The sequence below is a fragment of the Stenotrophomonas sp. NPDC077461 genome, assembly GCF_049545475.1.
Lineage (GTDB): Bacteria > Pseudomonadota > Gammaproteobacteria > Xanthomonadales > Xanthomonadaceae > Stenotrophomonas > Stenotrophomonas nematodicola.
On sequence record NZ_JBMWDO010000001.1, the window covers coordinates 353,719 to 409,018 of the forward strand.

Below are 55,300 nucleotides of genomic sequence, written 5' to 3' on the forward strand. Positions count from 1 at the left end.
GGCCGGCCCGACCGTTTCGCGCGTGACAGATCTTCGGCGGATGATCTGCGCGTTGTGTCGCTGAGTCAGGTTCCGCTATAGTCGGCTCTGATTCATCGTGGACTGGCCCCCACCGGTCTGCTGGCAGCCTCAAGCTACCTAAATCAATATCGGAGTGCCGGATGGCCAACGATGGGGTAAACGATCCAGTCAATACTGGACGTCGACGGTTTCTGTCAGCAACCACTGCGGTGGTTGGCGCGGTCGGCGTCGGATTTGCAGCGGTACCGTTCATCAAGTCCTGGAATCCCAGCGCCCGCGCCAAACTGGCCGGGGCGCCGGTGATCGCCGACATCAGTGCCCTGCAGGAAGGCCAGCGTCTGGTCCTGGAGTGGCGAGGGCAGCCGATCTGGATCGTCAAGCGGTCCAAGGCGATCCTCGATGCGCTGCATGGTCTGGACGGTCGCCTGAAAGATCCCGAGTCGGGCGAGAAAGAACAGCAGCCGGACTACGTGCTCAAGCAGAACCCCGAATTCCGTGCGATCAAGGCCGATGTCTCGGTCCTGGTCGGGCTGTGCACCCATCTGGGCTGCTCACCGGAAATGGTGGCCGAGATCCGTCCCGAGCCGTATGACCCGCAGTGGAAAGGGGGGTACTTCTGCCCCTGCCACAAGTCGCGCTTCGACATGTCCGGTCGCGTGTTCAAGGATGTTCCGGCGCCGATCAACCTGCTGGTGCCGCCGCACCACTACCAGGATGACAACACCATCATCATCGGCGTTGACCCGCAGGGGGCGGCTTGAGCATGGCCAATATCCTTACCCGCACCGCCACGGGCGTTGCCGACTGGGTCAATGCGCGCGCACCGGGCCTGATGCCGGTGTACCGCAAGCATGTGAGCGAGTACTACGCACCGAAGAACTTCAACCTCTGGTACTACTTCGGTTCGCTGGCGCTGCTGATCCTGGTCAATCAGATCGTGACCGGCATCTTCCTCACGATGCACTACAAGACCAACGCGGCCGAAGCGTTCGCCTCCATCGAATACATCATGCGCGATGTCGAGTGGGGCTGGCTGATCCGCTACATGCATTCGACCGGCGCCTCACTGTTCTTCATCGTGGTCTACCTGCACATGTTCCGCGGCCTGCTGTACGGCAGCTACCAGAAGCCGCGCGAGCTGGTGTGGATCCTCGGCATGCTGATCTACCTGGTGCTGATGGCCGAAGCCTTCATGGGTTACGTGCTGCCGTGGGGCCAGATGTCGTTCTGGGGCGCCAAGGTGATCATCTCGCTGTTCGGTGCCATTCCGGTGATCGGCAACGGCCTCACCGAATGGATCATGGGCGACTACCTGCCCAGCGATGCCACGCTCAACCGCTTCTTCGCGCTGCACGTGATCGCCCTGCCGCTGGTGCTGCTGCTGCTGGTGGTGCTGCACCTGGGGGCGCTGCACGAAGTGGGCTCCAACAATCCCGATGGCGTGGAGATCAAGAAGGGGCCCAAGGGCAACCGCTGGTCGGCCACGGCACCTGCGGACGGGATTCCGTTCCATCCGTACTACACGCTCAAGGACGGCGTGGGCGCCGGCTTCCTGCTGGTCATCGCCGCGTTCATCATCTTCTTCGCCCCGGCGTTCGGCGGCCTGTTCCTCGAACACGACAACTTCACCGAGGCCAACCGCCTGGTAACGCCCGAGCACATCAAACCGGTCTGGTACTACACCCCGTACTACGCGATGCTGCGGGTGGTGCCGAACAAGCTGGGCGGGGTGATCGTGATGTTCTCGGCGATCGCGATCCTGTTCCTGGTGCCGTGGCTGGATCGGGCCCGGGTCAAGTCGTACCGCTACCGGGGCCTGCTCTCGCGCGGTCTGCTTGGCATGTTCGCGGTCTGCTTCGTCTGGCTGGGCGTGATCGGGTCCGGCCCGGGCACCGATGTGCATGAAACCTACATCGGGCGGGTGTTGACCTTCCTGTACTTCGCCTTCTTCATCACCATGCCGCTATGGACCAAGCTGGACAGGACCAAGCCGGTACCGGACCGGGTGACCACGCATGACTGACCACTGGATTGTCCGGCTGGCCTGCGCGGCCGCCCTGCTGCTGGCCAGCACCCTGGCCGGTGCCGCCGAGGGCGGCAAGACGCTGCAGGCCGGCAACGACCTCAGCGACCGCGCCTCGCTGCAGCGCGGCGCGCAGCTCTACATGAACTACTGCTCGGGCTGCCACGCACTGAAGTACCTGCGCTACTCGCGCATGGCCGAGGATCTGGGGCTGAGCGAGGAGGAGGTGATGAACAACCTCAACTTCACCGGCACGCCGATCGGCGAACCGATCCCGGTATCGATGCCCAAGGCGCCGGCGGAGAAATGGTTCGGCAAGATGCCGCCGGACCTGAGCCTGATTTCGCGTGTGCGGGGCAGCGACTGGGTGTACACCTATCTCAAGTCTTTCTATCTGGACCCCTCACGCCCGCTGGGATGGAACAACACGCTGTTCCCCAATGCGTCCATGCCCAACCCGCTGTGGGAAATGCAGGGCCTGCAGCACGCCGTGCACGGCAAGCCCGACGCACCCGGTGCCGACGCGCCGGTGATCGGGCTCAAGCTCGCGCAGCCGGGCAATGTCGACCCCGGCCAGTACGACCAGACGGTACGCGACATCACCAACTTCCTGGAGTACGCCGGCGAGCCGGCGGCACTGAAGCGGCAGAAGCTGGGGGTGTGGGTCATCCTTTTCCTGGCGTTCCTGACCTTCCTGGTCTATCTGCTGAAGAAGGAATACTGGAAGGACGTGCACTGAACGGGGAGTGCGCCGGCGCTGCGATTCATGGCTACCGGCATGAGACGCATGGCCTATTGGCTTTTGTGATGTGCAGTTGCACACTCGGGTACTGTGACGACTGCCAGCACTGGGCTGGTGGCGCCGATACGACCGGCGGTTTCCGGTCGTTGGAGAGCCTTTGATGGCGGCGAGCGTACGCATGCGGAATACCCTGACGCTGTTTTCCTCGAACGACGATGTCCTGTGCCATCGCGTGCGGCTGGTGCTGGCGGCCAAGGGCGTCACTTACGACCTCGTTCCGGTCGATCCGCAGAATCCGCCCGAGGACCTCATCGACCTCAATCCGTACCACTCGGTGCCCACCCTGGTGGAGCGTGAGCTGGTGCTGTATGCGGCGTCGGTGGTCAGCGAGTATCTGGACGAACGTTACCCGCATCCGCCGCTGATGCCGGTCGATCCGCTGTCCCGTGCGCGCATCCGTCTGGCCATGCTTCGCATCGAGCACGACTGGGTGCCGCAGGTGCAGGCCATCCAGCTGGGCAACAAGACCCAGGCCGAAGCCGGCCGCAAGCGCCTGCGCGAGCTGTTGACCAGCGCAGTGCCGCTGTTCAAGGCCAGCAAGTTCTTCCTGAACCCGGAAATGAGCCTGGCCGACTGCGCAATGGCACCGATCATCTGGCGTCTGCAGTCCCTGGACGTGGCGCTGCCCAAGGATGGCAAGTCGATCGAGGATTACGGCAACCGCATTTTCCGCCACCCCGGCTTCATCCGCAGCCTGACCGACCAGGAAAAGAAGCTGCGCGATCTGCCCACCTGAGCCGCGCGCGCCGCTGTCGGCGACTGCATCGACGCTTTACGCCCCGCGCGCCGATGCTGACCGGTGCGGGTGCTGGCGCGTACACTTGCACCAGGCAATCCGGATCAAGAGCAGCCGAGCACGGCTCGGCTCTACCACATGACTGAAGACACTTTCCGCATGACCAGCCACCGCCCGTACCTGTTGCGGGCCTTGGTGGAATGGATCAACGACAATGACCTGACCCCGCATATCCTGGTCGACGCGGGCATGCCCGGCGTGCAGGTTCCGCAGAGCGCGGTGAAGGATGGCCGGGTGGTGCTGAATATCGCCGAGCGCGCTGTGGTCCGGCTGCATATCGACAACGAGAGCGTGAGCTTCTCGGCGCGGTTCTCCGGCACCAGTTATCCGGTGCAGGTGCCGATCTCGGCCGTGCTGGCGGTCTATGCCCGCGAAACCGGGCAGGGCATGGCGCTGCCGGACGATATCCCGGGCCACGACCCGGGCCCGGACGACGAACTCCCGCCGGACGATTCCCCGACGCCGCCGGACGACGCACCGCCCAAGCCCAGTGGCCGCCCGCACCTGCGCGTGGTCAAGTAACGCACCCCGTAGAGCCGGGTAGAACCCGGCTCTACGGACGCATCACACGTCTTCGGCGTCGCGGGTCTCCACATCGCGGCGGATCTCGCTGATCCGGGCTGCTGACGGCCCGACGAAGGCGACCAGCTGGTCGCCGCGCAGCACCATGCGGCCGCTGTGACGGTCCACGCCGTCGTGCGAATACTCGAACTTGAAGGTGCGCTCCCAGCCCAGCCAGCCCGTTTCTTTGCGCACCACGCGCAGGCCGGTGGCATGCACGCTCTGGTCCAGCCACTGCACGTTGGCGGCGTTGCACGCATTGCGGCCAAGTTCGCCGGCGCGTTCGGCGGCGGCGCGCGAGGAGTTCCAGAAGGCGTAGACGAACGCGCCGGCAATCATCAACAGGATCAGGCTGGGCATCGGCGGCTCGGTACGATCAGGGCAGGTGGCCTTCAAAGATGGCGACGAATGTGGCGCGGATCAAGCCGCCCGCGGCGACGCGATCACCGTGTCGTCGTCGTGGGAGGCGGCGGAGCGGGACGCTGCGGCGCGATCTGTGGCGTGGACGGGGCATCCGGTAGCGGCGGCGCAGTCACGCCCGCAGGGTCCGGGGCGACCACCGGCAGCGCGGCCGGCGTCGTTGCCACCAGCTTCAGCAGCGCGGCCCAGTCCTGCCGGTTGAAGCTGCATTCGTCTTCCCGGCCCGGCGTGCAGCCCGGGTCCACGCCGTCGCCGGCGCTGGCCTTGGCCGGTGGCAGCTCGATGCGGCCGCTGCGGTCCAGCGACAGCTTGCGCATCGCCACCGTGTTCATCACGTTGCCGCCGACCAGGTACAGGGTCCGGTCGCCGCCCACGTTGGCGGCGATCACTACTTCGCAGTGTGACTTCCAGTGCGCTGCCCCGCCGCTGGCGAGGGACTGCACCAGGCCGCTGTAGCTCAGCGTCTGGCGGCGATCGCGCAGGAAGCAGAGCAGATCGCCCGGGGCGGGTTTGTCCTGCGCCGGATCGGTCATGCGGTACGGCCCGCTGTTCTGGTACGCAGCGCGGATGTAGTCGATGTGGCGCGGCGAGCGGGTGAAGCCGGGCACGCCGGCGCGTGTCATCACCCAGGAAATGAAGGCCGCCGACCACGGGTTGTCGATCAGGAACGCGCGGCAGTCGCTGTCGGTGTAGCGGGTGCCGAGCGGGGCCATGCAGCTGGACGCGCCGGGCTGGTCGCCCATTGGTGACAGCGTCCCGCTCTCACGCCAGTAGCCCACCACCCGCTGCCAGGCGATCAGCCCGTTGTCGGCCAGGTGCTCGCGCTCGGCTTCGGTGACGCTCAGGCTGGCCGCGCGCCCGTCGCGGTCGATGAAGGGGCGGAACCAGAGCCGGTGTTCATTGCAGGCGGTCTGTACGATGTTCACCGCCAGCGGACTCAACCCGTAGCGTGGTGGGATGTCGCAGACTTCGGCGGCCGACGCGGCGGCCGGCATCAGCATCGCCAGCGGCGACAGGCATGCAAGCAGAGACAGGGGGCGCATGCGCGCTCTCCGGGTGGGGGCAACACGAGCCTCGCAGACCCGGGCTGCCGACGCCGTGAACGTGGGGGGCGGTGGGGCCGACCGATGGCCGGCACGCGCCGCGTCAGCCTGGCGGCGGCCCCAGCTTCAGCGACAGGTCGATCGCCTGCACGTGCTTGGTCAGTCCGCCGATCGAGATGCAGTCCACACCGTCCTCGGCAATGGCGCGCAGCCCGGCCAGGTCCACGCTGCCGGAGACTTCCAGAGGAATCCGGCCGGCGGCGATGCGCACCGCCTCGCGGCGCAGGTCGGCGTCGAAGTCGTCGATCAGGATGCGCTCGCAGCCTGCCGCCAGCGCGTCGCGCAGCTGCGTCAGGTCTTCGACCTCGACCACCAGCGGCAGATCGGGCCACTGCGCACGCGCTGCCTGCACCGCAGCGGTCAGCGAGCCGGCCGCGCGGATGTGGTTCTCCTTGAGCATCACCGTGTCGAACAGCCCCAGGCGATGGTTGTCGCCGCCGCCGCAGCGGACCGCGTACTTCTGCGCCATGCGCAGCCCCGGCAGGGTCTTGCGGGTGTCCAGGATGCGGGTGCCGGTGCCGGCCACCGCCGCGACGTAGCGCGCCGTGGTGGTCGCCGTGCCGGACAGCGTCTGCAGGAAGTTCAGCGAGGTGCGTTCGGCACTGACCAGGCTGCGGTTGCGGCCGTGCAGGATCGCCAGCACGGTGCCGGCCCGGACGGCATCGCCCTCGGCCACGCGCCAGTCGATGGTCACGTCCGGATCAAGCGCGCGGTGGGTGGCGTCGAACCACGGCCGGCCGGCGATCACCGCGTCCTGCTTGCACAGCAGGTACGCGCAGTCCGGGCGGTCGGGCAGCAGGGCGGCGGTGACATCACCGGTGCCGATGTCTTCCGCCAGCGCACGGGCGACATCCTCGGCCACCACGGCCGCGGACGGGACGGGCAACGGAGCCGGGCTCATTTTTCCGGGAAATCGGCGATCTGCGCCGTCTCGATGGCCTCCTCGGCCAGCAGCACCGGAATGCCGTCATCGACACGGAACACCTGCTTGCGGTCACGCGTCAGCAGCGCTTCGCGCAGGGGCTGGGTCTGGGGGCTGCCGTCGGCCTTGGCCACGCCGCCGGCACCGATGGCGCGGTTGAGCGCGTCGAGGGCCTTGGCATCGAGCAGGGACAGGGGCTGGCGCGTGTCGGGCGAGCACAGCAGGTCGAGCAGCTTGCGGTCCATGATTCTTCGTCTTGCGTGGAAGATGGCTAGAATACGTCTTTAAGGCAGGTGACGGCCAATGACCCCCAACCAAACCGCGCCGCTCGTCGGCATCGTCATGGGTTCCCGCTCCGACTGGGAAACCATGCAGCACGCAGCCCAGAAGCTCGATTCGCTGGGTGTTCCCTACGAAGTGAAGGTGGTATCGGCGCACCGCACGCCGGACGTGCTGTTCACCTACGCCGAGCAGGCCGGGCCCCGGGGCCTGCGCGCGATCATCGCCGGCGCCGGCGGCGCCGCGCACCTGCCGGGCATGATCGCGGCCAAGACCGCCGTGCCGGTGCTGGGTGTGCCGGTGCAGTCCAAGGCCCTCAACGGCATGGATTCGCTGCTGTCGATCGTGCAGATGCCGGCCGGCATTCCGGTTGCCACCTTCGCCATCGGCAATGCCGGCGCGTCCAATGCGGCGCTGTTCGCCGCCGCCATGCTGGCCTCGGACCAGCCGGCCATCGGCCAGGCGCTGGAGGCCTTCCGCGCCCGCCAGACCGAAGACGTCATGGCCCACGACGACCCACGTCAATGAGCATGAAGACTGTCGGAATCCTGGGGGGCGGCCAGCTGGCGCGCATGATGGTGCTGGCCGGCGCGCCGCTGGGGCTGCGTTTCGAGTTGTTCGACCCGGCTGCCGATGCCTGTGGCGCCCAAGTGGCGCCGCTGCAGGTGGCCGCCTTCGAGGACGAGGCCGCGCTGGCCGCGTTCGCGGCGCGGGTGGACGTGGTGACGTTTGATTTCGAGAATGTTCCCGCGCACAGCGCCCGCTTCCTGGCCGAGCGCGTGCCGGTGTATCCGAACCCGGATGCGCTGGCCGTGGCCCAGGACCGGCTCAGCGAAAAAACCCTGTTCCAGCAGTTGGGCATTCCGCTGCCGCCGTTCGCCGATATCCGCAGCCGCGACGAGCTGGCTGCCAGGGTCGCCGAGTTCGGCATGCCCTGCATCGTCAAGACGCGCCGCCTGGGCTACGACGGCAAAGGTCAGTTCCGCATCCGCAGTACCGCCGACATCGACGCCGCCTGGGCCACCCTGGGCGATTACGTCGACCGCACCGGCCTGATCCTGGAGGGGTTCGTTGCCTTCGACCGCGAGGTCAGCGTGGTGGCCGTCCGTGGCCGCGACGGCGAGTTCCGCGCCTGGCCGGTGACCGGCAACTGGCACGTCGATGGCGTGCTGTCGGCCAGCGTGGCGCCGGCACGGCTGAGCCAGGCCCAGCATGAAGCCGCCATCGGCCATGCGCGGGCGTTGGCCGAACGCCTGGACTATGTCGGGGTGTTCGCGCTGGAGCTGTTCTGCCGTGGCGACGAGCTGCTGGTCAACGAGATGGCGCCACGCGTGCACAACTCCGGCCACTGGACCATCGAGGGCAGTGAGACCTCGCAGTTCGAGAACCACCTGCGCGCGGTGCTCGGCCTGCCGCTGGGCGACACGCGCATGCTGGGCCATGCCTGCATGCTCAATTGGCTGGGCGCGATGCCCGATGCCGCGGCGGTACTGGCGCAGTCCGGCGGACACTGGCACGACTACGGCAAGCAGCCGCGCGACGGCCGCAAGGTCGGCCATGCCACGCTGCGCGACGATGATGCCCTGCGGCTGGCCGGGATGCTGCAGACGGTTGGCGGGCTGCTCGATCGCAACGCCCAGGTCGCCCCGGTGATCGACACACTGCGCGGCTGACCGGCAGGTCAGGGCGGCTGCCCGCCTGCGGTGGGTGCCGGCACGCGCCAGCACCCACGGGGAGCCGTCAGTCGCGCAGCTGCGACGCCACGAAGTCCCAGTTGACCAGTTTCCAGAATGCCTGCAGGTAGCGCGCGCGCTCATTCTGGTAGTCGGTGTAGTACGCGTGTTCCCATATATCGCACGCCAGCAGCGGGGTGCTGTTGCCCGTCAAAGGCGTGCCGGCATTGCGCGTGGTCTGGATCGCCAGCGCGCCGCCGGGGTGCTGCACCAGCCAGACCCAGCCGGAGCCGAACAGGCCCAGCGCGGCCTGGTCGAACTCGTCGCGCAGGCGGCGCATATCGCCGAAATGGCGGGTCACCAGCTCGGCCAGGCGCCCCTGTGGATCGCCGCCGCCGCGTGGATGCAGGCACTGGAAGTAGAAACCGTGGTTCCAGGCCTGCGCGGCCGCGTCGAACAGGCTGCCCTGGCTGTGCCGGACCAGCTCGTCCAGGGCCAGGTCCTCCAGGTCGGTGCCGGCGATGCGGGCGTTGACCGCGTCGAGGTAGGCGCGGTAATGCCGACCGTGGTGCAGGTCCAGGCTCTCGGCCGACAGATGCGGTTGCAGGGCGGTGCGGTCGTAGGGCAGGCGGGGCAGTTCGAAGGGCATGGTCACCACGGGCAGGGAGGGGGCGCCGTATGCGGGGCCAGTAGGCTTACAATGGCAGGCGAGGGAAGTCTAGCCGACCGGTGAGGTCGGGTTGTCCCACATTGGAGGGAGAGTCGTAGTGGCGGTGATGCAGCAAATCCAGGCCGAAGTCGAACGTTACCCCCTCGTGCTGTTCATGAAGGGCACCCCGCAATATCCGATGTGCGGCTATTCCAGCCGCGCCATGCAGGCGCTGATGGCGGCCGGCGCGGTCGCGCTGCGCACGGTCAACGTGCTCGAAGAGCCGGAGATCCGCGCCAATCTGCCGCGTTTCTCGAACCTGCCGACGTTCCCGCAGCTGTTCATCCACGGTGAGCTCATCGGCGGCTGCGACATCGTGCTGGAGCTGTTCGAGTCCGGCGAGCTCAAGCGCATCGTCGAAGAGGCCTCCCAGGCATGAGTGCGGTCCCGTCCGTCGTGGTCGGGACCGGCGCACTGGCCGATCGTGTGATTCTCATTGCAGGCGCGGGCGGCGGCTTCGGCAGCGCCGTCGCCGTGGCCTGTGCCCGCGCCGGCGCCACGGTGGTGCTGCTGGGGCGCAAGCCACGCCGCCTGGACCGCGTCTATGCCGCCGTGCAGGCGGTCGGCCCCGAGCCGCTGCTGTACCCGATGGATCTGGAGGGCGCGACCCCGGACGACTACGCCACACTGGCCGAGCGCCTGCAGGGCGAGTTGGGGCGCCTGGACGGGCTGCTGTACTGCGCGGCCGATTTCGCCGGGCTGACCCCGTTCGAGCTGGCCGACCCGGCCGCGTTCGCGCGGGCCGTCCACGTCAATCTCACCGCACCGGCTTGGCTGATCCAGGCGTGCCTGGCGCTGCTGCGCCAGCGCGACGATGCCGCAGTGGTGCTTACCGTGGATGATCCGACGCGGGTCGGGCAGGCCTACTGGGGCGGCTACGGCGTCGCCCAGCACGGGCTGCGGGGCCTGATTGCCTCCCTGCACGACGAACTGGGCCGCAGCCCGGTGCGGGTCAGTGGCCTGCAGCCGGGCCCGATGCGCACCGCCCTGCGGGCGCGCGCCTTCTCGCTGGATGAAGACCGCACCGCGCGTGACCCGGCCGACTGTGCCGATGCCGCCGTCCTGCTGCTGTCCGCCGCCGGCGCCCCCCACCGCGGCCAGATCGTCGAGGGCTGAGCACGGCAAAGGCGTCCGGGCCGCCCGTCCGGTCGCCTTGGTGCCCCAGCCCGCCCGCGCAGGCCCCCCTGTGCACCGCTGAAGCCCGGAATACCGCATTCAGCCGGTCACACTCACATGTGAAGATGGCGTCACGATCCCGTTGGTATGGCGTGTGTTTTGTCGCCAAACCGTCACAATCCAACGGTACCGTGTTAATCTAGTGTTAACCGTTGCGGCTGAAACCAGCTCGCGGCTAGGGAACCCAGATAAAAGTCCAGTCAGCCGCCAGCAAGGCTGCTTGGACGCGTTTTTTTCTCCGCCATCGCCAATCTCGCATCGAGGCTACTCCCCAATGACCCACTCCCGTTGTCTCCGGATGTCCAAGCTGACGCTTGGTCTCGTGGCTGCACTTGCTGCCGCTCCCGCCTTCGCCCAGAGCACCTCTGCAGGTGTCGGCGGCCAGGTAATGTCGGCTGCAGGCGCGCCTGTCGCCGGTGCGGAAGTCACCATCACGCATACCGAGTCGGGCACGGTCAGCCGTGCGACCACCGATGCATCGGGTCGTTACAACGCGCGCGGCCTGCGCGTGGGTGGTCCGTACACCATCACCATCAACAAGCCCGGCGCTGGCACCAAGACCGAAGAGGGTGTCTACCTCGGCGTGAGCCAGTCGGCGACCGTCAACGCCACGCTGAGCGGTGATATGGCAGCGACCAACTTGGATGCCGTCCAGGTCACCGCCGTCGCGGCCGGCTCGGAAGTGTTCAGTGCGACCAAGATGGGCGCCGGTACGAACATCAGCCGTCAGACCATCGATGCACTGCCCTCGGCCGGTGGCAACATCCAGGATTACGTCCGTCTGGATCCGCGCATTGCGCAGACCAACAAGGCCGACGGTCAGATTTCCGTAGGCGGCCAGAACCCGAAGTACAACGCGATCCGCGTTGACGGCGTGTCGATCAGCGACACCTTCGGCCTGGAAGACAATGGCATGCCGACCCGTCGCCAGCCGGTTGCGATGGATGCGCTGGAAGCGATCAATGTCGACCTGTCCAGCTACGACGTCACCATCGCCGGCGCCACCGGTGCGGTGATCGACGCGGTGACCAAGTCCGGTACCAACGAGTTCCACGGTTCGGTCTACGGCTCGTACCGCGACGGCGATTGGTTCGGCAAGGACCCGGCCGGTTATAAGTTCGACGGCTTTGACAACGAGCGCACCTACGGCATGACGCTGGGCGGTCCGCTGGTCAAGGACAAGCTGTTCTTCTTCGCCAACTACGAAAAGCAGGAGTGGAAGTCTCCGGGCGCAAGCGTGGCCGACAGTGCGCTGGGCAACGGCACGATCAGCCAGGCCCAGATCAATGAAGCGACCCGTCTGGCCAGCACCCTGTACGGTGTTGATGCAGGCAGCGTTGGCGACGTCGATGGCAGCACCGACCTGGAAGAGTACGCGGTCAAGCTGGACTGGAACATCAACGACAATCATCGCGCCAGCTTCCGTTACAGCAAGGTCGAGCAGAACCAGGCACGTACTCCGACCACCGGCGGTTCAATCGTCAACCTGAGCTCCTCCTTCTTCCAGCAGCAGAAGACGATCGAAAACTATGTCGCCCAGGTCTTCAGTGACTGGACCGACAACTTCTCGACCGAGTTGAAGGCGTCGTACCGTGACTACACGTCGGCGCGCATCATGCCGGGCGAAAAAATCGCCACCACCAAGATCTTCTTCGGCGGCAACGTGGATTCTCCGACCGGTGAGTACATCATGTTCGGGCCGGACCCGAGCACCCCGGGCAACCTGCTGCAGACCAAGACCTGGAACGGCTACGCATCGGGCGTACTGACCCTCGGCGACCACGATGTCAAGTTCGGTACCGACTTCAGCAGCAACGACGTGTACAACATGTTCGTCCAGAACCTGTACGGCACGTACGAGTTCTTTGGCCTGGACAACTACGCTGCCGGCAACTGGAGCAACTATGTCCAGCACCTTCCGCAGCCGGGCCTGAGCGATGACACCATCGCCGCCAGCTTCAAGTACCGTGAGCTTGGCCTGTTTGCGCAGGACACCTGGTATGTCAACAACAACCTGACGCTGACCTATGGCGTTCGTGCCGACAAGCCGTCTGTCAGCGGTCGTCCGACCCTGAACGCGGCCGCCCTGGCCTCGTTCGGGCTGGACAACAGCTACGTCAACGGCAAGGACAAGTGGCTGGTTCAGCCGCGCTTCGGCTTCAACTACACCTTCGACTCGGACCGTCCGACGCAGCTGCGCGGTGGCGTGGGCCTGTTCCGCGGCGCATCGCCGCAGGTGTGGTTCGGCAATGCATTCAGCACCACCGGTCTCAACTACCTGCGCTACACGGGCGAGCAGGGCGGCACGATCAACTCGGGCAACTGGGCATATGAGCCGATCGTGGCGGATCAGGTCCGTCCGTCTGTCGGCACGCCGGAAACCAACGTCACCTACGTGAGCCCGGACTTCGAGCAGCCGTCGGTGTGGAAGGCCAACCTGGCGCTGGATCATGAGTTGCCGTGGTATGGCCTGGTCGCATCGGCCGAGTTGCTGGTGACCAAGGTCAAGAGCGATCTGTTCTACCGCAGCATCAACATCGGCGAGTCCACCTTCAAGGGTCAGGACGGTCGCGACATGTACTACGACCCGTCGCGCATCGGCCGCTCGTGGACCACCGGCAGCAATCGTTACAAGCGTGACCGCAACTTCGGCAACGTGTATGTGTTGGAAAACACCGACCAGGGCCGCAGCAGCCAGTTCACCGTTTCGTTGGCCAAGCCCTTCTCGCCGGAAAGTGACTGGAGCTGGAACGTGGGTTACACCTACACCGACTCCAGCATGGTCAGTGACATGACCAGCTCGACCGCCGGTTCGACGTGGAACTACAACTACATCTTCAATGCCAACGAAGAAACGATCGGTACCTCGCGTTACCAGATCCGCAATCGTGTCAGCAGCAGCATCAACTGGAGCCACAAGTTCTTCGGCGACTACAAGACCAGCGTAGGCATGTTCTACGAAGGTCGTAACGGCCGTCCGTTCAGCTACGTGTACTCCAACGATGCCAACGGCGAAGGCCGCAGCGGCAACGACCTGTTCTACGTGCCTGCCGGCCCTGGCGATGTGCTGTTCGGTACCCTGAGTGCGACGGGTCAGTTCACGGCCAACCCGGCGATGGAAAAGTCGTTCTTCGAATGGCTGTCCGCCAACCCGGATCTGGCCCGTTATGCTGGCCAGGCGGCACCGCGTAATTCCGGCCGTTCGTCCTGGGTGAACAGCTTCGATCTGCGCATCAGCCAGGAACTGCCGGGCTTCTTCAAGGGCCACAAGTCCGAGATCTGGCTCGATGTGATGAACATCGGCAACCTGATCAACAAGGACTGGGGCCATATTGAAGATTACGGCTTCTTCGCGAACCGTCGCGTGCTGACCGCTGCGGGCATGTATGACGGCAAGTATGTCTACAGCAACTTCAACCCGAACAATGTCGAGCGTCCGACGGTTGCCAATGGCAGCAACGGCAACGGCAACACCGGTGTGTCCCAGTGGTCGATGCAGCTGGGCTTCCGCTACAAGTTCTGATGAAGTGATCTAGCACCGCTGTACCCGGAACGGCCAGGGCAACCTGGCCGTTCTGCTGTCCGGCGCCCTGCTTGCTCCCGCGCCGGGTTGCGCGTATGCTCAATTGGTTGCGCCGAAAAAGGCGCACGTACGGCGGCCCAAGGCAGCGCCGGGGCGCCACACATCCAACGGTCGGGTCTCCCCGGCCGTTTTGCTTTTTAAGGGGGCAGCGGTACAGTCGGACACCTTGAGGAAAGCAGAAAAGATGGAAATGAAAATCACCGAAACGCCGGCGCGCACGTTGCCGGTGCAGGACGCGCGGATCTACCCGCGCGGTGGGCTGGACGTGTTGTCGCGCGCCGAAGTGGCGCGCCTGCGCGACGCCTCCGGCGGCGGCATGCACGAGCTGCTGCGCCGCTGCGCGCTGGCCGTGCTGACCAGTGGCAGCGCGTCGGACGATCCGCGCGCCGCGCGCGATCTGTACCCGGATTTCGACATCCAGGTGGCGCAGCAGGATCGCGGTGTGCGCATCGATCTGGTCAACGCGCCGGCGATGGCCTTCGTCGACGGCGAGATCATCCGCGGCGTGGCCGAGCTGCTGTTCGCGGTGGTCCGCGACCTGGCCTACATGGCCATCGAAATGGGCCCGGCCTACGCCGCCGAGCTGGAATCCTCCGAGGGCATCACCAACGCCGTGTTCGGTTTGCTGCGCAACGCGCGCATCCTCAACCCGGGCGATCCGAACCTGGTGGTGTGCTGGGGCGGCCATTCGATCGGTCGCGATGAGTATCTGTACACCAAGCAGGTCGGCTACGAGCTCGGCCTGCGCGGGCTGGACATCTGCACCGGCTGCGGCCCGGGCGCGATGAAGGGCCCGATGAAGGGGGCGACCATCGCCCATGCCAAGCAGCGCAAGCATGTCACCCGCTACATCGGCCTGACCGAGCCGGGCATCATCGCCGCCGAGTCGCCCAACCCGATCGTGAACCACCTGGTGATCATGCCGGACATCGAGAAGCGTCTCGAAGCGTTCGTGCGGATCGGTCACGGCATCATCGTGTTCGCCGGTGGCGTGGGTACCGCCGAGGAAATCCTGTACCTGCTCGGCATTCTGCTGCGCGAGGAGAACAAGGGCCTGCCGTTCCCGCTGATCCTGACCGGCCCGACCGTGGCCGCGCCGTACTTCGAGCAGATCGACCGGTTCATCCGTCTGACCCTCGGCGATGAGGCCGCCAGCCGCTACGAGATCGTCATCGGTGATCCCGTCGCGGTGGCGCGCCAGATGTCGGCCGGCATCAAGCGTGTGCGCGAGCATCGCCTGGCGCAGAAGGATGCGTTCTTCTTCAACTGGTCGATCGAGATTCCGTGGGAGTACCAGCAGCCGTTCGTGCCGACCCACGAGGCGATGGCAGCGCTGGACCTGCATCACGGGCGGGCGCCCCATGCGCTGGCGGCCGATCTGCGCCGGGCCTTCTCGGGCATCGTCGCCGGCAACGTCAAGGAGGATGGCATGCGCCGGATCGAGCAGTTCGGTCCGTTCGAGATTCATGGCGACGCCGACATGATGCAGGCCCTCGACGAGCTGCTGCGCGCGTTCGTCGAACAGCGCCGCATGAAGATCTCGGGCGAGTACCAGCCCTGTTACAAAGTCCTGGCCTGAGCCGGGCAGGGGGCTGACGGCGGGCAGGGGTGCCCGCGGCCAGCCCCGTCCGTGGTCCCGGGCGTCAACGCATTGACGCCTGTCGCCTCCGGGCGACCGTTCGTCCTGTCGCCGCTTGCCGCCGGGCGGCAGGGCGTCCATCTTCTGTGTCATCACGCTGGGGAGCGTTCCATGTCTTCACGCCGTTCCAACGGCTTCACACTCGTCGAACTGCTGACCACGGTCGCGGTGATCGCCATTCTGTCGGCGATCGCCTACCCGAGCTTCCAGGGCGTCATGCGCTCGAACCGGATCGCGACCGCCAGCAGTGAGGCGTCCGGCCTGATCGCGCTCGCGCGCAGCGAGGCGATCCGCAACAAACGCGGGGGCGGTGTCTGCGGCAGCGCCACCGGCACCAGCTGCGATGGCAGTTGGGACAAGGGCATGCTGGCCTGGGCCGACGTCGACGGCGGCGGCACGTTCAGCGATGGTGAGGTCGTGCTCCGTTTCATGGCGGTCAACACGGCGGTGAGCGCGGTGGGGCCCGACGCCGCCGCGATCGCCTTCGACGGCCGCGGCCGCCGCCGCAGCGCCGATCAGCAGGAAATCGACCTGCAGCCGGACAGCTGCAACGGGCAGCCATTGCGCCGTCGTCTGACGGTCAACGCGTCCGGCCAGCTCAGCACCCTCAAGGAGAACTGCTCATGAGACGTTTCCGTGCCTCCGGAGGGCGCAAGGCCGCCGGCGGTTTCAGCATGATCGAGGTGCTGGTCACCATCATCGTGCTGGCCTTCGGCCTGCTCGGCTTCGCGCTGCTGCAGACCATGAACGTGCGTTTCGTACAGAGCGCCAACTACCGTACCCAGGCGACGAACCTGGCTTACGACCTGATCGACCAGATGCGGGCCAACCGGTTCCAGTCGGCCTGGTACACGGGCGCGTCGTTCGCGTCCGGCACGGTGACCCGCGCCGCCTGTACGCGTCCGACCGGGACCGTGACCATCGGGCAGAACGTGGCCCGCTGGCAATGCCAGGTGGTGCAGGCGCTCGGCGAGGGCGCCAGTGCCACCGTCACCAACGTCAACGGCCAGGTGCAGGTGGACATCGTGTGGGGCGACCAGCGTTGGGACAAGGCCAACCCCAATGCGCGCACCACCTTTACTGCGGTGACCCAGCTATGAGCCGTGCGTTTCCCCTGCCGCGCGCCGTCGCGGGCATCTCCCTGATCGAGGTCATGGTCGCGATGGTGATCGGCCTGGTGCTGATGCTGGGCGTGATCCAGGTGTTCAGCGCGTCCCGCGAGGCCTCGCAGCTGGCGCAGGGCACCGCGCGCGCGCAGGAGAACGCCCGGTTCGCGCTGGAGTTCCTGCAGCGCGACATCCGTATGGCCGGTCACTTCGGCTGCGTCAACGACCAGGCGCACTTCGTCAAGAACCAGGGCGATCCCGTGGTGAACATCGCCGGCGTTGCCACGGGCGATGGCAGCGCACTGGATTTCTCGGTCTCGATACAGGGCTACGAAGCCCCCAGCAGTGCCCCGGACAGCAACCTCACGCTAGGCGCGACCTGGGCGGAGCCGACTGACCTGCCGACGCCACTGAAGAGCCTGGTCCCGCGCGGCGGCAGCGATGTCCTCGTGCTCCGCTACCTCGCGCCGGTGGGCGTGCCGGTGACCAGCATCAGTGCAGGCAGCGACAACACCATCGGCTTTGACGGCGATCTGGGCAGGCGGCTGACCGAGGAGGGTGTTGCCGCCCCCACACTTTTCGGTATCGCGGACTGCAGTCATGCAGACGTGTTCGTCGGCACCTATGCGGTGGGCAGCGTCACCGCCAGTGGTGCCACGCTCAGCCGCTACAACGTGCAGCCGACCGGTGAAACCATGCTTTACCGCGCCGAGTCGATCGCGTACTACGTGGGGACGTCGGCCAGCGGCGAACCGGTGCTGATGCGCGCCCGCGCCAACGCCGCCGGCAATTACGACGTGCGCGAGGAGCTCGTTGAAGGCATCGAGAACCTGCAGGTGATGTACGGCCTGGATACCACGCCGGTGATCAGCCAGACCCAGTTGCCGGTCGGCAACGTTACCGTGCAGGGCACGGCGGCCGACGTCAGCACGGGCAACGATGCAGTGGCGGCCAATCAGTGGCGCCGCGTCGGTCAGGTCCAGGTGGGCGTGCTGGCACGCAGCCCGAATCCCTCGATGGCCTCGTCATCTGCCGCCGCTGTGAATGATCCGCGCCTGCTGGGCGTGCGTTTCGTACCGGCGGCCGCGTCCGACGGTCGCTACCGCGCCGCATACGAATCGACCATCGCCCTGCGCAACCGTCTCTTCGGGAACTGATGCCATGAACCGGTCTTCCAGAACCTTCACCGCACCTGCGCGTCAGCGCGGTGCCGTGCTGTATGTCGCCCTGATCATGCTGATCCTGTTGGCACTGATCGGCATCGCCGGCATGCAGGTGGCCGGCATGCAGGAAAAGATGGCAGCCAACTATCGGGCCACCAACACCGCCTTCCAGGCGACTGAAAGCATGACCCGGCGCACCGAGCACGCCATCGAGGCGATCGCCAACCGCACCTCGCCGGCCAGCGATGCGCCGATCACGGCCAGCAACATCGCGCTGAACTGTGATGATGGCTACGACCCGGTTGACTGGGGCCGGAGGAAGTCCATCACCGGCGCCGATGCGGTCAACGTGCGCCGTATCGACTCCTGCATCATCGGCGGCGGCTCGCTGGGCATGGGCAAGGCTCTGGACCCGACCGCACCGATCTACCAGATCACTTCCTTCGCCACCGATGTGCCGGCCGGTCCGTCCTCGTCGGCCGTCATCGACACCGTATTCAAGCTCTGAGGGCTGCCGACATGATTTCCCGCAAACTCGGTATCACCGCAGGGGCAGGTGTGCTGCTGCTCGGTTCCGGCCTGTACTTCATGTACAGCCTGTTCGCTGCCCAGGGGCAGGGCGAACTCGCTACGGCGCCGCTCAATTCGGTCAGCTCGGCGCCCCCGGCCTTCATCATGGCCGTCGACGATTCCAACTCGATGACGTTCGAGCGCATCTTCGTCGGCGGCGACGGGCGTCTGCAGTGGAACGGCAGCAGTTTCTTCAAGTCGGCAGGTGTGTTCTACAACGTGGGTGTGGGTTGCAACAACAACTCGGTGGACTGCTATGTCTATCTGTTCCCGCACAACGGCTACAACGCCAGTTACACCCCCGGCCGTGCCGTTCCACCGCTGGATGAATTCGGCTTTGCGCGCTCGCCTGCCTACAACGCCGGCTACTTCAATCCGGCCGTGACCTACGAGCCGTGGCGCAAGGCCGACGGTGTGGGAGCTGCGGGTCTGTGGGATGCGGCGGTGCCGGGCAGCACCCGTGCCGATCCGCGTTCGGATTTCAAAACCGGCTACAACGTCATCTATAACCTGACGACCTCACGTGCGCTGACCTCTGAAACCTACAGCATCCTCACGGGCATGACCCTGCCCAAGGGTACGGTCTATTACTCCAGCGGCGAGACCTGCAACACCACCTATACCGATCGTCGTGGCAACGTGATCTCGAACAACGACGGTCTGCCCGACGCCAAGAAACAGTGGGTCGCGCTGGACAAGGCCTGGGTGGCACCGACCAACTGCACGGTTCCGCTGCAGTATTTCCCGGCCACGTTCTATCTGCCGGAAGCGGCGCCGGCCCCGGCCGGATACAAGACCGCCGACGCCAACCGCCCGATCATCAAGAACGCCTGTGGTCCGTCCTGCAATCTGCGTCGCTACACGATCATCTCGGACAACTACGACAGCGGCTACAACGACGCCATCAAGAACTTCGCCAACTGGTTCCAGTACCACCGCAATCGCATCCTGTCGATGGTGGGCTCGTCCTCGCATGCCATGCGCGAGATCGAGAATATGCGGGTGGGCTACTTCACCATCAACAAGCTCGTCGACGTGACCATGTACGACGTGGTGAAGCAGCGCGCCGACCTGTACAAGAAGATCTACAGCCTGGCGCCCAACGGCGGTACGCCGAACCGCGAAGCGGTGGACTTCCTGGGCAAGCAGTTCAGCCGCACCGGGCCCGGCGCGCCGGTGGCGTTGGCGTGCCAGCGCAACGGCGGCATGCTGTTTACCGACGGCTACACCAACACCTCCAGCAAGGTCCCCGACGGCACCGACTACGGGAACGCCGATTCCTCGGGCACCACGCACTTCAGTGGTGCGCCGTTTGGCGACAGCTACAGCAACACCATTGCCGATATCGCGGCCGCCTATTACGACGGACCGTTGGTACCGCTCCGCACCGACGACGGGTTCCCCGCCGGGCAGGTGCCGGTCAGCAAGCAGTGCAGCACGCTCAGCAAGACCTCGGCGGACTGGAAGCGCTTGGACTGCCAGACCAATCTGCACATGAACTTCTACGGCGTGACGCTGGGCGCCCAGGGCAAGATCTATGAAGTGAACCAGGCGGCGACCAAGGATCCGTACACGACCGCACCGAACTGGAATGGCAACGGCAAGCCGATGGACTCGGATGACGGTCGCGTCATCGACGAACTGTGGCATGCCGCGATCAACACACGCGGTGAGTTCATCAACGCCAAGACACCGGCCGAAGTGACCGCCGCGATGCGCCGTGTGCTGTCCGCCGTCGCCGCCGGCTCCTCGCCGTCGGGCAGCATCGCGTTGACGGGTGCGCGCATCGGCGCCGGCTCGCTGACCGTCACTCCGACCTATGAAGTGGCCAATGAAGGTACCGACTGGTTCAGTCGTCTGGCCGCCAATCAGGTCTCGGTCAATCCCAGCACCCGGGCAGCGGTCTACACCCCGATCTGGGAGGCCAGCAGCAAGTTCCCGCTTGCGGCCTCGCGCAAGATCTATTTTGCCAACGGTAACGGCATCAGCGAATTCACTTCGCCGACGGTCACGCTGGACATGCTCTGTGGCACGCCCACCGACCTCTACCCCGGCATGAGCCGCTGCGACAGCGCGGGGCTGACTGGCCTGGCCACGGATGCGTCGGCCACCGCCTATCTGCGCGGCGATGCGAGCGGCGAGGTCCGCAACGGCGGCAAGCTGCGCGACCGCACCACGATCCTGGGTGACATCATCAATTCGTCGCCGCAGATCAGCGCCCCGATCGACGACTTCGGCTATGGCGCGCTGACGGATACGCCGGGCTCGACCTATGCGGCGTACCTGAAGACCAAGCTGAACAACCGCTACATGGTCTATGTGGGCGCCAATGACGGCATGCTGCACGCCTTCGATGGCGGTCTGGATGCGGAGGGCAAAACCGCCGGCAATGGCGGACGTGAGCTGTTTGCCTACATTCCGGAGACCTCGCTGGGCCACATGGGCAACCTGCTCAAGCCCTACAACCCGCTCAACGCCAAGGACCAGGTGCCGCACCGGTACTTCGTCGACGGTCCGGTGACTGTGGGCGACAGTCACTACGATGGCGCCTGGCACACCACTCTGGTCGGTACCACCGGTGCCGGCGGGCGGGGTGTGTTCGCGCTGGACGTGACCAAGCCGGACAACTTCGGCGCCAGCAGCCGCCTGTGGGAGATCAACGACATTTCCGGTGGCTCTACGGATATCCGGAACAACATCGGCTTTGTGCTCGGCAAGCCGGTGATCGTGCCGTTCAAGTCAGGCAACACCGTGAGCTGGAAGGCGATCTTCGGCAACGGTTACAACAGCAAGAGCGGCAAGGCGGTGCTGTTCGTGGTGGACATCGGCACCGGATCGCCCAACGTGCGCATGATCGAAGCCGCCGAATCCGGCACGGGGGCGCCGTCGGGGGTCAACGGGCTGGGCAACATCGTGGTGCTGGATCGCAAGGACAATGGCGACTCCACGCGGATGGTGCGCGATGGGTACGCCGATACCGTGTATGGCGCCGATGCCAACGGTGCCGTGTGGCGCTTCGATCTTCTTGAGAGTGGCAACAAGGTGAGCAAGCCGGTGTTCACCACGCTGTCGCGCGTCGAGTCGCGGATGACCTACCGCCAGCCGATTCTTGGCGGCCTGGTCGCCGCCTCGGGCGAAGGCGGTGGCGTGCTGCTGATGTTCGGTACCGGCAGCTTCTCCTTCGCCAATGACGTGGCGGATGAAACCACCCAGTCGCTGTACGCCTTCACCGATCGTTCCGGTGCCACCATCACGACCGTCACACGCGACAACCTGCAGCCATATGCGGTGCAAGTGGGCAGCGATGGTGTCTCGCGCTCGATGACGACGGGAACCCGGCCCACCGGGCCCCTGGGGTGGTACATCGATCTGCCGCGGGGCGAGCGCATGATCGGCTATCCGGACGTGGTCGCCGGCGTGGTGTTCATGCCGACCTACGCGGCCCTGCTCAACTCGACGGGCTGCAGCACCGTCGGCAAGAACTGGCTGTTCGGCCTGGATGCCCGTTCCGGTGCGGCGGCGTTGTCGACCGTCCGGCTGGGCTCGCCGGGCGGCAAGTCCTACGCGGCGGGCACGGCGGCGGTCGCGCTGGATACCGGCGGCTCCGCACCGGTCAAGGACGTGGCGGTGTCGGTGGTGCCGCGTCTGCAGGCGCCTGCCAACCCGGGCGGCGGTGCCGCACCGCCCACCGTGCCGGGCAGCGGCTGCTGGATGGTGGTCAATGTGGCCGGCGCCCAGCCGATGTACCTGCCTTATCCCTGTGGTCGCCAATCCTGGCGCCAGATCCAGTAACGGAGACCGCACATGCGTTCGATGCTTTCCAACCGGTTCCGCGGCCATCGCCGCGGAGCCCCCGGCTTCACCCTGATCGAGCTGATGATCACCGTGGCGGTGGTCGCCATTCTGGCCGCAATTGCGTATCCGTCCTACCAGGACCAGATCCGCAAGTCGCGGCGTGCGCAGGCGAAGGCGGACATGGTGGAGTACAGCCAGATGGCCGAGCGTTTCCATACCGTGAACAACACCTACGCGGGCTTTGCACTGGGCGCGACCCAGACCCCGCGCGAGGGCGGCTCGGCGTGGTACGCGCTCACCATCCAGCAGACCCCGGCCACGTTCACCATCACCGCTACGCCCCAGGGCACGCAGGCGAAGGACAAGTGCGGCACGCTGACCATCAACCAGGCCAGCGTCAAGACGCCGGCCGAGGCGACGGTGTCCGGCTGCTGGTGATGCGGAACGGGGCAGGGTGTTGCATCGTCACGCGGCAACCTCTAGAATTCGCCTCCCCGCCCGAATAGCTCAGCCGGTTAGAGCACTTGACTGTTAATCAGGGGGTCGTTGGTTCGAGTCCAACTTCGGGCGCCAGATCATGCAGAAGCCGCGAGAAATCGCGGCTTTTGTCGTTTCCGACACTGCCTCGGCGGCCGCGCCGCTCAGGGACACGGTTCGGTGCCGCGGTAGGTCAGGGATCGCGCACGCCCGGTGTTGTTCACGATCACATCGCCACGCCGCTCGTCGCGCAGGCACAGCGCGATGGTCAGATTGCTGCCCAGGCTGCGCCCATTGGCGCCATAGCGCAGGGTGGGGCGTCCGGACGTGGCGGTGGCCCGGATGCCACGCGCGCGCTGGCCCGGCTGGTAATGCAGCACGTCGTGCGGCGCGGCCGGCTGATCCTGGCGGCGGCGGTCGCGGTAGATCAACCACCCTGCGCTCCAGTCCAGGCTGCAATGCCGCCCATCGTCGCTTGCGCACACGCTGACGGCATGGCGGCGGCTGATCGCCGTGCTGCGCGCGGCGGCGAATGCGGTCAGCAGCTGCATCCGCATCGTATCCACGCGGGTCCGATCGAGCACATCCTGGAAGCCGGGCAAGGCCAGCGCGGCCAGCCCCGCCAGCAGGCCCAGCGCCAGCAGCAGCTGGATCAGGGACAGGCCGGCCGCCTGCGGAGGGGGACGGGTAACCGGGCGCATCGGGAACGTCCTTAACAGCGGAGGTATCGACAGTGCGCGGTCCGCACGGTGGGCGGTATCGGCACATCCCGGCCGCGGGCCTCGGCATAGCCCTCAGCCAGCCGTCACCAAGGCCCCCGGTATACTGGAGGGCCCGGGCAGTGGCGGCACCATGAGCGATCGCTTTGAACTTGTTTCCCCGTACTCGCCGGCCGGCGACCAGCCAGCGGCGATCGAGAAGCTGACGGCCAACTTCGAGGCGGGTGTCGCCAAGCAGACCCTCCTCGGCGTGACCGGCTCCGGCAAGACCTACACCATCGCCAATGTGATCCAGCAGGTGCAGAAACCGACGCTGGTGATGGCGCCGAACAAGACGCTGGCCGCGCAGCTGTATGGTGAATTCAAGGCCTTCTTTCCGCACAACGCGGTGGAGTATTTCGTCAGTTACTACGATTACTACCAGCCGGAGGCCTACGTACCGTCGTCGGACACCTTCATCGAGAAGGACAGCTCGATCAACGAACACATCGAGCAGATGCGCCTGGCCGCCACCAAGACGCTGCTGTCGCGGCCGGACGCGATCGTGGTGGCCACGGTGTCGGCGATCTACGGCCTCGGTGCCCCCGAGGACTACCTGTCGCTGCGCCTGATCCTGTCCAAGGGCGAGCGCATCGACCAGCGTGATCTGATCAACCACCTTACCCAGCTGCAGTACACCCGCAACGAATACGAACTGCACCGCGGCACGTTCCGCGTGCGCGGCGAAGTGATCGATGTGTTCCCGGCCGAATCGGACAGCGAAGCGGTACGCATCGAGCTGTTCGACGGCGAGGTCGAGCAGATCAGCATGTTCGATCCGCTCACCGGTGAAAGCCTGCGGCGGCTGCAGCGGTATACCGTCTATCCCAAGACCCACTACGCCACCACACGCGAGCGGGTGCTGTCGGCAGTGGATACCATCAAGGCCGAACTGAAGGTGCGGCTTGAGCAGCTGTACGAGCAGAACAAGCTGGTGGAGGCGCAGCGTCTTGCCCAGCGCACCCAGTTCGATCTGGAAATGATGGCCGAAGTCGGGTTCTGCAACGGCATCGAAAACTACTCGCGGCATCTCACCGGCAAAGCGCCGGGCGAGCCGCCGCCGACGCTGTTCGACTACCTGCCGCCGGATGCGCTGCTGGTGATCGACGAATCGCACGTGACCATTCCGCAGATCGGCGCGATGTTCAAGGGCGACCGTTCGCGCAAGGAAACCCTGGTGGAGTTCGGTTTCCGCCTGCCGTCGGCGCTGGACAACCGTCCGCTGCGATTCGAGGAATGGGAGGCACGCTGCCCGCGCAGCATCTATGTGTCCGCTACACCTGGACCGTACGAGCTGCGCGAAGCCGCTGACGAAATCACCGAACTGGTGGTGCGTCCAACCGGTCTGATCGATCCGGTGGTGGAGATCCGTCCGGTGGGCACGCAGGTCGACGACCTGATGAGCGAGGTCAACGAGCGCATCAAACTGGGCGACCGCGTGCTGGTCACCACGCTGACCAAGCGGATGGCCGAGAACCTCACCGAATACCTCACCGAGCACGGCATCCGCGTGCGGTACCTGCACTCGGACATCGATACCGTCGAGCGCGTGGAGATCATCCGCGACCTGCGTCTGGGCAAGTTCGACGTGCTGGTCGGCATCAACCTGCTGCGCGAAGGCCTGGACATGCCCGAGGTGTCGCTGGTGGCGATCCTCGATGCGGACAAGGAGGGTTTCCTGCGCTCGACGGGGTCGCTGATCCAGACCATCGGGCGTGCGGCACGCAACCTGCGCGGCAAGGCGATTCTGTATGCCGACCGCATCACCCGCTCGATGCAGGCGGCGATCGACGAGACCGACCGCCGCCGCGCCAAGCAGGTGGAGTACAACGAACTGCATGGCATCGTGCCCAAGTCTGTGTTGCGTCCGATTACCGATGTGCTGGAAGGTGCGCGGTCGGAAGCGGCCGAGAAGGAGAGCCGCGGCAAGGGCAAAGGCAAGGGGGGGCGGATCGCCGAGGAGGCGGTCGATTACCGGACGCTGGAACCGGCGCAGATCGCCAAGCGCCTGCAGGTGCTGGAGCAGCAGATGTACCAGCATGCGCGCGATCTGGAGTTCGAGGATGCGGCCCGTGTACGCGATCAGATCCGCCAGTTGAAAGAGGCGAGCCTGGGCTGAACAACATCTTGTGAAAAATCTTCACAAAAGTGTTGCTCTTCCCAGGCGACGTCCGTAATATACGCGGCCTGCACCGACGCAATCGCGGCAGCGCAGAACGAAACGGGCGGTTAGCTCAGCGGTAGAGCACTACCTTGACATGGTAGGGGTCACAGGTTCGAACCCTGTACCGCCCACCACTTAAGTACCTGAGCAATCAGAGGAAAGAGTGGATACGAACGAAGCCGGCCCTTGGGCCGGCTTTTTCGTTCTGGTCCTCCTGCAGGCGAGGTGCATGGGGGGCGATCACCCTGTCGCCCCGGAGTATTCCGACGCACGCAAGCCGTGGCGTCTGATGGTGGCTGCCATGACGCCAGCAGACGATGGCCGTTCCATCGCCGCGCCGACTTCCATGCCACGCTCGTCCTCCGCTGCGACCGCCGACAATGTGCCGATGTTTGGCAAGGCCTGTGCCGCCAGCCTGCTGGGTGGCGTGTGTGCGGTGGTCTTTGCCCCTGTCCTGCTGCCGGTGGCCATCGCATGGTGTGGCCTCGTTGTCGGCGCGGGTGCCTGGAGCGCGTGGCCGCGCGGGCGCTGGTGTGGCGGGTTGCTGCTGGGCGCGGGGTGGGCGGCGCTGCACGGGCATGCTGGCCTGGCACTGCAGTTGCCGGCCGCCGCGACACCGGCCGAACATGCCCTGCGCGGCCGGGTGCTCGACCTTCCACACCACGGCGAGCGCAGCACGCGCTTCCGCTTCCGCATCGACGACGACGCCGGCATGCCCGTTTCGCTGCGTGGACGCGAGGTGGTGCTGGGTTGGCACGATCCGGTCAGGCCGGACGCGTCACAGGGGCGTCATGCACTGCGTGCCGGCGCGCGCTGGTCGCTGGTCGCCAGGCTGCGGCCGCCGCGTGGCCTGCGCAACCCGGGCGGCTTCGATGCCGAACGCCAGGCGTTGCTGCAGGGCGTGGCGGGCAGTGGCTATGTCACCGCGCCGCATCGGGCCCGCGCGCTGGGCCCGCCGACCGGCCTGCCGGCGTGGCGCGAGCGCATGGCCCAGACCATCGCGGACCAGGTACGCGGGGAAGGGCGCCGCTTCGTCCAGGCGCTGGCGCTCGGTGATACGCGCGGCTTGACCGCGCGCGACTGGGAGGACCTGCGGGCCCTCGGGCTGACCCACCTGGTGGCGATCTCCGGTTTCCATGTCGGTCTGGTCGCGGCGGTCGCGGCCTGGATGGCAGCGCTGGCCTGGAGGCTGCTGCCGGTGCTGGGGCGGTACTGGCCACGACCGCTGGCGGCGGCGCTGGCGGCGGTCGCAGGCGCCGCACTGTACGCCGCCGTGGCCGGGTTCGCGCTGCCTACCGTGCGCACGGTGTTGATGATCGCCATCGTCGCGGCCGCGCGCTGCACCCGGCGGCGGGTCACCGTGGGGCAGGCATTGGCAATGGCGGCACTGGCTGTGCTGCTGTTCGACCCGCTGTCGGTTCTCGCGCCGGGCTTCTGGCTGAGTTTCGCCGGCGTCCTGTGGCTGGTGTGGTGCCTGCCCGGGACGGACCGGCATTGGCTGGCCGCATTTCTCGGGGCGCAGGGCGTGGCGACGGTGAGCCTGCTGCCCCTGACGGTGGCGTGGTTCGGCCAGGCGTCGCGCGCGGGGCCGCTGGTCAATCTGCTGGCCATTCCCTGGTGGAGCCTGGTCGTGGTCCCGCTGGCACTGCTCGGCACCGCGCTGGAGGCGCTGTACGGCGGCGCGGGGCGATGGCCGTGGCAGCTGGCCGCGTGGTGCTTCGACACCAGTTGGTGGCTGTTCGGCCACGTCGCCCGCCGGCCGTTCGCGTTGTGGTGGCTGCCGCAGGCCGGGCCGGCCGCGCTGGTGCTGGCCGTGGCAGGTGTGTTCTGGCTGCTGATGCCGCGCGGCGGCGGCGGCCGGTTGGCGGCGCTGGCACTGTGTCTGCCGTTGCTGTGGCCGGCGCGGCCGCTGCCGGCCGACGGGGAGGTCGAACTGCTGGTGGTGGATGCCGGGCAGGGCCTGGCGGTGCTGGTCCGCACCCGCACGCATGCGCTGCTGTACGACGCCGGCCCGGCCGTACCGGGCGGCTTCGATGCCGGCGAGCGGGTGGTTGTCCCGGCCCTGCACGCCCTGGGGACGCCGGTGTTGGACCGGGTGCTCCTCAGCCACGGCGACCTGGACCATGTCGGCGGCCTGGCCGCCGTGCGGCGGTCCCATCCGGAGGCGCGGCTGCTGGCGCCGTCGGGCGCGCTGTCAATGCCGGCGGCCGTGTGCCGTCGCGGTGACGGCTGGCGCTGGGATGCGGTTGATTTCCGGCTGCTGCACCCGCCGGCCGGGCAGGGCGGGCGCGGCAATGCCGCCAGTTGCGTGCTGCGCATCACCACGCCGCACGGGGCGATCCTGCTGCCTGGCGATATAGGCCGCCGCGAGGAGGCGGCACTGCTGGCGCAAGACGCACCGGGCCTGGCCGCCCGGGTAGTGGTGGTGCCGCATCACGGCAGCGCCGGATCGTCCACGCCCGGCTGGGTGGACGCGGTGGCGCCAGAGCTGGCACTTGTATCGGCCGGGCATGGCAATCGATTCGGCCATCCGCGGGACGAGGTGGTGGCGCGCTGGCAGGCACGGGGCGCGGAGGTGCTCACCACCGCAGACAGCGGCGCGCTGCGGGTGTGGCTGGGCCAGGACGGCCTGCAGGTGCGTGAACAGCGGCTTTTCCAGCCCCGTTGGTGGGATGCCGCGGAGCGGGCGCGGGCGACTGCTATCCTATCGACAGTCAAACAGGCGGCCGTAGGGCCAGAGGGTTGAAACGTGTGGGAACTGGTCAAGGCCGGTGGCTGGCCGATGGTGCCGCTGCTGCTGTTGGGCGTACTGGCTTTGGCGATCGTCCTGGAGCGTTTCTGGACTCTGCGTCGCAATGAGGTCCTGCCCCCGGGGCTGGGCCAGGAAGTGCGCAACTGGGCGGCACGCGGCAAGCTTGATCCCGGCCACATCCAGTCCCTGCGGGCCAATTCGCCACTGGGCGCGTTGCTCGCGGCAGCGCTGGAAGCCCGCAACCGCCCGCGCGACCAGATCCGCGAGCGCATCGAAGATGCCGGCCGCCACCTGGTGCATCGCATGGAGCGCTTCCTGAACGCCCTGGGCACCATCGCCTCGGCCGGCCCGCTGCTCGGCCTGCTGGGCACGGTGGTCGGCATGATCCAGATGTTCTTGGGCATCCTCGACCACGGCGTGGGCGATGTGAACCAGCTGGCCGGCGGTATCGGCAAGGCGCTGGTGTGCACGGCCACCGGCATGATCGTGGCGATTCCGGCACTGATGTTCCATCGCTACTTCAAGGGCCGCATCAACGGCTATGTGATCGAGATGGAACAGGAGGCCGGCGCGCTGCTGGACGCGCTCGATGCGCGTCCCGGGGTGATGACCGGTGCCGCCCGTCCTGCCGCTGCCGCACCGGTCGCGGGTACGCCCGTGACGGTCAAGGGCTGACGGATGCGCATCCGCAATGACCGGACCCAGGACGAGCCGCATATCGATCTGGTTCCGCTGATCGATGTGATCCTGGTCCTGATCATCTTCTTCGTGGTCACCACCACGTTCGATGCACGCTCGACGCTGCAGGTACAGCTGCCGACGGCGAGCCAGCAGAACAGCGCCGAGCCACCGCGTGCGCTGAGCGTGCTGGTGAATGCCGAAGGACGCTATTTCATCAACGACCAGGAAGTGCTGCGTACCGACGTCGAGTCGGTCAAGCAGACCATCGCCGCGGTCGCCGGCACCGATCGCGAGCAGACCGTCCTGCTGCGCGCCGATGCCCGTACTCCCTACCAGGCGGTCGTGACCGCACAGGATGCGCTCGGCCAGCTCGGCTTCCGGCGCATCGCCATCGCAACGGCCCCCGAGGTGCGTCCATGAGCAGCAAACACGCGCCGGTCTGGCCGATCTACAAACGCCTGCTGGGTTACACCCGCGCCTACTGGGTCTTCATGGTGGCGGCGGTCATCGGCATGGTGGTCGAAGCCCTGGCCGGCTATCACTTCAGCAAGCTGATGGAGCCGCTGGTCAACCGCGGCTTCGTCAACCCCGAACCGCGCATGGCGGTGATTCTGCCGCTGACCATCCTGGGGTTGTTCGTGGCGCGCAGCGCGGCGACCTTCGTCAGTGACTACGCCTTGGCCCGCACCGGTCGCAGCGTGGTGCGCGATCTGCGTGAGCAGGTGCTGGAGAAGTACCTGCACCTGCCGTCGTCGCATTTCGATGCCGAGTCCACGCCGGTGATGGTCAGCCGTCTGAACTTCGACACCGAGCAGGTTACCCAGGCCAGTGCCGACGCACTCAAGACCCTGGTCGCCGACACGCTCACCATCATCGCCATGCTGGTGGTGATGCTGCAGATGAGCGTCAAGGTGACCGTGGCGATGCTGGTGGTGGTGCCGCTGATCGGCGTCATCGTCTCGTTCGTGGGCAAACGCTACCGGCGCATCAGCCGCGGCATCCAGGACGGCATGGGGACAATGGCGCAGACGGCCGAGCAGTCGCTGTCCGCGCAGCAGGAAGTGAAGGTGCATGGCACCCAGGCGCACGAGATGTCGCGCTATGCCCGCCTCGCCAACCGCATGCTGGGCCTCAACATGAAAGTGGAAACCACCCGCGCGGCAGCCTCCAGCGTGGTGCAGTTCCTGGCCGCGCTGGCGTTGGCGGTGATTGTGTGGGTGTCCACGCGCGAGGCGCTGGCCGGGCGGCTGAACGCGGGTCAGTTCATGGGCCTGATGATCTCCATGACGGCCATCATCCCGTCGCTGCGTCGCCTGACCAGTGTGCAGTCCTCGATCGCGCGCGGCGTCTCGGCTGCGGAACGCCTGTTCTCGATCCTGGACATGCCGGTCGAGCGCGACGAGGGCCGCAAACGCATCGGTCGCGCCAAGGGCGAGCTGGCCTTCGAGCATGTCATGCTGCGTTACCGCGAAGACACCGGCATCGCGCTGGACGACATCAGCTTCGTCGCACGGCCGGGGACGGTGACCGCGATCGTCGGCCGCTCCGGCAGTGGCAAGACCAGCCTGATCCGGCTGGTGCCGCGCTTCTATGAGCCCAGCGGTGGGCGCATCACCCTTGATGGCGTGGCCCTGGACGACTACCCGCTCGAGGACCTGCGCCGCCAGGTGGCGATGGTCGGGCAGAAGGTGATGCTGTTCGACGACACGGTGGGCGCCAACATCGCTTACGGCATGGACGCCACCGACGCACAGATCCGCGCGGCCGCCGAGGCCGCCAATGCCTGGGAGTTCATCGCGCGGATGCCGCAGCAGCTGCAGACGCCGGTCGGCGAGAACGGCGCGCTGTTGTCCGGTGGCCAGCGCCAGCGTCTGGCGATCGCGCGCGCGATCCTGCGTGATGCGCCGATCCTGATTCTGGATGAGGCGACTGCGGCACTGGACAACGAATCCGAGCGGCTCGTGCAGGATGCGCTGCAGCGCCTGATGCCCGAGCGCACCACGCTGGTGATCGCCCATCGCCTGTCCACCATCGAGCACGCCGACCAGGTGCTGGTCATGGACCACGGCCGTATCGTCGAACGCGGTACCCACGAGGAACTGCTGGCGCTGGGCGGCCTGTACGAGCACCTGCACAAGATGCAGTTCCGCGAAAGGCAGTCCTGATGGCCGGCAAGGGAACGCAGACGCCGTCGTACTGGTATGACGGCAGTCCGGTGCCGTTGCCGGCGCGGCTGCTGGCCCCCCTGTATGGCGGCGCGATCGCACTGCGACGGATGCTGTACCGGCGGCGCTGGTTGAAGCGTCACAGTCTGCCGGTCCCGGTGATCGTCGTGGGCAATGTGACGGCCGGCGGCACGGGGAAGACGCCACTGACCATCGTGCTGGTGAACCGCCTGCGCGAGGCCGGGTGGAAGCCCGGCGTCGCCAGCCGGGGCTACGGCCGCGACGAGGCCGCCACGCCGCGGTGGGTGGACGCGGCGACCCCCACCGCGTTGGGCGGCGACGAACCGGTGCTGATCGCCTGGAAGACCGGCGTGCCGGTGCGCGTCGATGCGGATCGCGTGGCAGCCGGCCGTGCACTGGTCGAGGCGGGCTGCGACGTCATCGTCTGCGACGACGGCCTGCAGCATTACCGGCTGGCCCGTGATATCGAGATCGAAGTGGTCGATGCCCAGCGCCGCTATGGCAACGGGCGGCTGATTCCGGCCGGTCCGCTGCGCGAGCCGGCCAGCCGTGCACGCGACTGCGATTTCCGCGTCGTGAACATGGGCCAGGCCAGCAATGGCGCCGACGCCTTGCCGGCCAGCGGCTTCGGCGAGTGGCCGATGCAGCTGCACATCGACCACGCCCAGCCGCTGCAGGGCGGGCGGGCGCGCACGCTGGCGCACTTCCGGGGCCAGCGCGTGCACGCGGTGGCCGGTATCGCGCATCCGCAGCGGTTCTTCGACATGCTGCGCGCCCAGGGCATCGGCGTGGTGCCGCATGCGTTCGCCGACCATCATGCCTACCAGCCCTCGGACCTGCGCTTCGGCAGCGAGCTGCCGGTGCTGATGACCGAGAAGGATGCGGTGAAGTGCAAGGCCTTCGCCAATGAGTGGCACTTCGCCGTGCCGTTGTCGGCGGAGTTGCCGGCGGCCTTCTGGGTGAACCTGCTGGACCGGCTGGACAAGCTCGGCAAGCGTTGACGGGCAGGGTGCCGGCTGCGGCACACTGCTCCCCATCATCCTGCCGGTCACGCGCCGGCGGTCCCGCCCCGCCGCTGCGCAGAGGTCTTCCATGAGTGCCCCCCTCGATTTCGTCGTCGCCATTCCCGCGCGCTTCGCGTCCACCCGCCTGCCGGGCAAGCCGCTGCGGCTGATCGGCGGCGAGCCCATGATCCTGCGCGTGGCACAGCGCGCGCTGCTGGCCGGCGCGCGCGAGGTGTGGGTCGCCACCGACGATGAGCGCATCGCCTCGGCGCTGGCAGGACTGGACGGCGTGCGCGTGGCGATGACTGCGGCCGACCATCTGTCGGGCACCGACCGCCTGGCCGAGTGCGCGCTCCAGGCCGGTTGGGCCGACGACACCGTGGTGGTCAACCTGCAGGGCGACGAGCCCTTCGCGCCTGCCGATGGCATCCGCGCCGTGGCCGAGGCGCTGGTCTACAGCGGTGCGGTGATGTCCACGCTGGCGACTCCGATCGAGGATGCCGACAGTCTGTTCGATCCGAACGTGGTCAAGGTGGTGCGCCGCGAAAACCTGGACGCGCTGTATTTCAGCCGCGCACCGATCCCGTGGCATCGCGATGCCTTCGCGCAGTCGCGCCACACCCTCTCCGGGTCGCACTGGCTGCGCCATATCGGCATCTACGGCTACCGCGCCCGTTTCCTGCGCCAGTTCGCCGCCTTGCCGCCTGGCGCGCTGGAGCAGCTGGAATCGCTCGAACAGCTGCGCGTGCTGGAGGCCGGCCATCGGCTGACCGTCGCGCTGTCGCCGGCTGTGTTCCCACCCGGCATCGATACGCCCGAGGACTTGGACCGCGCGGAGGCGTGGTGGAGCGCGCAGGCGTGAAGCTGCTGGTGGTGTGCCTGGGCAACATCTGCCGCTCGCCGATGGCCGAGGGCGCTCTGCGCGCGCGCCTGGCAGCATCGCCACTGTCGGGGCGGGTCAGCGTCGATTCGGCCGGCACCGGCGACTGGCACGTCGGCGAGCCGCCGGATCGGCGTGCGATCGCCTGCGCTGCGCGGCACGGCGTGGATATCGCCGGCCTGCGCGCGCGCCAGCTCCAGCGCGTGGATTTCGACCGCTTCGACCACGTCTTCTGCGCCGATGCCAACAACCTGCGCGATGCCGCGCGACTGGTCGGCGCGGCCGGGCAGGCTCGCCTGTCGCTGTGGCTGCCGTGGGCCGGGATCGAGACCCCGGCATCGATCCCGGATCCATACACCGGGGGGGAAGATCATTTCGAGCAGGTCTGGACCCTGGTGGACGCGGCGGCCCAGGCGACCGTGGCACGACTGTTGCATGACGCCGACTCCGGCATAATCGGGCCATGAACGTCCAGCCCGTCCAGGATCTCCCCGAGTTCGCCACCTGGCTCAACGCCGCCCCGACCACCCTGGCCGAACTGCAGGGCCGGCCGGTGGTGCTGGCCTTCGTCAACGCCGCCTCGGTGTGGTGCGCGCAGCGCCTGGCCGAACTGGAGTTGTGGCAGTCGCGCAACCCCGGCAAGGTGCAGCTGCTGGTGCTGCAGGTGCCGCGCTTCGACTGCGAACGCGACCCGGCACAATCGCTCAAGCTGCTGCGCAGGCAAGGGGTGACCGCGCCGGCGCTGCTCGACGCGGACTGGGACGGCTGGCGGCGCTTCAATGTCACCGCCTGGCCCACACTGGTGCTGCTGGATGCCCAGGGCCGTGAACGTGAGCGACTGGTTGGCCTGGGCGGTGAGCTGGAGCGCACCCTCAACGGGCTGTGCGAAGGCGCCACACGCCCCCTCGACGATGAGCTCAACGTGCGCCGCGAGCTGCATCCCGAGCCCCGCCTGCCGCTGAGTTTCCCGACCGGGCTGGCGGTGACCACCGAGCGCCTGTATATCGCCGACACCGGGCACCACCGTGTGCTCGAGTGCAGTCACGGGGGGCGCGTGCTGCGCCAGTTCGGGCTGGGTACTGCCGATTTCATGGACGGGGGGCCGGGCGAAGCCGCCTTCAACCGGCCGCAGGGGCTCGCGCTGGAGCGCGAGTGGCTGTACGTGGCCGACACCGGCAACCATGCCCTGCGCCGCATCCATCTGATTTCCGGCCAGATCGACACGCTGTGCGGCACTGGCCGTCCCGGTGAACCGATCGAAGGGCCGATCGCCGATCCGCGCCGCAGCCCGCTGAACCACCCGCAGGGCCTGGCCGTGTCCGACAACCAGATCCACATCGGCATGGCCGGCGACAACCGCATCTGGAGCTACCACCAGGGCCAGCGCGCGCTGAAGTGGCGTGCCGGGTCGGGTGCCATCGAGGAGCGCGACGGCGGCAGCCATATGGCGGCGTTTGCGCAACCGACCTCGCTGGCTGCCGTGCAGCAGGCGCTCTACGTGTGCGACGCGCTTGGCTCCTCGATCCGCGCGATGCAGCTGCGCGGCGATCTGGTGCAGACGCTGGTCGGGCAGGGCATGTGGTCGTTTGGTGACGAAGACGGTCCACGCGCCACTGCCCGCCTGCAGTATCCGCAGGCGATCGCGCTGAGCCCCGATGCGCCGCTGCTGTGGATCGCCGATACCGGCAACGGGCGCCTGCGCACGCTGCGCCTGGGCGGCGGTGAACTGAGCACGCTGGAACTGCCGCGCCGTCTGCATGGACCGGCCGGGCTGGCACTCGGCGGCGGGGCGGTATGGATCGCCGAGACCGATGCCCATGCCGTGCTGCGTTTTGATCCGGTCAGTGGCGTTCTGAGCGACGTCCCGATCAGCGAATGACCGTTTCTTCCGCCCCCGCCTTCGACGGCAAGGCATTTGCGGCCCAGCTGAGCACCGCCCCCGGCGTGTACCGCATGTATGCCGCCGACGACACGCTGCTTTACGTCGGCAAGGCGCGTGCGCTGCGCAACCGCGTGGGCAGCTATTTCAACGGCACGCCCAAGTCCACGCGGATCATGTCGATGCTGTCGCAGGTCGCGCGGATGGACGTGACCGTGACGCGCTCGGAGGCCGAAGCGCTGCTGCTGGAAAACCAGCTGATCAAGTCGCTGTCGCCGCGCTACAACGTCTCCCTGCGCGACGACAAGACCTACCCGCACGTGCTGCTGACCCGGGAGGACTGGCCGCGCATCGCACTGCACCGCGGCCCACGTGCGGTGCCGGGCCGCTACTACGGCCCGTATCCGGGCGTGACCGCGGTACGCGACACACTCAACCTGATGCACAAGCTGTTCAAGCTGCGCAGCTGCGAAGACAGCGTGTTCCGCAACCGTTCGCGGCCCTGCCTGCAATACCAGATCGGCCGCTGCAGCGCGCCGTGCGTGGATCTGGTGGCGGCCGACGACTACGCCGAGTCGGTGCGCCGTGCGTCGATGTTCCTGGAGGGCAAGAGCGACCAGCTCGCACGCGAACTGGGCACGCAGATGCAGGCCGCCAGTGAAGCGCTGGAGTTCGAGCAGGCCGCGCGCCTGCGCGACCTCATCACCGCGCTGCGCAGCATGCAGACCCGCCAGTACGTGGACGGCCGCGCCGCCGACCTGGACGTGCTGGCCTGCGCCACCCAGGGCGCCAATGCCTGCGTGATGCTGCTGGCCTTCCGTGACGGCCGCAACCTGGGCACGCGGCCGTTCTACCCGCGCACCAACGGCGAGGAAAGCGCCGAGGAAGTGCTGGCCGCGTTCGTTTCCCAGTACTACGCAGAGCATTCGCCGCCACGGGAAATCCTGCTCGACCGGGAAATCCCCGATGCCAGCCTGATCGAATCGGCGCTGTCCACGTCGGCCGAGCACAAGGTGCAGCTGCGCTGGAACGTGCGTGGCGAGCGTGCCGGCTATGTCGAACTGGCCAGCCGCAACGCGCAGATCACCCTGGTCAGCGAACTTACCAGCCGCAGCGCCCAGCACGCGCGCAGTGAAGACCTGCGGCAGATGCTGGGCCTGGCCGAACCGGTCAAGCGGGTGGAGTGCTTCGACATCAGCCACACGATGGGTGAGGCCACGGTGGCCTCATGCGTGGTGTTCGACGCCAGTGGCCCGGTGCGCAGCCAGTATCGCCGCTTCAACATCAGCGGCATCGAGCCGGGCGACGATTACGCCGCGATGCGCCAGGCCATCGACCGCCGCTTCCGCCGTGCGGTGGAGGAGGACGGCGTGCTGCCGGACCTGCTGTTGATCGACGGTGGCGCAGGCCAGCTGGCCCAGGCCCAGGCGGCCCTGGCCGATCTGGGTGTGGAAGGGGTGATGCTGGTGGGCGTGGCCAAGGGCGTCGAGCGCCGGGCGGGGCACGAGGCGCTGGTACTGCCGGATGGCCGCGAGCTGCGTCCGGGCGCGGCCTCGCCGGCCCTCCAGTTCATCCAGCAGGTGCGCGATGAAGCCCATCGTTTCGCCATCACCGGCCACCGCGGCCGCCGCCAGAAGGCGCGGATGACCAGCAAGCTGGAGGATATCGCCGGTATCGGCCCGCGCCGCCGCGCCAGCCTGCTCAAGCATTTCGGCGGCCTGGTCGGGCTCAAAGCGGCCGGCGAGGCGGAAATCGCCAACGTGGAGGGCATCAATGACGCCCTCGCTGCACGCATCTACGCTAACCTTCATGGACTGCCCACGCCCGACGCGGCGGGCGAGTAGAGAGACGCAATGAAGTTGACCCTCCCCACCTGGCTGACGCTGCTGCGGATTGTGATGATCCCGGTGCTGGTGCTGGTGTTCTACCTCCCCTACAAGTGGACCAATTTCGCCTCCGCGGCGATCTTCGGCCTGGCCGCATTGACCGACTGGCTGGATGGCTGGATCGCGCGCCGCTACGACCTGGCCTCGGCGTTCGGCGCCTTCCTCGATCCGGTCGCGGACAAGCTGATGGTGGCCGTGGCGCTGTTCCTGATCGTGCAGGGCCATCCCACGCCGTGGATGGCATTCTGGGCGGCCGTGATCGTCGGTCGCGAGATCGCGGTGTCGGCGCTGCGCGAGTGGATGGCCGAGATCGGTCAGCGCGCCAAGGTGCGCGTCGCCCTGATCGGCAAGATCAAAACCACCGCGCAGATGGTGGCGCTGCTGTGCCTGCTGTACTCGGTGGCGCCGCATACACCGATGCACGAGATCTGGATGGGCGACGTCGTGTTCCACATCGGCGACTGGACGCTGGCGATCGCCGCCGTGCTCACGCTGTTCTCGGGCCTGCAGTACCTGCATGCGGCCTGGCCGAGCCTGCGTGAAGACGAACGCGCCGCGCGTGAAAGCGCCAAGGCAAAAAAGAATGCCTGAGGGCTGTTGACAGCACCGCGTTTGGCTGTAAAATTTCGCCTCCCAAGCGGGAATAGCTCAGTTGGTAGAGCGCAACCTTGCCAAGGTTGAGGTCGCGAGTTCGAGTCTCGTTTCCCGCTCCAGATATAGGTTTTCAAGGCGGTTGATCGCAGTGGAAGCCAGCAGAAAAAGCGACCGGAAGGTCGCTTTTTCTGTTTCTGCGGTTGGCTTGGACAGGCGCACTTACGGCATCGTGCGCGGCGCCGTATCGCAATCGTCTTCCAGCCTCAGGCGTTCATCACGAATGCCCACGCAGCGCTGGACGAGCCTGTCTTCCTCGACGGCCGCAAAACTCACCAGCCAAGGCGCGGGCAGTGAGCGGAAGGCCGCGACAGGTCCGTCGGCCAGATCGATGGCCATGTCGATCGAATCCAGACAGCTCTGCAGCAACATGAAATCGAGCTGGACCAGTGCGCCCTCGCGCACCCCGAGCAGCAGAAGGCCGTCTTCCTGTCCTGCGCCGCAGTAGCCCATCGGCGCACCGGGGCGCGATGCGGCGCTGATGAACAACAGCAGGCTTCCGTCCGCTTCCGTTGCGGCTGCGTGGCGTCCCAGTGCCATCACTGTGTCCGACCGGGACAGCGCGTCGCGCAGTGTCGGATTCACCCGCAGATCGGTAGGGCCGGCAGCGGACAGCAGCTGCGCACTGCCGGCGGCGCTGTCGATGCGCAGGTATGCGCCGCTGCCGTCTGCCAGTGGCAGATGGAGGGGCGGCGGCGCAGCCAGGGCAGGGCAGGCGCCTGCTGCGGCCACCGCGGTGCACAGGCCCAGCAGCCCGGTGAGAAGGTAATTCATGGCGCGGATTGTCACATGGGGGCGACGCGCTGCGCTGCGGGCGTGTCGCTTCATACCCGCTTCACCGGCACTTCATGGCCGCTCCGCCGGCGACCGCGATCCTGCACACCTCGCCTGCGCAGGACCACGCCACCAATGGAAACCGCTTCTTCCGCCTACGACTGGGATCTGGTGGTGGTCGGCGCCAGCTTTGCCGGCGCCGCCTGCGCGCTGGCGGCTGCGCAGTATGGCCTGCGTGTGTGTGTGCTCGAGCGCAAGGCCGATCCCGGTGCGCGCCTGCATACCACCGGCATCATCGTGAAGGAGGCGATCGAGCAGACCTGGCTGCGACGCGTGCCCGATGCACTGGTCCAGCGGGTGGAGCACGTGCGGATGTATGCCCCGAACCTGCGCAGCGTGCTGCTGGCAGCACCGGACTATTACTTCATGACCACCGATACGCCGAACCTGCTGCGCTGGCTGGCCAGCGAACTGCGTGCCAGCGGGGTGGCGCTGCGCCTGGGGCAGTCGTTCACCCATGCGCGGCGCGAAGGCGTGGGCTGGCAGGTGGAGGGTGTGGGGCGTGCCCGCTATATGGTCGGTGCCGACGGCGCCACCTCGCGCGTGGCGGACCGGACCGGGCTGGGCCGGGTGCGGGACCATCTCTATGGCGTGGAGCAGGAGTTCGCCGGCGTGGTGTTGCCCGAGGCCGGTGCGCTTCACTGTTTTGCGAGCCGGCGGTTCGCGCCAGGCTACATCGGCTGGGTCGCGCAGAATCCGACCGGCGTGCAGGTCGGGCTGGCGCTGCGCCATGATCCCGCGCGTGCGCGGCAGCCGGACAGGGAGGGCTTCCTGGCGCACGTCCGCGACGCGGTGGGCCTGCCCGCGTCCGCCCAGGCCGGTGCCACCCGCGCGGGCCTGGTGCCGTGCGGGCTGCCGGACGGGCCGATCACCGCGCCCGGCGTGATCCTGACCGGCGACGCGGCCGGGATCGTCTCGCCGCTGTCGGCCGGCGGCATTCATTCCTCGTGGCGGCATGGATGGACCGTGGGCGATGCCATCGCGCTGCATCTGCGCGGGCAGGGGCCGGCACCGGAAGGCGTTGCCGCAGGCGCGGCACCGAGGTTCCGGGCCAAGCGGGTTCTGCGCTGGGCAATGGACCATCTGCAGATGGACTGGCCGCTGGACCTGGCCCTGCAGTCGGGGGCGATGCGGCGGGTGGCCGAACAGATCTACTTCCATCGACGCGGCATGCGCGTGTGAGGGCGGTCTATGGTGAACGCGGCCGTTCCACACCGGCTGAACAAGCATGTTGACGGCGTGAAGGAATCCCGACACAATAGCGCTCCTTCGACGCAGGTCGAGGGGCCGGAAGCCTCCAGCACCCCCGGGTGCGATGCAGTCGGAGCAGTCGAAAGTCTGCGGGAATAGCTCAGTTGGTAGAGCGCAACCTTGCCAAGGTTGAGGTCGCGAGTTCGAGTCTCGTTTCCCGCTCCATATTTCGACAGGGCCCCCTTGGGGCCTTGTTTTTCTCCGCGGTGGCACGCGGGCATCCCATGCGACGCCGTCGCGGCAGATGTGAAGCAACGTGTGAAAAGGCTGGTGTGTTGCTCGCGGTTTCGGTAACATACGCGCCTGATTTTGCGGGAATAGCTCAGTTGGTAGAGCGCAACCTTGCCAAGGTTGAGGTCGCGAGTTCGAGTCTCGTTTCCCGCTCCAATTATCGATCTACAGAGTTCCAAGGAAGTCTGCAGGTCCTTGAAAAAAGACGCTTCGGCGTCTTTTTTCGTTTCAGCGACGACTGCCTGAATCCCCCCGCAGCCACGAAATTCAAGTGCATTTTCAAGTGCAGCGATTCCGCGTAGCTGTCGTGGTCAACTGATCCCGGACACGACGTCAGGTTTTTTCTCGGCCTGAGCCGGAGCCGGCGCGTCATTGAACCGATGCGGTCGAATCCAGGTGTAGCGATGCATCAGATAATGACTGATGTCCCGCCGCGCTTCCTGGGCTGTCATATCGCCCACGATCGGTATCCATTCAGTTTCAATACTGCGCAGCACACGCCAGCGGCGCATCATCCCGGCAGTTTCCTCGACGACTCATGCTCTGGCGCATGCGGTGACGCCAGAGCCGTTGGCGACACTGGCGACTGCTGTAGTGCGGGCCCTGGTCGGAATGGAACCGCAACCCTTGAGGCCTGCCACGCTTCTCGCAAGCCATGTCCAACGCCTTGACCAGCAAGTCCGCGTCCGGCCACGCACCTTGAGCCGCGCGATCTGCTCGCCGTGTTCCCGCAGCACCGACACAAGACTGCGGCTGCCGGCGGCGCCGCGACTCTGCGTAAACAGTTCGTTGACTCGACTGCGCAACCGACGTCGTTCAACGTCTGGGGTGCGACGTCTGAGGCGATACTGTCCAGGCATCAGCGCTTTTGTCTGCGGACCAACACCGCTACCCCCGAGTGACCGGCAGGCGGCGATATCGCTATCGCCTCGATCAAGCACGAAAGCCGCGGCCTCGCGTTTGGATTCAGTGGAAAAGGAGGGAGAGTGTCGCGATCTTCATGGCGCCACACCACTTTTCCGGGTCAATCCTGGGAAGCGGGAGCCCCAGCCCGATGGTTCAAGATTCACAGTTATGGCTGAAAAGAAGCAGTATAGAAAATCGGCGCTTCCAATTTCGTCTGTCATCTGGCCGAATCTGATGCCAATTGTCATGGTTGCCTCAGTATTTCAATATCTGTCTGCTTGATTGAGTTGCTGGATCTTATTGGGATGTCATCTGACAGGGCTGTACCGATGTAGTCTCCGCTTGCGAGGCTGATGCCTGCATTCTCCTGTAATGCCTTCATCAGCTCCCATTGACCCAGAACAGGTCGCCGTGCCTGATTACTGGTTTTCCCTCCGCATAGTGTGCTGCTTATCTGCTTGGGGCAGCACTTCGCACCTGCTGTGCTGCTCTTCATGCCATCAGCAACACCGGCCTGGTCGCCTTTCGTGGTCGGAACGAGGCGCGTGTCGAACACCACCACCGGGTTTCCGTTGGCCGCACGGATCTGGCGGTTCCTTCTGCGGTTTGCAGTTCGGCAGTCACGGGGCAGGGCACGGGTGGGGGCGCGCGCGCCGACTCATCAGGGGAAGCGTGTGACAAGAGTGCGCGGGTGGAGGGGCGGCCTTTCGGTCTTCGTGGCGCGTTCGGACGAATGTTGCGAGCGTGAGGTCGGATGTAGGTGGACCATAGCGGACCACGGTGAAAAATTGTTGTTGCCAAGGGCTCCAAATGAGTACATAATCCTGCACATCGAAACGACGCGGTTGTAAAAAACCTCAGTCATTTCAAGGAGATAGAGAGGGGATGACAGTCTCGTGTCCTGCTCCAACTCCCGACCAGGCCCCGTTCTCGGGGTCTTGTTTTATAGGGTCACCGGCCTGGTGGCAGAGTGGTCATGCAGCGGACTGCAAATCCGCGTACGCCGGTTCAATTCCGACCCAGGCCTCCATCTTGATTCAAACGATCAGCCCGCCAACAGCGGGCTTTTTGTTGTCTGCGCGCAGGGTGCTGGTTGTACGCTGAGGGGCACAACGCGTTGAACAGGAGGACTGCATGGGTGTGCTGGACATGATGGTTGCTCTGGCTGTTGCCGGCCTGTCGATGCCAGCCGGCGCGTCGGGCGGTGAGCGGCCCACGCCGCGCTACGAGATTTCCGTCGAGCGCCTGAACGTCGCCGCGGCTGCGGGGAAATCCGCAGGCGATGTGCTGTCCGACAACAACCTCAAGGCGCAGCTCGAATCACGGCTTGGCGACACCGACGTGGTGCGCGCGATTGTCGGCGACGCGGCACTGGCCGAGATGGTGGGGGCGAGCCATGTCCCCACCTGCGCGCCAGACTGTGACGAGCACGCTGTGCTGACCGTGCGCCTGATTCTGGAGGACCACAGTTCGCTCGACTTTCGCCTGCCGGTTCGCAGAACCACCGCTGACGCGCTTGAGGACACCGCACGTACCGCCAGCGGCGCGCGCATCACCCCTGGCGCGCAGTAGCCCGCGCGTTTCTTCCCGGGACCGTGTGCGCGGCGCTTTGCCGATCCTGTCGGTATGAATGCTTCAGGCAGCGCCCACTTCCCGAGGAGGGAATCGTGCAAGCATGATGGCCTGCTTGAACCTGGATATCACCCATGCCCCTGCGTGCGATTGCTTACGTCAGTGAGGCGCGTCCCAGCCTCTCCACTACCGCCCTGGAAGCGCTTGTCGAGGATGCGGCCCGCTTCAATGGCGTGGCTGGCGTCACCGGGGTGCTGCTCTACGACGGCGGGCGCTTCCTGCAGTACTTCGAAGGACCCGATGATGGGGTGTCGGCGGTGTACGAACGCGTCCTGCAGGCGCGCAGCCATGAGCACCTGGTCGAACTGGCGCGCGGGCGTGTTTCCAGCCGTGCGTTCCCCTACTGGGGCATGCGCTGGCTTGGCGTCGAACCCGCTCTGATCCGGCAGTTGAGTGCTGGTGACTGGCTCGGCTTCGCCCATCACCTGGAGCACGGGCCAGCGGTCACGGCCGGCATGGGGTTGCTGGTGCAGACGGTGGCGCCGCACGTCCCGGAGGCACTGCTGGATCAGCACGCACGATAGTCGGCAGCTGGCACACGGCAGTTTTCGTCCTGCTCCGATGGCGGGCGCGCCGTCCGTTCATTAGCGTATCCCGGTCGGCGCACCATCCCATGCGCCGGCCTCCGGCGCGCAGTCGACTCTCCCTGGTCGTTTCCCCTCTGCGCGTGACGCCCCGCCGGGCATCGTCGTGACCGGACCTTTCACCTCGCCCCGCCGCGCCGCGGCACTGACATGACCCTGTCAACAACCCGGGCACATCATGGTGCGAGGCTGACGTGCAACTCTGAATGATTCAGGTGCCTTGATGCGTACCCTGTCGCGGCCATTGACTTGGCGTGGAGAACGTGCAAGGTTGGGGTGAACCAGGGGTGAACGTACGTCTACGTCGCAATCACGCGGTTTATCGACACCACGCAGGGCAAGTCCACCGGAGGTCGTATGCAATACGGCGCACATGGCTTGGCTGAGGGAGTGCGGACCGAGCTGGAAGCCAGCTATGTCAAACATGGCTGTGGCCCGGAATTCTGGACAACATACCAGCGGGTGCTCGACCGCCTGGTACCACAAGGTACCTCGCGCACGCGGGTGACCAACGAACTGGCCCTGATCATCGAACAGCTGGGCATCGTGCGTCGCGCGCAGATGGTGCCGCCGCGCAGCCCGGGGCGTCCGCGCGCACGTTGACCACCGGCCGGGGAGTCCGGGGCACGGGGGAGCTCACCACCAGTGCCAACCGATGCACAGCAGCGCCAGCAGGCAGGTGCCGGCGGCCAGTGTGCGCGGACGCCACCAGCGGCGCCGTTGCTGTTGGGCACGGCGCGGACTTTTGTAACGGATCAGTCCCAGCGGGAACCGCCATGCCCGCATCTGCTCGTTGCAGGCGTCCACGCAGGCGCCGCAGGCGATGCAGTCGGCCTGCGGACCGGTTCGGATGTCCAGACCCATCGGACAGGCGCGCACGCATGCGGCGCAGTCCACGCAGTCGCCGAGCCGGTCCGCGCTGAAGTGGGGCATGGGACCGGCGATGTCGGCATGCGCGGCGCGGAAGGCATAGTCGCTGGCGCTGACTGGATCGAGCAGGCCCCGGCCACGTTCGATCACGCCGCCCTGGCCGGCCGGACGGGGGCCGCGCGGTTCGCCGCGGCGCGCGTCGTACCCCATGCGTGGGGTATCGGTGTCGCAGAATGCTGCCTGCACCCGCGCATAAGGGCAGAGGTGGCGACACACCTGCTCGCGCAGAAAGCCGGCATTGCCCCAGGTGGCGAGCGCATAGAACAGCACCCAGAAGCGTTCCCAGCCGCGCCATGCGGGCTGCCAGAGGGTGGCGACCAGGGTATCGATGGGCGTAAAGAACCCCACGAAGGTGATTCCGGTCCATAGCGCGACCATCACCCACAGCAGATGCCTGACGGCCCACGCAGCGGCCGGCCGGCGCACCACACGCGCGGTGGCGCGGTCGATCCAGCCGAACAGACGGCTCCAGAGCGTCTGTGGGCATCCGTACCCACACCACAGCCGGCCGCCGAGGTTGGTCAGCAGCACCAGGCCGGTCGCAAGCACCGCCAGCGCGCCCAGGACCACCCACGCATCCTGCGGCCACAGGGTCAGGCCGAACAGATCGAAGCGCCGTGCGGGGAGGTCAAGCAGCAGCGCTTGGCTGCCGTTCCAGCGCAGCCAGGGCAGGGCGTAGAAGACAGCCAGCAGCCCCAGCGACAACAGCGGACGCCAGCGGGGGCGCGCGCGCCGGCGGCCCACGGGGGGGAGCGGCGGTGCTGTGTCCACCAGGTGCAGGGGAACCCGTCGCGGCATGTTCATCCCAGTGGCAGGTCGTCGTCGTCCCGCTGCGGTGGCCGCAGCAGAAATCCGGTCAGCGTGCTGGCGGCGGCGGTGACGACCCAGAACATGAAGAAGCCGACCGTGTAACCCAGTTCGCGGCTGATCGCATGCTGCGGAAAACTGATCTGGTGCAGCTGGAGCGGGTCCACGAAGGCGAAGAACACCAGGCTGGCCAGACCGGCGGCGATGAAGCTGGGCCACAGCACGGCGCCCCAGTACTGGATCAGCCGTTGCCGGCGGGCGGGGTCGGGCGAGTCGTGCGGATCGTACATTGCAGCCCCGGTCAGGAGAGAGGGGCAGGGCGCGTCTATACTTCGCGCCACCGGAGGCCGGGGACGCCGCTGCGCGCATCCTGCAGGTGCGTCCAGCCTAGGCGGGGTGGAGGCCGGCGACATTGATCCTGATCAAGGCGTACACCTCCCCCGACCCGGAACCTGCTCCCCGTTCCAACCAGTTGGCCCCCATGCCGGAACTACCCCAAAACCCGTTGCCCGTTGCTGCGCCGGCCCTGTGCAGCGAAGCGGAGGTCACCCGCCTGGTGCATGACTTCTATGCCCGCGTGCGCGCGGAACCGCGGCTGGCGCCCGTGTTTGCCGCACGCGTGGACGACTGGGACGCGCACCTGGCCCAACTGGTGGATTTCTGGTCGGCGATGCTGCGCGGCACGCGGCGGTTCAAAGGGGCGCCGATGCCCAAGCACATGGCCATGAAGGAGCTGGACCGCGATCTGTTCGACCGCTGGCTGTGCCTGTTCCGGATCACCACGGCCGAGTGCGGCAATCCGCCCATGCAACGCCTGGCCGATGACGTGGCCGCGCGCATTGCGGACACGTTCTGGCGACGCTTCCAGATGCTGCATTGGCCGAGCCTGCCGATGCTGGGGCAGCCACGCCTGGATTGATCTGGCGCAATGCGCGCCGGTTCCGGTCTTGGCACGCTGGTGGCATGGATATGATCACGCCCGCCGCTGCCGGCCTCGCCTGGCACTTCGACCCCGAGCTGCTGCGCCGTCACGACCGGCCCGGACCGCGCTACACCTCGTATCCGGCTGCGCCGCACTTCCACGACGGCTTCGACGCCGCCGCGCTGGAAGGGGCCATCACCGCCAGCAACGTCACGGCGCGCGCGCTGTCGCTGTATGTGCATGTGCCGTACTGCACCAGCCCGTGCTTCTACTGCGGCTGCAACCGGGTGATCACCCGCGACCGCAGCAGGGGCGAGGCCTACGTCGCCCGCGTGCTGCGCGAGGCCGACCGCATTGCGCCGCTGTTCGATCCCGCGCGCGAGGTGATCCAGCTGCATCTGGGCGGCGGCACGCCCAACTTTCTCGATGCGGTCCAACTGCGCGCGCTGATCGACGGCCTGCGCAGCCGCTTCCGATTCAGCGCGTCGGCCTCTCGCGATTTCTCGATCGAGCTGGACCCGCGCTTCATCGCGCCTCCGGACATCGCCGTGCTCGCTGAGCTGGGCTTCAACCGCGCGAGCCTGGGCATCCAGGACTTCGACCCGCAGGTGCAGCAGGCGATCAACCGCGAACAGGGGGTGGCGCCGACACTGGCGATTCTGCAGGCGTGCCGCGCCTACGGCCTGCGGTCGGTCAATGTCGACCTGATCTACGGGTTGCCGCGGCAGACGCTGTCGGGCTTCGCACAGACGCTGGAGACCGTGCTGCGCGAGCGCCCGGATCGTCTGGCGGTGTACGGCTACGCGCATCTGCCGCACCTGTTCAAGGCGCAGCGGCAGATCGCCGACAGCGATCTGCCGACGCCGGAGCAGAAGCTGGCGCTGCTCGGCCTGGCGGTGCAGCGCCTGGGTGATGCCGGTTACCAGTACATCGGCATGGACCACTTCGCACTGCCCGACGAGGACCTCTCCCGCGCGCAGCGCGCTGGCCAGCTGCACCGCAACTTCATGGGCTACACCACCCACGCCGATACCGACCTGGTCGGACTGGGCGCCAGCGCCATCAGCCACATCGGCCCGCACTACAGCCAGAACCCGCGCGAGCTGCCCGCCTGGGAGCAGGCCGTGGATGCAGGACGGATACCGGTGTGGCGTGGCCTGGCGCTGGATGCCGATGATGAACTGCGCGCCGAACTGATCGGCCAGCTGATGTGCCAGGGCGAGGTGGATGGGCGCGCGGTGGCAGCGCGCTACGGCGTGGATTTCGACAGCTACTTCGCCGACGGCCTGGCCGCGCTGGCACCGCTGCAGCAGGACGGCCTGGCCGAGCACGACGCCGGCATCGTGCGTGCCACCGAACGCGGCCGGCCGCTGCTGCGGCTGCTGGCGATGTGCTTTGACCGCTACCTGGCGCGTCCCGACCAGCCGGTGCGCTACTCGCGGGCGATCTGAACGGCGCGCATTCCAAATCCGGGCGCGATCAGGCACCCTATGGCCGCGGCCCGGATGGCGAAACTGGTAGACGCATCGGACTTAAAATCCGCCGGGGGCAACTCCATGCCGGTTCGATTCCGGCTCCGGGCACCAGCCACCGACCCTCCGTCCCCCGTACGGCGGACATGACGCATCTATCCTGTCCCGTCCCCGGCGCGGTGCCGCAAGGGCGCGGACCCACCGACGCCCTGCACGGGCAACCCGATCTGCATCGGGGGGATGGTAAGGACAATGGCAATCTGGCGGTAGGCGGGCCGTGCGGCGCGTGCGGCGCATCAATGCGCCCGCATCTGCGTTCTTACGTCGGCGCCGCGCCCAGCGCGTGCAGTGCGTGCGCATATTTTTCTGTCAGGCGCTGCGCCATCGCGTCGGGCAGGTACGCCAGGCGTGCCGGGTCGCGGTTGTCGGCGATGTCGGCCAGCTTGACCTTCAATGCCAGTGGATTGGCGCGGATGGCCGCGTAGTAGGCCTCGGCCGTGATGCCGTCGCGGCGGGTCAGGCACTGGACCGCGGCCACGATCGGCGCCGGAAAGGCGTCCACCTCGTCGGCGAAGTCCGGGCAATCCTCCACCACGTCGTGCAGCCACGCCACGGCTTCGGCCTCCGGGTCGCCGTGCACCCGGGCGGCGACCCGGGCAACATGGCCAATATAGGGATGCCCGGCTTTATCGACCTGGTCGGCATGCGCACGGCGGGCAAGCGCGGCGGCACGAAGCGCGATATCGATGACGCCTTCTCCCTGTTGACCGGAACCGCATTATGCGCGGAGAACGACACCGCGCGGCAGAACGCAAACTTTACGCAGCGCCTCAAGGGCCGCATTACGCTGTGCGACACACACCATCATGGACAGGGAAACATGGCAAAGGCGACGCGTGCAGGGATGGCACTGATGGGGGCGCTGCTGGCCTGGACGGCGGCGGTGCATGCGCAATCGCCTCAGCCGCCGGTGGTGGACATGGCGCCGGTGGTGGTCTCCGGCGCGCAGCCCGGTCCTGGACTGTGGAGAGTCTCGTCCAGCGACGGACACACGCTGTGGATCCTGGGCACGGTCAGCCCGTTGCCGGCCACGCTTGAGTGGCGGTCGGACGAGGTCGATGCCGTCGTCGCCGAGGCGCAGCAGATGTTGGCCGCACCGGGCTGGACGCTGGACGCCGACATTGGTTTCTTCAAGGGGTTGACCCTGTTGCCGTCGGCGATGAAGGCCGCGCGCAGCCCGGATGGGCGTCGCCTGCAGGAGGTGTTGCCGCCCGCGCTGTACGCGCGCTGGGAAGTCCAGAAGAAGCGGTACATCGGCCGCGATGGCGGTATTGAGAAGGACCGGCCTCTGGTGGCGGCAACGGAGCTGTATGGCGCGGCGCTGAAGAAGGTCGGTCTCAAGCAGCGCTCCGCCGTCTCGGAGGTGCTGGACAAGGCAGCCAAAGCGCACGGTCACACGCCGGTCTCGACGCGGCTGGTGATCCGCATCGACGACCCGCGCCAGGCGCTCAAGGACGTGCGCGCCAGCAGCCTGGACGACGTGGCGTGCTTCGAACGCACCCTGGACGTGGTGGAGAGCAAGTTGCCGATCCTGGTCGAGCGCGCGAATGCCTGGTCGGTGGGTGACATCGATGCCCTGCAGCGGATGGCCGTGCAGAGCCAGTACGGTGCCTGCGTGGACGCGGTGGAGCGCAGCGAGTTTGGCCGCCGCCGCGGCCTGACCGACCTGGACCGGCGCGCGCAGGAGAAATGGCTGGGCCATGCGCGCGATGCCCTGAAGCGCAATACCGTGACGTTCGCGGTGGTGCCGGTGTTTTCCCTGCTTGCCCCCGGTGGCTACCTGGACGAGCTGCGCCGGTCGGGGTACGAAGTGGAAAATCCCTGAGCGGATGCGACGGTTTTCTGACGCGCGGACCGGTCGGGAGTGTCGCGCCGGTCATCTATCAACGCATAAACGTTCATGGCATAGTCAGTAAAACTCCTCTGGATACTCTTTCATGCCGCTGTGTGCGATTGCGTACGTAAGTGACGCTGTCGATGGGATTCAAGCTTCCGATATAGATCAGATACTGGCGGCGGCTGGCAGCTTCAACAAGGTTGCCGGGGTGACGGGCGTGCTCATGTTCGACGGCCACCATTTTCTCCAGTATTTCGAAGGCCCGGACGACGGCGTCAATTCGGTTTACCACCGGGTGCTCAATTCGCGCGTCCACCGCAATCTGCGACAACTGCTGCACGCCCGGATTCCGGCCCGCAACTTTCCGCGCTGGACGATGGCGTCGGCGGCGATCGAGCCCGAGGTGCTGGCCAGCATCGCCGATGGTGCCTGGGCCGGGTTCGCGGTCGAGCCGCCGGCAGCGGATGGCCGCACTGTCGGATTCACCCGCCTGCTGGAACTGTGGACAGGCGTGCATGGCGAACTGGAACCTGCGGCGCTCACGTTGGGGTCGTAACACAATGATCACGGTTGCCCGTCTAAGCTGTGCCTACCAGCTGTGATCAGTCATGCGGGGTACCACCCTGGGGCTGTCTGAAAGGGTAGTAACCGCAGCTGGACCACTTTGCAGGCCGTCGTCCGTACTCTCCACGGGCGGCGGCCATTGTTTTTGGGGCGGGAGGGAATCTTTGTGGCGGGCCGGTGCACGCGCTAGTCTTGCCGGCATTGCAAAGCCCCGGGCGCCGTACCCCATGAAGTTCGTCGATTCTCCCCTGTTCCAGCCCATTGCCACCCTCCACCCGTCCGGAGGGAAGGCGTGAGCGCGGTGGTCACGGCCGCTACGCGCCCCGATATTGCGATCATCGGCCTGGGATATGTCGGGCTGCCGCTGACGGTGGCCTTCGGGCGCGAACTGCCGACCCTGGGATACGACATCGACCCGGTGCGGGTGGCCGAGCTGCAACGCGGACACGATCACACCCTGGAGATGGAGGCTGCCGAGCTGGCCTCGGCGGTCCACGCACGCTACACCGACCGCCCCGACGCGCTGGCCGCCTGCAACGTGTACATCGTCACCGTGCCGACCCCCATCGATGCGATGGAACAACCGGATCTGGAGCCGTTGCGCAGCGCCAGCATGCTGATTGCCGGCATGCTCAAGCGTGGCGATCTGGTCATCTACGAATCCACCGTCTACCCCGGTACGACCGAGGAGGTCTGCGTCCCGCTGCTGGAGGCCGGCTCCGGGCTGGTGTTCAACCAGGACTTCCACTGCGGGTACAGCCCCGAACGGATCAATCCTGGCGACCGCGAGCGGCGCCTGGCCGACATCCGCAAGATCACGTCCGGGTCGACGCCCGCGGTGGCGGCCGTGGTCGACGCGCTGTATGCGCGCATCATCCGCGCCGGCACCTGGCCGGCGCCGTCCATCCGCGTGGCCGAAGCCGCCAAGGTGATCGAGAACATCCAGCGCGACGTCAACATCGCGCTGGTCAACGAACTGGCGCTGATCTTCGACCGGCTCGATATCGACACGCAGGACGTGCTGGATGCGGCCGGCAGCAAATGGAACTTCCTGCCGTTCCGCCCCGGGCTGGTCGGCGGCCACTGCATCGGCGTGGACCCGTACTACCTGCTGCACAAGTCCGAAAGCGTGGGCTACCACCCCGATCTCATCCATACCGCCCGCCAGGTCAACAACCGCGTCGGCGCACACGTTGCGCAGCGGGTGCTGGCCTTGCTGGCGGGGCGGGGCCGGGCCCCGGCCCGGTCGCGCGTGCTGGTGCTGGGGGTGACGTTCAAGGAAAACTGCCCGGACCTGCGCAACAGCCGTGCGCTGGAGCTGGCGCAGACGCTGCAGGCCAGCGGTGCGCGGGTGGAGGTGCACGATCCGTGGGTGGGTCCGGCCGTGTTGGCTGATGCCGGTGTCGACTGGATCGATGCCCCGGCCCCGCACGCCTACGACGCGGTAGTGCTGGCGGTGGCGCACGCGCGCTTCCGCGCCTTCAGCGCCGAGGACGTGCGTGCGCTGCTGGCGCCCGGCGGTGTGGTGTACGACGTGAAGTCGGTGTGGCCGCGCGACGTGGTGGACGACCGGCTGTAGACTCGAAGACGTCTTTGATTCGAGGAATGCCATGCATCGGTACCTTGTCTACCTGCTCGCCATCCTGCTGTTCCCGGTCTGCCTGTGGCTGGCCGGTATCTGGCCCGCCTGGTACTGGGGCGTTGGCATCAGCGCCGTCGTGGTGGGGCTGGGGACCTGGGATCTCCTGCAGAAACGCAGCACGCTGCGACGCAACTACCCGGTGATGGCGCACTTCCGCTATGGGCTGGAATCGATCGGCCCGGAGATTCGCCAGTACTTCGTGCAGAGCGACCTGGAGGACGTGCCGTTCTCGCGGCAGCAGCGGGCGCTGATCTACCAGCGGTCCAAGAATGATATGGACGTGGTGCCCTTCGGGACGCTGCGCAGCACCTATGCGGTGGATTACGAGTGGATCAACCATTCGCTCGCGCCCACCGACATCGGCCACCACGACTTCCGCATCCTGATCGGGCCCAACTGTGCCAAGCCGTACTCGGCCAGTGTGTTCAACATCTCGGCGATGAGCTTCGGCTCGCTGTCGGCCAATGCGATCCGCGCGCTCAACGAAGGTGCGCGTCGCGGCAGTTTCTACCATGACACCGGCGAAGGCTCGATCTCGCCGTACCACCGGGAAATGGGCGGCGATCTGGTCTGGGAGATCGGCTCGGGCTACTTCGGTTGCCGCGACGATGCCGGTGGATTCAGCGAAGAGAAGTTCGTGGCCAACGCCAACCACGACCAGGTCAGGATGATCGAGATCAAGCTCTCGCAGGGCGCCAAGCCCGGCCACGGCGGCGTGCTGCCGGCGGCGAAGGTCAGCGAGGAGATCTCCATCACCCGTGGCGTGCCGATGGGGGTGGACTGCGTGTCGCCGTCCCGGCATTCGGCCTTCAACACGCCGGTGGAGCTGCTGCAGTTCGTGGCACGGCTGCGCGAGCTGTCCGGCGGCAAGCCGGTGGGGTTCAAGCTGGCCATCGGCCATCCGTGGGAATGGTTCGGCATCGCCAAGGCCATGCAGGAGACCGGCCTGCTGCCGGACTTCATCGTCGTCGATGGTGCCGAGGGTGGCACCGGCGCGGCGCCGGCCGAGTTCATCGACCATGTCGGGGTGCCGATGCACGAAGCGCTGCTGCTCGTGCACAACACCCTGGTCGGCCTGGACCTGCGCGATCGCATCCGGATCGGTGCGGCGGGCAAGGTCACCAGCGCCTTCGAGATCGCGCGCACCATCGCGCTGGGCGCGGACTGGTGCAATGCCGGGCGCGGCTTCATGTTCGCGCTGGGGTGCATCCAGTCGCTGAGCTGCCACAGCGACAAATGCCCCACCGGGATCGCCACGCAGAATCCGCACCGCTGGCGTCACCTGGACGCAACCGACAAGGCGTCGCGGGTGCACAACTACCACGAGAACACCCTGCGCGCGCTGCGCGACCTGTTGTGTGCGGCAGGCCTGAACGATCCGTCCGAGCTGGGGCCGGAACACATCCTGCGCCGGGTATCGCCGGTCGAGATCCGCTCGCTGGCCTCGTTGTATCGCTATCTGTCGCCCGGCGAGCTGCTGCGCCGGGTGCCGGACCACGCGGTCTTCCACGACTACTGGGCCGATGCACGCAGCGATTCCTTCCAGCCGCCGGCGCGCATCCAGGCGCTGCGGTCCAGCAAGTCGCGCTGAGGGATGACCATGCAACTGCGCAGCGGTCGTGCGGACGAAGCCGATATTCTGTGGGCACTGCGCACGCGGTGCGTGCGCGAAATCTGCAGTGCGGCCTATCCACCCGAGGTGATCGCGCCGTGGGCGGCCTCGCCTCCGCCGGCGCACTACCGCGCACTGATCGGGCAGGGCGGCTGCATCGTCGCCGAGGACGCGGAGGGCCACCTGCTCGGCTACGGGGTGATCGACCAGGCCGGCAATGAGATCGATGCGTTGTTCGTCGATCCCGACCAGGGGGGGCGGGGCATCGGCCGGGCACTGATGGACGCGATGGTGGCGCTGGGCGATCCGTCGCGCCCGCTGGTGTTGTCAGCCTCGCTCAACGCTGTGCCGTTCTACCGGCGCGCGGGCTTCCAGCCGCTGCGCGAAGAGGCTTACGCGCACCCCAGCGGAGTGTCGCTCGCCTCGGTGCGCATGCAGCGCGGGTAGGGCCGGCCGGCGCTATCCCAGGTAGTCGATCACGCCGCGGCCGGCGCGCAGCCCGCTGGCGTAGCAGGCGGTCAGCAGGTAGCCGCCGGTGGGGGCTTCCCAGTCCAGCATTTCGCCGGCGCAGAAGGTGCCGGGCAGATCGCGCAGCATCAACTGCGCGTCCAGCGCCTCCAGGCGGACGCCACCGGCGGTGCTGATCACCTCGGCAAGCGGCCGCGGGCGAAGGGGCGACAACGGCAGCCGCTTGAGCGCCGCCGCGATACGCTCCGGCGGCAACTGTCCCGCCTCCTTGCCCAGCACCTCGAACAGCAGCGCCGATTTGACCCCGCCAAGACCCAACTGGCGGCGCAGATACTCGCCGAAGCTGCGGCCCTGACGTGGGCGCAGCAGCTTCTCCAGCACCTGCCCCTCGGTCTGCCCGGGCAGCAGGTCCAGGTGCAGCTGCACCTTCCCATCGCGGGCCAGCGCATCGCGCAGGTCGGCGGCCAGCGCATAGATCAGGCTGCCTTCGATGCCGTTGGCGGTGATCACGCACTCGCCCTGCAGGGAGCGCGGCTGACCGTGGAGGTCAATCCAGTGCGCCACCACCGGCTTCAACGGGGCACCGGCCTGGCGTTCGCTGAAGTACGCGGTCCAGTCCAGGTCGAACCCGCAGTTGGCCGGTTTCAGGGGGACGATGTCGATGCCGCGCGCGGCCATCGGCGCCGTCCAGGCGCCGTCGGAACCCAGTTGGGGCCAGCTCCCGCCCCCCATCGCCAGCACCACGGCGTCCGCCGTCACGGTGTGCGTGCCGTCCGCCGTATCGAAACACAGGTCACCGTTGGCATCCCAGCCGGTCCAGCGGTGCTGCACATGCAGACGCACGCCCTGTTCCTTGAGCCGTCGCACCCAACCCCGCAGCAGCGGCGCGGCTTTGCGATCCACCGGGAAGACCCGGCCCGAGCTGCCCACGTAGGTTTCCACGCCGAAGCCCAGCGCCCAGGCGCGCAGCGCATCGGCATCGAAGTCGGCGAGCCAGTCGCCGACTTCGGACGCGCGCTCGCGGTAGCGTGATACGAACAGGTCGTGCGGATCGGAGTGGGTCAGGTTCAAACCGCCCTTGCCGGCGATCAGGAACTTGCGTCCCGGCGAGCCCTTGGCTTCGTACACGTCCACCTGATGCCCCGCGGCGCGCACGGTTTCAGCGGCCATCAGGCCTGCCGGCCCGCCGCCGATGATGGCTACCCGTCGCGGGGCACTGCGTTCAATGCTCATGCGCAACGGTCAGCGCGGAGTGACGTCGAGCAGTTCGACATCGAACACCAGCGAGGAGCCCGGGGCAATCGGCCCGGCGCGACGGGCGCCGTAGCCGTACTCGGCCGGAATCATCAGCGTCCGCTTGCCGCCCACCTTCATGCCGGCAAAGCCCTCGTCCCAGCCCTTGATGACCTCGCCCTTGCCGAGCGTGAAGCTGAAGGGCTCGCCGCGATCGACCGAGCTGTCGAACTTCTCGCCGTGCTTGTCGGCGGTGCGTTCGTCGTAGATCCAGCCGGTGTAGTGCACGCTGATGCGGCTGCCGGGCGTGGCCTCGGCACCGGTCCCGGGCTGGGTATCGATCTTCTGGAACTGCGCGATGCTGCCACCGGGCGGCGGGCCGGGCGGGGTGCAGCCGGCCAGCAGCGACAACATCAATGGAATGAGCAGGCGGCGCATGGCAGCTCCAGGTCAGGAAAACGGGACGCAAGGGTAGCGCATCGCCGGGCGGTATCATGGGGGCATGTCGAAACTGCTGCTCAACCTGCGCCATGTCGCGGACGATGAAATCCAGGACGTGACCGCCCTGCTGGACCAGGCGGGCATCGCCCATTACCGCACCGAGCCCAGCCCGTGGGGAATCTCATGGGGCGGCATCTGGATCCGCGACAACGAGG

At 67.0% G+C, this 55,300-nt stretch carries 54 protein-coding genes, 7 tRNA genes and 1 pseudogene (1 of these 62 cut by a window edge); 47 read left to right on the forward strand and 15 right to left on the reverse strand.

The window, feature by feature from the left end:
- Positions 1–161 precede the first annotated feature (161 nt).
- The 5 genes from petA (at position 162) to ACPEH8_RS01630 (ending at position 4,164) form a co-directional block, all read left to right on the forward strand.
- The gene (gene petA / locus ACPEH8_RS01610) at positions 162–782 is read left to right on the forward strand and encodes a ubiquinol-cytochrome c reductase iron-sulfur subunit (protein ID WP_017354852.1); all 621 of its coding nucleotides are present in this window, start codon (positions 162–164) and stop codon (positions 780–782) included.
- 2 nt (positions 783–784) lie between these two features.
- On the forward strand, positions 785–2,044 hold the full coding sequence (locus tag ACPEH8_RS01615; RefSeq protein ID WP_017354851.1) for a cytochrome b: 1,260 nt from the start codon (positions 785–787) through the stop codon (positions 2,042–2,044).
- Complete coding sequence (locus ACPEH8_RS01620; RefSeq protein WP_017354850.1) at positions 2,037–2,783, forward strand: cytochrome c1; 747 nt, start codon at positions 2,037–2,039, stop codon at positions 2,781–2,783. The genes ACPEH8_RS01615 and ACPEH8_RS01620 overlap by 8 nt, the downstream gene beginning before the upstream one ends.
- A 163-nt stretch (positions 2,784–2,946) precedes the next feature.
- The gene (locus tag ACPEH8_RS01625; protein WP_017354849.1) at positions 2,947–3,582 is read left to right on the forward strand and encodes a glutathione S-transferase N-terminal domain-containing protein; all 636 of its coding nucleotides are present in this window, start codon (positions 2,947–2,949) and stop codon (positions 3,580–3,582) included.
- A 138-nt stretch (positions 3,583–3,720) separates the two neighbouring features.
- A complete protein-coding gene (locus ACPEH8_RS01630) occupies positions 3,721–4,164 on the forward strand; it encodes a ClpXP protease specificity-enhancing factor (protein WP_136007004.1) in 444 nt (147 codons plus the stop codon).
- A gap of 42 nt (positions 4,165–4,206) precedes the next feature.
- On the opposite strand, the gene ACPEH8_RS01635 is transcribed toward ACPEH8_RS01630, so the two are convergent.
- The 4 genes from ACPEH8_RS01635 to ACPEH8_RS01650 form a co-directional block, all read right to left on the reverse strand.
- Positions 4,207–4,563 carry a DUF3301 domain-containing protein gene (locus tag ACPEH8_RS01635; protein WP_017354847.1) on the reverse strand — a complete coding sequence of 119 codons (357 nt, stop codon included), beginning with the start codon at positions 4,561–4,563 and terminating at the stop codon, positions 4,207–4,209.
- Positions 4,564–4,646: 83 nt separating this feature from the next.
- Positions 4,647–5,666, reverse strand: coding sequence for a DUF2272 domain-containing protein (locus ACPEH8_RS01640; protein ID WP_262071638.1), 1,020 nt, complete (start codon positions 5,664–5,666; stop codon positions 4,647–4,649).
- 103 nt (positions 5,667–5,769) lie between these two features.
- A complete protein-coding gene (gene nadC / locus ACPEH8_RS01645; protein WP_026070577.1) occupies positions 5,770–6,627 on the reverse strand; it encodes a carboxylating nicotinate-nucleotide diphosphorylase in 858 nt (285 codons plus the stop codon).
- On the reverse strand, positions 6,624–6,893 hold the full coding sequence (locus ACPEH8_RS01650; RefSeq protein ID WP_017354844.1) for a Trm112 family protein: 270 nt from the start codon (positions 6,891–6,893) through the stop codon (positions 6,624–6,626). Before ACPEH8_RS01650 ends, nadC begins: the two co-directional genes overlap by 4 nt.
- Positions 6,894–6,951: 58 nt before the next feature.
- On the opposite strand from ACPEH8_RS01650, the gene purE reads away from it, so the two are divergent.
- Both purE and ACPEH8_RS01660 read left to right on the forward strand, forming a co-directional pair.
- Positions 6,952–7,455, forward strand: coding sequence for a 5-(carboxyamino)imidazole ribonucleotide mutase (gene purE / locus ACPEH8_RS01655; RefSeq protein WP_017354843.1), 504 nt, complete (start codon positions 6,952–6,954; stop codon positions 7,453–7,455).
- A 2-nt stretch (positions 7,456–7,457) separates the two neighbouring features.
- Positions 7,458–8,600, forward strand: a complete 1,143-nt coding sequence (locus tag ACPEH8_RS01660) for a 5-(carboxyamino)imidazole ribonucleotide synthase (RefSeq protein ID WP_423665879.1) — start codon at positions 7,458–7,460, stop codon at positions 8,598–8,600.
- A 67-nt stretch (positions 8,601–8,667) separates the two neighbouring features.
- On the opposite strand, the gene ACPEH8_RS01665 is transcribed toward ACPEH8_RS01660, so the two are convergent.
- A complete protein-coding gene (locus ACPEH8_RS01665; protein ID WP_136007000.1) occupies positions 8,668–9,249 on the reverse strand; it encodes a superoxide dismutase in 582 nt (193 codons plus the stop codon).
- A gap of 118 nt (positions 9,250–9,367) precedes the next feature.
- Between ACPEH8_RS01665 and grxD the strand changes: the two genes are divergently transcribed.
- From grxD to ACPEH8_RS01720, 11 genes are all read left to right on the forward strand, one after another.
- Positions 9,368–9,688: a Grx4 family monothiol glutaredoxin gene (grxD, locus tag ACPEH8_RS01670; protein WP_136006998.1), complete on the forward strand. Its 321-nt coding sequence runs from the start codon at positions 9,368–9,370 to the stop codon at positions 9,686–9,688.
- A complete protein-coding gene (locus ACPEH8_RS01675) occupies positions 9,685–10,425 on the forward strand; it encodes an SDR family NAD(P)-dependent oxidoreductase (RefSeq protein ID WP_423665881.1) in 741 nt (246 codons plus the stop codon). Before grxD ends, ACPEH8_RS01675 begins: the two co-directional genes overlap by 4 nt.
- 334 nt (positions 10,426–10,759) lie before the next feature.
- The gene (locus tag ACPEH8_RS01680; protein WP_017356377.1) at positions 10,760–14,008 is read left to right on the forward strand and encodes a TonB-dependent receptor; all 3,249 of its coding nucleotides are present in this window, start codon (positions 10,760–10,762) and stop codon (positions 14,006–14,008) included.
- A gap of 250 nt (positions 14,009–14,258) precedes the next feature.
- Positions 14,259–15,647 (forward strand): nucleotide 5'-monophosphate nucleosidase PpnN, encoded by a 1,389-nt coding sequence (gene ppnN / locus ACPEH8_RS01685; RefSeq protein ID WP_423665883.1) that lies wholly within the window; start codon positions 14,259–14,261, stop codon positions 15,645–15,647.
- A gap of 171 nt (positions 15,648–15,818) precedes the next feature.
- The gene (locus ACPEH8_RS01690; RefSeq protein ID WP_017356379.1) at positions 15,819–16,334 is read left to right on the forward strand and encodes a GspH/FimT family pseudopilin; all 516 of its coding nucleotides are present in this window, start codon (positions 15,819–15,821) and stop codon (positions 16,332–16,334) included.
- Positions 16,331–16,807 carry a type IV pilus modification protein PilV gene (gene pilV, locus ACPEH8_RS01695; RefSeq protein WP_423665885.1) on the forward strand — a complete coding sequence of 159 codons (477 nt, stop codon included), beginning with the start codon at positions 16,331–16,333 and terminating at the stop codon, positions 16,805–16,807. The genes ACPEH8_RS01690 and pilV overlap by 4 nt, the downstream gene beginning before the upstream one ends.
- Positions 16,804–17,970: a PilW family protein gene (locus ACPEH8_RS01700; RefSeq protein ID WP_017356381.1), complete on the forward strand. Its 1,167-nt coding sequence runs from the start codon at positions 16,804–16,806 to the stop codon at positions 17,968–17,970. Before pilV ends, ACPEH8_RS01700 begins: the two co-directional genes overlap by 4 nt.
- Positions 17,971–17,974: 4 nt before the next feature.
- Positions 17,975–18,484 carry a pilus assembly PilX family protein gene (locus tag ACPEH8_RS01705; RefSeq protein WP_017356382.1) on the forward strand — a complete coding sequence of 170 codons (510 nt, stop codon included), beginning with the start codon at positions 17,975–17,977 and terminating at the stop codon, positions 18,482–18,484.
- An 11-nt stretch (positions 18,485–18,495) separates the two neighbouring features.
- The gene (locus ACPEH8_RS01710) at positions 18,496–22,338 is read left to right on the forward strand and encodes a pilus assembly protein (RefSeq protein ID WP_166472821.1); all 3,843 of its coding nucleotides are present in this window, start codon (positions 18,496–18,498) and stop codon (positions 22,336–22,338) included.
- A 12-nt stretch (positions 22,339–22,350) separates the two neighbouring features.
- Entirely contained in the window at positions 22,351–22,779 is a 429-nt protein-coding gene (locus tag ACPEH8_RS01715) for a type IV pilin protein (RefSeq protein ID WP_017356384.1), read from the forward strand.
- A gap of 58 nt (positions 22,780–22,837) precedes the next feature.
- Positions 22,838–22,914 (forward strand) — tRNA-Asn (locus ACPEH8_RS01720).
- Positions 22,915–22,982: 68 nt separating this feature from the next.
- On the opposite strand, the gene ACPEH8_RS01725 is transcribed toward ACPEH8_RS01720, so the two are convergent.
- Complete coding sequence (locus tag ACPEH8_RS01725; protein WP_153164377.1) at positions 22,983–23,519, reverse strand: GspH/FimT family protein; 537 nt, start codon at positions 23,517–23,519, stop codon at positions 22,983–22,985.
- Positions 23,520–23,670: 151 nt separating this feature from the next.
- Here ACPEH8_RS01725 and uvrB point away from each other — a divergent pair, with 151 nt between their 5' ends.
- From uvrB to ACPEH8_RS01790, 13 genes are all read left to right on the forward strand, one after another.
- On the forward strand, positions 23,671–25,695 hold the full coding sequence (gene uvrB / locus ACPEH8_RS01730; RefSeq protein WP_136006990.1) for an excinuclease ABC subunit UvrB: 2,025 nt from the start codon (positions 23,671–23,673) through the stop codon (positions 25,693–25,695).
- A 104-nt stretch (positions 25,696–25,799) separates the two neighbouring features.
- Positions 25,800–25,874 (forward strand) — tRNA-Val (locus ACPEH8_RS01735).
- Between the two features lie 167 nt (positions 25,875–26,041).
- Positions 26,042–28,486, forward strand: a complete 2,445-nt coding sequence (locus ACPEH8_RS01740; RefSeq protein WP_423665887.1) for a DNA internalization-related competence protein ComEC/Rec2 — start codon at positions 26,042–26,044, stop codon at positions 28,484–28,486.
- 3 nt (positions 28,487–28,489) lie between these two features.
- The gene (locus ACPEH8_RS01745) at positions 28,490–29,167 is read left to right on the forward strand and encodes a MotA/TolQ/ExbB proton channel family protein (protein ID WP_136006988.1); all 678 of its coding nucleotides are present in this window, start codon (positions 28,490–28,492) and stop codon (positions 29,165–29,167) included.
- A gap of 3 nt (positions 29,168–29,170) precedes the next feature.
- Complete coding sequence (locus ACPEH8_RS01750) at positions 29,171–29,593, forward strand: ExbD/TolR family protein (RefSeq protein ID WP_136006985.1); 423 nt, start codon at positions 29,171–29,173, stop codon at positions 29,591–29,593.
- Positions 29,590–31,338 (forward strand): lipid A export permease/ATP-binding protein MsbA, encoded by a 1,749-nt coding sequence (gene msbA, locus ACPEH8_RS01755; protein WP_136006983.1) that lies wholly within the window; start codon positions 29,590–29,592, stop codon positions 31,336–31,338. The genes ACPEH8_RS01750 and msbA overlap by 4 nt, the downstream gene beginning before the upstream one ends.
- On the forward strand, positions 31,338–32,360 hold the full coding sequence (gene lpxK / locus ACPEH8_RS01760) for a tetraacyldisaccharide 4'-kinase (protein WP_166472823.1): 1,023 nt from the start codon (positions 31,338–31,340) through the stop codon (positions 32,358–32,360). The genes msbA and lpxK overlap by 1 nt, the downstream gene beginning before the upstream one ends.
- Before the next feature lie 91 nt (positions 32,361–32,451).
- Positions 32,452–33,225, forward strand: coding sequence for a 3-deoxy-manno-octulosonate cytidylyltransferase (gene kdsB, locus ACPEH8_RS01765; RefSeq protein ID WP_017357523.1), 774 nt, complete (start codon positions 32,452–32,454; stop codon positions 33,223–33,225).
- Positions 33,222–33,710 (forward strand): low molecular weight protein-tyrosine-phosphatase, encoded by a 489-nt coding sequence (locus ACPEH8_RS01770; protein WP_026071014.1) that lies wholly within the window; start codon positions 33,222–33,224, stop codon positions 33,708–33,710. Before kdsB ends, ACPEH8_RS01770 begins: the two co-directional genes overlap by 4 nt.
- A complete protein-coding gene (locus ACPEH8_RS01775) occupies positions 33,707–35,122 on the forward strand; it encodes a hypothetical protein (RefSeq protein WP_017357521.1) in 1,416 nt (471 codons plus the stop codon). Before ACPEH8_RS01770 ends, ACPEH8_RS01775 begins: the two co-directional genes overlap by 4 nt.
- Entirely contained in the window at positions 35,119–36,966 is a 1,848-nt protein-coding gene (gene uvrC / locus ACPEH8_RS01780) for an excinuclease ABC subunit UvrC (protein WP_017357520.1), read from the forward strand. Before ACPEH8_RS01775 ends, uvrC begins: the two co-directional genes overlap by 4 nt.
- A 9-nt stretch (positions 36,967–36,975) precedes the next feature.
- Positions 36,976–37,599 carry a CDP-diacylglycerol--glycerol-3-phosphate 3-phosphatidyltransferase gene (gene pgsA, locus ACPEH8_RS01785; RefSeq protein WP_136006977.1) on the forward strand — a complete coding sequence of 208 codons (624 nt, stop codon included), beginning with the start codon at positions 36,976–36,978 and terminating at the stop codon, positions 37,597–37,599.
- Positions 37,600–37,645: 46 nt separating this feature from the next.
- Positions 37,646–37,721 (forward strand) — tRNA-Gly (locus ACPEH8_RS01790).
- Between the two features lie 100 nt (positions 37,722–37,821).
- Here the strand turns inward: ACPEH8_RS01790 and ACPEH8_RS01795 are convergent.
- Positions 37,822–38,487 (reverse strand): hypothetical protein, encoded by a 666-nt coding sequence (locus ACPEH8_RS01795; RefSeq protein ID WP_153164370.1) that lies wholly within the window; start codon positions 38,485–38,487, stop codon positions 37,822–37,824.
- An 81-nt stretch (positions 38,488–38,568) separates the two neighbouring features.
- Between ACPEH8_RS01795 and ACPEH8_RS01800 the strand changes: the two genes are divergently transcribed.
- The 3 genes from ACPEH8_RS01800 (at position 38,569) to ACPEH8_RS01810 (ending at position 40,131) form a co-directional block, all read left to right on the forward strand.
- Complete coding sequence (locus tag ACPEH8_RS01800) at positions 38,569–39,675, forward strand: NAD(P)/FAD-dependent oxidoreductase (protein ID WP_423665889.1); 1,107 nt, start codon at positions 38,569–38,571, stop codon at positions 39,673–39,675.
- Positions 39,676–39,833: 158 nt separating this feature from the next.
- Positions 39,834–39,909, forward strand: a tRNA-Gly gene (locus ACPEH8_RS01805).
- Between the two features lie 146 nt (positions 39,910–40,055).
- Positions 40,056–40,131, forward strand: a tRNA-Gly gene (locus ACPEH8_RS01810).
- A 155-nt stretch (positions 40,132–40,286) separates the two neighbouring features.
- On the opposite strand, the pseudogene ACPEH8_RS01815 reads toward ACPEH8_RS01810, so the two are convergent.
- From ACPEH8_RS01815 to ACPEH8_RS01825, 3 genes and pseudogenes are all read right to left on the reverse strand, one after another.
- Positions 40,287–40,916 (reverse strand): annotated as a pseudogene (locus tag ACPEH8_RS01815) (DDE-type integrase/transposase/recombinase).
- 57 nt (positions 40,917–40,973) lie between these two features.
- Positions 40,974–41,129: an Imm70 family immunity protein gene (locus ACPEH8_RS01820; protein WP_423665891.1), complete on the reverse strand. Its 156-nt coding sequence runs from the start codon at positions 41,127–41,129 to the stop codon at positions 40,974–40,976.
- The gene (locus tag ACPEH8_RS01825) at positions 41,126–41,443 is read right to left on the reverse strand and encodes a hypothetical protein (RefSeq protein ID WP_423665893.1); all 318 of its coding nucleotides are present in this window, start codon (positions 41,441–41,443) and stop codon (positions 41,126–41,128) included. Before ACPEH8_RS01825 ends, ACPEH8_RS01820 begins: the two co-directional genes overlap by 4 nt.
- A 394-nt stretch (positions 41,444–41,837) precedes the next feature.
- Between ACPEH8_RS01825 and ACPEH8_RS01830 the strand changes: the two genes are divergently transcribed.
- From ACPEH8_RS01830 to ACPEH8_RS01845, 4 genes are all read left to right on the forward strand, one after another.
- Positions 41,838–41,911, forward strand: a tRNA-Cys gene (locus ACPEH8_RS01830).
- Between the two features lie 104 nt (positions 41,912–42,015).
- Positions 42,016–42,453 carry a hypothetical protein gene (locus ACPEH8_RS01835; protein ID WP_136006319.1) on the forward strand — a complete coding sequence of 146 codons (438 nt, stop codon included), beginning with the start codon at positions 42,016–42,018 and terminating at the stop codon, positions 42,451–42,453.
- 134 nt (positions 42,454–42,587) lie between these two features.
- Positions 42,588–43,037 carry a BLUF domain-containing protein gene (locus ACPEH8_RS01840; RefSeq protein WP_136006323.1) on the forward strand — a complete coding sequence of 150 codons (450 nt, stop codon included), beginning with the start codon at positions 42,588–42,590 and terminating at the stop codon, positions 43,035–43,037.
- A gap of 417 nt (positions 43,038–43,454) precedes the next feature.
- A complete protein-coding gene (locus tag ACPEH8_RS01845) occupies positions 43,455–43,700 on the forward strand; it encodes a hypothetical protein (RefSeq protein WP_136006325.1) in 246 nt (81 codons plus the stop codon).
- A gap of 33 nt (positions 43,701–43,733) precedes the next feature.
- Here ACPEH8_RS01845 and ACPEH8_RS01850 read toward each other — a convergent pair whose 3' ends face one another.
- Positions 43,734–44,825: a 4Fe-4S dicluster domain-containing protein gene (locus ACPEH8_RS01850; RefSeq protein ID WP_423665895.1), complete on the reverse strand. Its 1,092-nt coding sequence runs from the start codon at positions 44,823–44,825 to the stop codon at positions 43,734–43,736.
- A gap of 2 nt (positions 44,826–44,827) precedes the next feature.
- Positions 44,828–45,124 carry a DUF4118 domain-containing protein gene (locus ACPEH8_RS01855; protein WP_136006330.1) on the reverse strand — a complete coding sequence of 99 codons (297 nt, stop codon included), beginning with the start codon at positions 45,122–45,124 and terminating at the stop codon, positions 44,828–44,830.
- 191 nt (positions 45,125–45,315) lie between these two features.
- Here ACPEH8_RS01855 and ACPEH8_RS01860 point away from each other — a divergent pair, with 191 nt between their 5' ends.
- The 3 genes from ACPEH8_RS01860 to ACPEH8_RS01870 all read left to right on the forward strand — a co-directional run bounded on the left by ACPEH8_RS01860 (position 45,316) and on the right by ACPEH8_RS01870 (position 47,342).
- The gene (locus tag ACPEH8_RS01860; RefSeq protein ID WP_136006333.1) at positions 45,316–45,753 is read left to right on the forward strand and encodes a group III truncated hemoglobin; all 438 of its coding nucleotides are present in this window, start codon (positions 45,316–45,318) and stop codon (positions 45,751–45,753) included.
- A gap of 44 nt (positions 45,754–45,797) precedes the next feature.
- Positions 45,798–47,207, forward strand: a complete 1,410-nt coding sequence (gene hemN / locus ACPEH8_RS01865) for an oxygen-independent coproporphyrinogen III oxidase (protein ID WP_136006335.1) — start codon at positions 45,798–45,800, stop codon at positions 47,205–47,207.
- A gap of 48 nt (positions 47,208–47,255) precedes the next feature.
- Positions 47,256–47,342 (forward strand) — tRNA-Leu (locus ACPEH8_RS01870).
- Positions 47,343–47,547: 205 nt separating this feature from the next.
- Here ACPEH8_RS01870 and ACPEH8_RS01875 read toward each other — a convergent pair.
- Complete coding sequence (locus ACPEH8_RS01875) at positions 47,548–47,976, reverse strand: HD domain-containing protein (protein ID WP_136006336.1); 429 nt, start codon at positions 47,974–47,976, stop codon at positions 47,548–47,550.
- A gap of 132 nt (positions 47,977–48,108) precedes the next feature.
- Here ACPEH8_RS01875 and ACPEH8_RS01880 point away from each other — a divergent pair, with 132 nt between their 5' ends.
- The 5 genes from ACPEH8_RS01880 to ACPEH8_RS01900 all read left to right on the forward strand — a co-directional run bounded on the left by ACPEH8_RS01880 (position 48,109) and on the right by ACPEH8_RS01900 (position 53,390).
- Positions 48,109–49,113: a TraB/GumN family protein gene (locus ACPEH8_RS01880; protein WP_287249813.1), complete on the forward strand. Its 1,005-nt coding sequence runs from the start codon at positions 48,109–48,111 to the stop codon at positions 49,111–49,113.
- Positions 49,114–49,225: 112 nt separating this feature from the next.
- Entirely contained in the window at positions 49,226–49,681 is a 456-nt protein-coding gene (locus ACPEH8_RS01885) for a BLUF domain-containing protein (RefSeq protein WP_166472854.1), read from the forward strand.
- A gap of 300 nt (positions 49,682–49,981) precedes the next feature.
- A complete protein-coding gene (locus ACPEH8_RS01890) occupies positions 49,982–51,268 on the forward strand; it encodes a nucleotide sugar dehydrogenase (protein WP_136006340.1) in 1,287 nt (428 codons plus the stop codon).
- A 31-nt stretch (positions 51,269–51,299) separates the two neighbouring features.
- Positions 51,300–52,922: an FMN-binding glutamate synthase family protein gene (locus ACPEH8_RS01895; RefSeq protein ID WP_423665897.1), complete on the forward strand. Its 1,623-nt coding sequence runs from the start codon at positions 51,300–51,302 to the stop codon at positions 52,920–52,922.
- A gap of 9 nt (positions 52,923–52,931) precedes the next feature.
- Positions 52,932–53,390, forward strand: coding sequence for a GNAT family N-acetyltransferase (locus tag ACPEH8_RS01900; protein ID WP_136006344.1), 459 nt, complete (start codon positions 52,932–52,934; stop codon positions 53,388–53,390).
- 12 nt (positions 53,391–53,402) lie between these two features.
- Here the strand turns inward: ACPEH8_RS01900 and ACPEH8_RS01905 are convergent, their stop codons facing one another.
- Positions 53,403–54,644 (reverse strand): TIGR03862 family flavoprotein, encoded by a 1,242-nt coding sequence (locus ACPEH8_RS01905; RefSeq protein ID WP_423665899.1) that lies wholly within the window; start codon positions 54,642–54,644, stop codon positions 53,403–53,405.
- A 9-nt stretch (positions 54,645–54,653) separates the two neighbouring features.
- Positions 54,654–55,082, reverse strand: coding sequence for an FKBP-type peptidyl-prolyl cis-trans isomerase (locus ACPEH8_RS01910; RefSeq protein ID WP_136006349.1), 429 nt, complete (start codon positions 55,080–55,082; stop codon positions 54,654–54,656).
- A 64-nt stretch (positions 55,083–55,146) separates the two neighbouring features.
- On the opposite strand from ACPEH8_RS01910, the gene ACPEH8_RS01915 reads away from it, so the two are divergent.
- On the forward strand, positions 55,147–55,300 hold the 5' end (the start) of the coding sequence (locus tag ACPEH8_RS01915) for a DUF6164 family protein (protein WP_136006351.1). 212 nt of this gene lie beyond the right edge of the window; only the first 154 of its 366 coding nucleotides appear in the window; it begins with the start codon at positions 55,147–55,149; its stop codon lies off the right edge, out of view.

Coding starts and splice junctions, on each gene's coding strand:
- petA (WP_017354852.1), top strand. CDS start 162: ATGGCCAACGATGGGGTAAACGATCCAGTCAATACTGGACGTCGACGG.
- ACPEH8_RS01615 (WP_017354851.1), top strand. CDS start 785: ATGGCCAATATCCTTACCCGCACCGCCACGGGCGTTGCCGACTGGGTC.
- ACPEH8_RS01620 (WP_017354850.1), top strand. CDS start 2,037: ATGACTGACCACTGGATTGTCCGGCTGGCCTGCGCGGCCGCCCTGCTG.
- ACPEH8_RS01625 (WP_017354849.1), top strand. CDS start 2,947: ATGGCGGCGAGCGTACGCATGCGGAATACCCTGACGCTGTTTTCCTCG.
- ACPEH8_RS01630 (WP_136007004.1), top strand. CDS start 3,721: ATGACTGAAGACACTTTCCGCATGACCAGCCACCGCCCGTACCTGTTG.
- ACPEH8_RS01635 (WP_017354847.1), bottom strand. CDS start 4,563: ATGCCCAGCCTGATCCTGTTGATGATTGCCGGCGCGTTCGTCTACGCC.
- ACPEH8_RS01640 (WP_262071638.1), bottom strand. CDS start 5,666: ATGCGCCCCCTGTCTCTGCTTGCATGCCTGTCGCCGCTGGCGATGCTG.
- nadC (WP_026070577.1), bottom strand. CDS start 6,627: ATGAGCCCGGCTCCGTTGCCCGTCCCGTCCGCGGCCGTGGTGGCCGAG.
- ACPEH8_RS01650 (WP_017354844.1), bottom strand. CDS start 6,893: ATGGACCGCAAGCTGCTCGACCTGCTGTGCTCGCCCGACACGCGCCAG.
- purE (WP_017354843.1), top strand. CDS start 6,952: ATGACCCCCAACCAAACCGCGCCGCTCGTCGGCATCGTCATGGGTTCC.
- ACPEH8_RS01660 (WP_423665879.1), top strand. CDS start 7,458: ATGAAGACTGTCGGAATCCTGGGGGGCGGCCAGCTGGCGCGCATGATG.
- ACPEH8_RS01665 (WP_136007000.1), bottom strand. CDS start 9,249: ATGCCCTTCGAACTGCCCCGCCTGCCCTACGACCGCACCGCCCTGCAA.
- ACPEH8_RS01675 (WP_423665881.1), top strand. CDS start 9,685: ATGAGTGCGGTCCCGTCCGTCGTGGTCGGGACCGGCGCACTGGCCGAT.
- ACPEH8_RS01680 (WP_017356377.1), top strand. CDS start 10,760: ATGACCCACTCCCGTTGTCTCCGGATGTCCAAGCTGACGCTTGGTCTC.
- ppnN (WP_423665883.1), top strand. CDS start 14,259: ATGAAAATCACCGAAACGCCGGCGCGCACGTTGCCGGTGCAGGACGCG.
- ACPEH8_RS01690 (WP_017356379.1), top strand. CDS start 15,819: ATGTCTTCACGCCGTTCCAACGGCTTCACACTCGTCGAACTGCTGACC.
- pilV (WP_423665885.1), top strand. CDS start 16,331: ATGAGACGTTTCCGTGCCTCCGGAGGGCGCAAGGCCGCCGGCGGTTTC.
- ACPEH8_RS01700 (WP_017356381.1), top strand. CDS start 16,804: ATGAGCCGTGCGTTTCCCCTGCCGCGCGCCGTCGCGGGCATCTCCCTG.
- ACPEH8_RS01705 (WP_017356382.1), top strand. CDS start 17,975: ATGAACCGGTCTTCCAGAACCTTCACCGCACCTGCGCGTCAGCGCGGT.
- ACPEH8_RS01710 (WP_166472821.1), top strand. CDS start 18,496: ATGATTTCCCGCAAACTCGGTATCACCGCAGGGGCAGGTGTGCTGCTG.
- ACPEH8_RS01715 (WP_017356384.1), top strand. CDS start 22,351: ATGCGTTCGATGCTTTCCAACCGGTTCCGCGGCCATCGCCGCGGAGCC.
- ACPEH8_RS01725 (WP_153164377.1), bottom strand. CDS start 23,519: ATGCGCCCGGTTACCCGTCCCCCTCCGCAGGCGGCCGGCCTGTCCCTG.
- uvrB (WP_136006990.1), top strand. CDS start 23,671: ATGAGCGATCGCTTTGAACTTGTTTCCCCGTACTCGCCGGCCGGCGAC.
- ACPEH8_RS01740 (WP_423665887.1), top strand. CDS start 26,042: ATGACGCCAGCAGACGATGGCCGTTCCATCGCCGCGCCGACTTCCATG.
- ACPEH8_RS01750 (WP_136006985.1), top strand. CDS start 29,171: ATGCGCATCCGCAATGACCGGACCCAGGACGAGCCGCATATCGATCTG.
- msbA (WP_136006983.1), top strand. CDS start 29,590: ATGAGCAGCAAACACGCGCCGGTCTGGCCGATCTACAAACGCCTGCTG.
- lpxK (WP_166472823.1), top strand. CDS start 31,338: ATGGCCGGCAAGGGAACGCAGACGCCGTCGTACTGGTATGACGGCAGT.
- kdsB (WP_017357523.1), top strand. CDS start 32,452: ATGAGTGCCCCCCTCGATTTCGTCGTCGCCATTCCCGCGCGCTTCGCG.
- ACPEH8_RS01775 (WP_017357521.1), top strand. CDS start 33,707: ATGAACGTCCAGCCCGTCCAGGATCTCCCCGAGTTCGCCACCTGGCTC.
- uvrC (WP_017357520.1), top strand. CDS start 35,119: ATGACCGTTTCTTCCGCCCCCGCCTTCGACGGCAAGGCATTTGCGGCC.
- pgsA (WP_136006977.1), top strand. CDS start 36,976: ATGAAGTTGACCCTCCCCACCTGGCTGACGCTGCTGCGGATTGTGATG.
- ACPEH8_RS01795 (WP_153164370.1), bottom strand. CDS start 38,487: ATGAAGCGACACGCCCGCAGCGCAGCGCGTCGCCCCCATGTGACAATC.
- ACPEH8_RS01800 (WP_423665889.1), top strand. CDS start 38,569: ATGGAAACCGCTTCTTCCGCCTACGACTGGGATCTGGTGGTGGTCGGC.
- ACPEH8_RS01820 (WP_423665891.1), bottom strand. CDS start 41,129: ATGACAATTGGCATCAGATTCGGCCAGATGACAGACGAAATTGGAAGC.
- ACPEH8_RS01835 (WP_136006319.1), top strand. CDS start 42,016: ATGGGTGTGCTGGACATGATGGTTGCTCTGGCTGTTGCCGGCCTGTCG.
- ACPEH8_RS01840 (WP_136006323.1), top strand. CDS start 42,588: ATGCCCCTGCGTGCGATTGCTTACGTCAGTGAGGCGCGTCCCAGCCTC.
- ACPEH8_RS01845 (WP_136006325.1), top strand. CDS start 43,455: ATGCAATACGGCGCACATGGCTTGGCTGAGGGAGTGCGGACCGAGCTG.
- ACPEH8_RS01850 (WP_423665895.1), bottom strand. CDS start 44,825: ATGCCGCGACGGGTTCCCCTGCACCTGGTGGACACAGCACCGCCGCTC.
- ACPEH8_RS01855 (WP_136006330.1), bottom strand. CDS start 45,124: ATGTACGATCCGCACGACTCGCCCGACCCCGCCCGCCGGCAACGGCTG.
- ACPEH8_RS01860 (WP_136006333.1), top strand. CDS start 45,316: ATGCCGGAACTACCCCAAAACCCGTTGCCCGTTGCTGCGCCGGCCCTG.
- hemN (WP_136006335.1), top strand. CDS start 45,798: ATGGATATGATCACGCCCGCCGCTGCCGGCCTCGCCTGGCACTTCGAC.
- ACPEH8_RS01880 (WP_287249813.1), top strand. CDS start 48,109: ATGGCAAAGGCGACGCGTGCAGGGATGGCACTGATGGGGGCGCTGCTG.
- ACPEH8_RS01885 (WP_166472854.1), top strand. CDS start 49,226: ATGCCGCTGTGTGCGATTGCGTACGTAAGTGACGCTGTCGATGGGATT.
- ACPEH8_RS01895 (WP_423665897.1), top strand. CDS start 51,300: ATGCATCGGTACCTTGTCTACCTGCTCGCCATCCTGCTGTTCCCGGTC.
- ACPEH8_RS01900 (WP_136006344.1), top strand. CDS start 52,932: ATGCAACTGCGCAGCGGTCGTGCGGACGAAGCCGATATTCTGTGGGCA.
- ACPEH8_RS01905 (WP_423665899.1), bottom strand. CDS start 54,644: ATGAGCATTGAACGCAGTGCCCCGCGACGGGTAGCCATCATCGGCGGC.
- ACPEH8_RS01910 (WP_136006349.1), bottom strand. CDS start 55,082: ATGCGCCGCCTGCTCATTCCATTGATGTTGTCGCTGCTGGCCGGCTGC.